This is a genomic window from Pseudoxanthomonas sp. LjRoot127 (assembly GCF_964253495.1).
Lineage (GTDB): Bacteria > Pseudomonadota > Gammaproteobacteria > Xanthomonadales > Xanthomonadaceae > Pseudoxanthomonas_A.
Window position 1 is genome coordinate 2,082,785 of sequence record NZ_CAXUQR020000001.1, and the last position, 55,895, is coordinate 2,138,679.

Below are 55,895 nucleotides of genomic sequence, written 5' to 3' on the forward strand. Positions count from 1 at the left end.
GGGTCGCGTGACCACCCGTGTCCAGGATGATGCCGCCACCCGGACCGGCCTGATCGAAGAGAACCGTCGCCTGCGCAACGAAGCGCTGGTGGCCAGTGCCCGGCTCGCGCGGCTGCAGACCGCTGCCGCCGACAACGCCCAGCTGCGTGCGTTGCTGGGCGTGAAGACCTCGCGCGGCCTGGATGTGCAGCTCGCGCCGATCCTCGACATCGACCTCGCGCCCGGCCGCCAGCGGCTGGTGCTGGATGCCGGCAGTCGCGCCGGTGCCACGGTGGGGCAGTCGGTCATCGATGCCGGCGGGCTGATGGGGCAGATCATCGAAACGACGCCCGCCCATTCCACCGTCCTGCTGCTGACCGATCCCGACCATGCCGTGCCCGTGGTGATCGCACGCAACGGCGTACGCCTGATCGTCTATGGCCGCGGTCGCAGCGACCTGCTGGAACTGGCCGACGTGCCGCTCAACAGTGGCGTGAAGGTGGGCGACCTGCTGGTCACGTCGGGCCTGGGCGGCCGGTTCCCCGCGGGCTTTCCCGTCGGCACGGTCGCCGCGCTGAGGCCGGACGACAGCCATGCGTTCCTGGTCGGCGACGTCACGCCGGCGGCGCAGCTGGACAGGGGGCGCGATGTGTTGCTGCTGAAGTCCGGGCCGCCGCAGCCGCTGCCCACGCCGGATCCGACGCGGTTCCTGCCGGACACGGCTTCGCCAGCGGCAGGCTCAGCCGGTCCGGCGGAAATGGGGCCGTCCGCGTCCGCGACCCAAAGCCCCTCTCCCACCGGGAGAGGGGGTGGGGTGAGTGGCAACGAAGGAAGTGCTGGTACAGGCACGCAGTCTGCGTCCACGCCCGCGACGACGTCCCCGCAAGCGCCGCGCCCCGCGAACGTCCCGACCCTCACCCCACCCCCTCTCCCGAGGGAAGAGGGGCCAAAAGCGCCGGCCTCGAACCCTCCGACAACGGAGCCGCAGCGATGAATCGCGCGCGTACCGGCTGGCTGATGCCGTTGAGCATCATCCTGGCACTGCTGCTGGGCCTGCTGCCGCTGCCCGACGTGATGCAGCCGTTGCGCCCCTACTGGCTGGCGCTGGTGGTGGCGTACTGGGTGATCGAAGCGCCGGACAGCGCGGGCCTGGGTTTCGCGGTCATCGTCGGCCTGGTCGCCGACCTGATGTTCGGCACGCTGCTGGGCGAACAGGCGCTGCGCCTGCTGATCATGGCCTTCATCCTGCAGCGCTTCCGCGCGCGGCTGCGCTTCTTCCCGATGTCGCAGCAGGCTCTCGCCATCGGCGGCCTGCTGCTCAACGATCGCATCGTGACCACCGTGGTGCACCTGGCGCTGGGCGAGCCGACGCTGCCGTGGCAGTACTGGTGGGCGCCGTTGCTGGGCATGGTGTTCTGGCCGCCGCTGTTCGTGCTGATGGACGCGCTGCGGCTCGGTCGCCGCAGGCGGGGCTGAGCCATGCTCGGGCCCCGCCGTCGCGGCAAGAATCCGCACGCCGAAGCCGACCAGTTCCGTCGCCGCGCGGTGACCGGATTCGTGGTGGTCGCGCTGTGCCTGCTGGGCCTGGGCGCGTGGTACTTCAAGCTGCAGGTCATCGACCACGCCGACTACGCCACGCGCTCGGAAGCGAACCGCATCCGCCCGCGGCCGGTCGTGCCCGGCCGCGGCACCATCTATGACCGCAACGGCCTGCTCCTGGCGGAGAACGTGCCCGCGTTCCGCCTCGACGTGACGCCCGACAAGGTCAAGGAGCCGGCCAAGCTGATCGCCGAACTGGCGAAGATCATCGATCTCGACCCCGAGGACATCGCGCGCTTCGAGGCCACGCGCAAGGCGACGCGCGGGTTCCGCCCGATCACGCTGAAGCTGCGCGTGAGCGAAGAGGAGATGGCGCGTTTCGCGGTCGACCGCTGGCGCTATCCCGGGGTTGAGCTGGTTCCCTATCTCACGCGGCGCTATCCCTACGGCGAACTGTTCGCGCACATCGTCGGCTACGTCGGGCGCGTGGACGAGAAAGACCTGGCGTCGCTGGGCGAGATCAATGCCGCGCTGACCCACATCGGCAAGACCGGCCTGGAGCGCTATTACGACGAGCAGTTGCGCGGGAAGATCGGGTACGAAAAAGTCGAAACGAACGTGGAAGGCCGCGCGCTGCGCGTGGTCGGCCGCGTGCCGGCGCAGGCGGGCACCGACCTGCGCCTGAGCGTGGACGCGAAACTGCAGCAGGCGATCGTCGATTCCTTCGGCGAACTGGAGGGTTCGGCGATCGCGGTCGATCCGCGCACCGGTGAGATCCTGGCGATGGTCAGCCTGCCCAGTTACGACCCGAACCTGTTCGTCAACGGGATTTCCAGCACGGATTTCAAGCGGCTCAACGACAACCCGTCGCGGCCGCAGTTCAACCGCCTGGTGCTGGGTGGCGTGGCGCCGGGCTCGACGCTGAAGCCGTTGATCGCGCTGGCCGGCCTGGACAGCGGCAAGCGCAAGCCGGAGGACACGGTGGTGTCGACCGGCATGTTCTACCTGCCCGGCACGAGCCGCGGCTGGGGCGACGCCAGCCGCCGCGGCCATGGCGTGACCAACCTGCGCAAGTCGATCTCGCAATCGGTGAACACGTACTACTACCGGCTGGCGCTCGATCTCGGCATCGCGCAGTTCGACGACTACATGGAGCACTACGGATTCGGGCAGCCGACCGGCGTCGACCTGCGGGGCGAGATCGGCGGCATCCTGCCGTCGCCGGCGGCCAAGCTGAAATCGCGCAAGGAGCGCTGGTATCCGGGCGATACCGTCAATGTCGCGATCGGGCAGGGCGATTGGAAAGTCACGCCCCTGCAGTTGGTGCGCGCCACCGCCGGCATCGCCAGCGGGCAGTTGCGGCGCCCGCACCTGGTCCGGGAATCGCGCGTCGGTTTCGACCGTCCATGGGAGCGGATGCCGCAACCGGCGCCCATCGCGATCAGCCCGAATCCCGCGAACGTGGAGGTGGTGCGACTCGGCATGCAGGACACCATGCAGCCCGGCGGCACCGGTTGGCGCGTCGCCCTGAACGCCCCCTACCTGATGGCGGGCAAGACCGGCACCGCGCAGGTGATCAGCCGCCGTGGCACCGCGGCGGTCGATCCGCGCAGCCTGCCCATGCACCTGCGCCACCGTTCCCTGTTCGTCGGCTTCGCGCCGGCCGACAACCCGACGATCGCCATCGCCATCGCGGTGGAAGGCGGCGGCTACGGCGGCAGCACCGCCGGGCCGATGGCGCGCAAGATCTTCGATGCCTACCTGCTGGGGAAGATGCCGGAGAAGGAGGGCGAGGAGGCCGTGCCCGTCGGCACTACGCCAGCGGGACCGCCTGCTGCGCCGACACCGGCCGCACCGACGACGACACCGCCTGCGAATCCGGCGCCGGGCACAAGTCCGAGCCAGGGCACTAGCCCCTCTCCCACCGGGAGAGGGGTTGGGGTGAGGGGCAGCGGAGGTCGTGTGGGTGCGAACTCCAGTAACTCGACCGCGCTCGCACCGCGCTCCTCTTCTATCCCCGGCATCGCGCCTGCCCCGACCCTCACCCCAACCCCTCTCCCGGGGAGAGATGGGCTTGAAGCGGCGTCCGCGCGGAGGGCTTCGGCATGACCGATCTCCTGCGCTGGGGTTTCGACCTGCTGCGGCACGTGCTGCGCACGCTGGACTGGCCTTTGCTCGGCGCCCTGGTGGCGCTGATGGGGATCGGCTTGGCCGTGCTGTACAGCGCCGGTGGCGAAGCGCTGGGATCGCGGCTGGTGCTGGCGCAGGGCGTGCGCTTCGGCGTCGGCCTGGTGGCGATGTGGGCACTGTCGCGGGTCACGCCGGTGCGCCTGCGTGCCTGGACGCCGGGCGTATTCGCCGTGGCGTTGCTGCCGCTGGTGCTGGTGCTGTTCATCGGCACCGGCAAGCACGGCGCGCACTGGATCGACCTGAAGTTCTTCTACCTGCAGCCGTCGGAACTGCTGAAGATCGCGTTGCCGATGATGCTGGCGTGGTACCTGCATCGCGAGCCGCTGCCGCCGGGCTGGCGCACCACGCTCGTGGCGGCGCTGCTGATCGGCCTGCCCACCGGGCTGATCCTGCTGCAGCCGGACTTCGGCACGGCGATGCTGGTCGCGGCCAGCGGCGTGTTCGGCCTCTACCTCGCCGGCCTGTCGTGGTGGTGGTTCATCACGGCCGGCGTGCTGGGCGGTACCGCCGTGGGACTGGTGATGTTCGCGCCGATCTCGTGGTTCTCGTTCCTGCGCGAGTACCAGCAGAACCGCATCCTGACGTTCCGCGATCCGGAAAACGATCCACTCGGCGCGGGCTGGAACATCCTGCAGTCGAAGATCGCCATAGGCGGCGGCGGCTGGAACGGCAAGGGCTGGGGCCAGGGGTCGCAGTCCCACCTGGATTACCTGCCGGAACATACGACCGACTTCATCTTCTCGGTGCTGTCGGAAGAATTCGGCTGGATCGGCGTGGCGGTGACGCTGTCGCTGTACCTGTTCGTCGTCGGACGCTGCCTGTGGATTGCGATGGACGCGCGCGATACGTATTCGCGCCTGCTCGCCGGCACGCTGGGCATGGCACTGTTCGTCTATGTCATCGTCAACGGCGGCATGGTCTCGGGCCTGCTGCCGGTGGTCGGCGTGCCGATGCCGCTGCTGAGTTACGGCGGCACCTCGGCGGTGTCGCTGCTCGCCGGCCTGGGGCTGGTGATGGCGGTGCGTGCGCATCGTCCCGTGCATGGGTATTGAGGAGTGCGTGGAGAGGAGTGAGGCGTGAGTAGAAGCAGGTGTTGCTGTTCCTCGCTCCGCTCCACTCACTGCCGCCTCCCAACGTTCACGATTTCCCGCACCCTGCATGCTACCCTCGCCCCGATGATGCGAAACGCACTTTCCTGCCTTCTGGTGCTGGGCCTGGCGTCCTGCGCCACACCGCAACCGCCGCCACCGGCGGCTTCGACGACGCCTTCCGCTGCCGCTCCGGCGACGCCCGCCGAGACGTCGGTCGAGCGTGTGGCCGAGGTGCCGCCGGAAGCGCTGAAGCCGGTCGATTTCCCCACCGCGCGTGCGCAGTTCGTGCGCGATACCTCCGCGAAGTACGGCATCGCACCCGCCGAGATCGAGGCGACGCTGGCCAAGGCGCAGTTCCTCGACAGCGTGGTCGCGGCGATGTCGCGACCGGCGGAACGGGTCAAGCCATGGAGCGAATACCGGGTTGGCTTCCTGACCCAGACCCGCATCGATGGGGGCCGCGCATTCATGGCGCAGCACCGCGACGAGCTGACCCGCGTCGAGCAGCAGTACGGTGTGCCGGCCGAGGTGATCGTGTCGATCATCGGCGTGGAGACCAACTACGGCGGCTTCACCGGTCGCCACAAGGTGCTGGATGCGCTGTACACGCTCGCGTTCCGCTATCCGCGCACCGGCAATCCGGAGCGTGCGGCGTACGAATACCGTCGCGAGCAGTTCTTCCGCGACGAACTGGCGCAGCTGTTCGCGCTGGGACGGGAAGAGAAGCTCGACATCGCCTCGCTGACCGGCAGCTATGCCGGCGCGATGGGGCTGGGCCAGTTCATGCCATCGAGCTACCGCGAGTTCGCAGTGGACGGCAACGGCGACGGTCGCCGTGATCTGTTCGCCACGTATCCGGACATCTTCGCCTCGATCGCCAATTACTTCCGCAAGAAGGGTGGCGAACGCGGCGGCTGGGTGCCGGGCGGCGCGGTCGTCGCGCGCGCCCAGCTGCAGGACGGTTTCGCCGAGTTCAACCCGGAGACCTGGACACCCGATTATTCGCTCGCGCAGCTGGCCGAGAAGGGCTACCGGCCGCTCGACCCGGTCGCGCCGGACGCGATGGCCACGTTGGTGCAACTGGATGGCGCGGACGGCAAGCAGTACTGGCTGGGCTTCCAGAACTACTACGCGATCACCCGGTACAACAATTCCAAGATGTACGCGATGGCGGTCTACCAGCTGTCGCAGGCGATCGCCGGCCGCGAGATTCCGCCGGCATGAAGTGGCTGGCCCTGCCGCTGCTGGCGGTGGCCCTGGCCGCGTGCAGCACGGCGCCGAAGAAGCCACCGTCGGCCTCCACCGGCGGCACCGTGCGGCCGGCGCCGGCGACGCCCTCGCCGGCCATCGCGGGCAAGGACTGCTCGCGCTACGCGCCCGCGCAGGAAGACCTGTCCACGCGTGGCGACTACACCGCCGGTGGCCTGTACAAGCCCGGCGTGTCGGACACAACGCCCGACCACGTGCCCGACCTGGATTGCATCCGCGAACCCGTGGTCACCGCCGAGGCGCGATCGCGGGTCGGCAACAAGTCGCCGTATTCGGTGCTCGGCAAGCAGTACCGCGTCCTCGACCGCGTCGACGGCTACGTGGAGCAGGGCACCGCCTCGTACTACGGCAACAAGTTCCATGGCCGTCGAACCTCCAACCAGGAGGTGTACGACATGTACGCCTACAGCGCCGCGCACAAGTCGCTGCCCTTGCCCAGCTTCGCGCGCGTGACCAACCTGGACAACGGCAAGTCGGTGGTCGTGCGGGTGAACGATCGTGGTCCTTTCCACGAGGGCCGCGTGATCGACCTGAGTTATGCCGCCGCGGTGCGCCTGGGCATCACCCAGCGCGGGACGGGTCGCGTGGAAGTGCGCGCGCTGACGCCGGAAGGCGCCACGCTCGCGGCCACGCCCGCGGCGGATTCGCCTCCCTCGGCGATGGACCAGCTCGTCGGGACGTTGCCTGCAGAGGCGGTCCGCTACCACGTGCCAGCCAAGCCGGGCGATGTGCCCAGTGCCGCCGGCTTCGAGGCGTGGATGAAAGCCAACGGGGTACGTGTCGCGTCCGGCAAGCCGGGCACCCCTGTGGTCACCAGCGCTGCCGCGAGCGTGCCGCTTGCCGCCGTGCCGGCGAAGGCCCCTCCGCCGGCCGCGGCGACGCCATCCACCGTGCAGCTGCAGGTCGCCAGTTTCTCCAGTCGCGACAATGCCGACCGCGCGCTCGCGCGCCTGACCGCCGCCGGCATCGCCGACGCGCGGCTCAGCGATGTGCCCGGCGCGGACCGCCCGCTGTGGCGATTGCGCGTGGGGGCCGCCGATGCCGCGTCGGCCGAAGCATTGGCGGGCAGGATCGCGAGTCTGGGTTTCGGACGCCCGCAGATCGTTCGCGACTAGCGTCGACGTCCGGCTGCCGGTTTTTTACGTCTTTCCAACCCACGCGGTAGCCGGCCTCCCTACAATGTTCGCCTTGCACCGTCAGGCCCAGGGCCTTGCCAGGAGTTTTCCGCCGATGAAGTTCCGTTTCGTTCTCGCCGCGCTCGCGACCACCGCCATGGGTCTGGCCATCGCCCAGACCCCCGCGCCGGCCACGCCGCCCGCCGCCGCCGCGGCTCCCGTCGCCATCCCGCCCGCGCCCACGCCGACGGCGACCGCTTGGGTGCTGATGGACTACATCACCGGGCAGGTACTGGCGGGCGAGAACTACAACGAGCGTGTCGAGCCGGCCAGCATCACCAAGGTGATGACGTCGTACGTGCTGGCCGCCGAGCAGAAGAACGGCAAGATCAAGCCGACCGACCAGGTGATGATGAGCGAGCGCGCCTGGCGCGAGGGCGGCGCCGGCACCGACGGCAGCTACAGCGGTTTCGCCGTCAACAAGACCGCGCCGCTGCTGGACATGGAAACCGGCATGGCCGTGCAGTCCGGCAACGACGCCGCCATCGCCCTGGCCGAGCACGCCGCCGGCAGCCAGGAAGCCTTCGCATCGCTGATGAACAACTACGCCGCGCAGATCGGCATGAAGGACTCGCACTTCGTCAACGCGCATGGCCTGTCGGCGCCGGAGCATTACTCCACCGCGTACGACCTGGCGTTGCTGGGCCGCGCCCTGATCCGCGAGTATCCGGAGCAGTACGCCTTCAACAAGATCAAGGAATTCACGGTCGGCACCATCACCCAGCCGAACCGCAACCTGCTGCTGTGGCGCGATCCGAGCGTGGACGGCATCAAGACCGGCCACCATTCCGCCGCGGGCTACTGCCTGATGAGCTCGGCCAAGCGCGGCGACCAGCGCCTGATCGCGGTGGTGATGGGATCCACCTCGGAGAAGCAGCGCGCCGACGACAGCCTGGCATTGTTGAACTGGGGCTTCCGCTTCTACGAAACCCACCGCCTCTACGAGCCGGGCAAGGCCATCGCCACGCAGCGCGTTTGGAAGGGCAAGACCAAGGATGTGCAGCTGGGCGTGGCCCAGCCGATGCTGGTCAGCGTGCCGCGGGGCCGCTACGACGACCTGAAGCCGACGATGGACGTGCCGAAGACGCTGGTGGCGCCGATCACCGCAGGCCAGGCCATCGGGACGGTGAAGGTCACGCTGGACGGCAAGGTCGTCGCGCAGTCGCCGCTGGTGGCGATCACGCCGATCGAGGAAGCCGGCTTCTTCAAGCGCCTGTGGGACGCATTCTGGATGTGGTGGGAGTCGGAGTGATCCGGCGCACCGCACGATGAGGAAAGGCCGGCGCATGCCGGCCTTTTTCTTGCCTGCCTACAGGCCGGCCGCGATCACCGCGATGGCGAGGATCGCGAGCGGAATCGCCAGCAGGGTGGTGCGGCTCAGCCGCTCGCGGAACAGCCACGTGCCGGCCAGCGTGCCCAGGACCACCACGCCGATGTTCATCGTCGAGAACACCACCGCCGGATGGTCGGGCAGCGCGCGGTGGGCCTTCACGTAGAACAGGATGTTGCCGAAGTTCAACGCCCCGAGCAGCAGGCCCGTGCCGAGCGCGGGCAGCGTGAGCGCCGGGCCGCCACGCAGGCGCCGTGCGCCCTGCACGCCCAGCATCACGATGAAGGCGGCGACGAAGGCGACCTGCAGCGAGGCTGCGAACGGCGTGCCGGCTGCGGCGATGTGCTTCAACAGCACGTCCACGCTGGCGTAGCCGACCAGCACCACCAGCGGCAATGCCCAGCCGGTCCAGCCGCCCTCGGCCTCGGCCGACGCGGTGCGCGGGCGCAGCGCAAGCAACACGATGGCGACCAGGCCCACTGCGAGACCGGCGAGACGCAGCGCATTGGCCTGTTCACCGAACCAAAGGAAGGCGGCCAGCAGCGACAGTACCAGCGACATGCGCTGTGCGATGTCGGTGCGCACGATGCCGGCCGCCTTCACCGAGGCCGACAGCGCCAGGAAGATGCCCGGCAGCAGGACCGCCAGCAGCGCGAGCGCGGGCCACGGAGCATGCGCAGCGGCCAGTGCCGACAGCGGCGGATCCAGCAGGGTGAAGCACAGCAGGGAGGCGGCCAGGTAGTTCCAGGCGATGCCTTGGGCCGTGTCGATGCCGCGCCGCTGCATGAGCTTCAGCAGGACCGACACGAGCACGCTGCAGACGACGCTGGAGAGCAGATAGGGCACGGCGGACCTCGCGGGAAGGGCGGGCATTATCGCCGTATCGCCTCCCCGCCTTGCCCGATGGCCTTTGGATGTCACTCTTTTCGTGTGTAGCCAGCGAAACCGCATTCTTCGCCTATCATCGCGGTCGGGCGACCCGGCACGCGAACGCAGGCCACGCCCGCAATGGAAGGTCCGCGGGGTGCGGGCACCATCATTCTCAAGGAGAAGCACGCGTGAACAGGGGAACCTGCAAGAAGATGACGATGACGGCCTGCCTGCTGATGGCGGCCGCTGCGACGACACCCGCCTGGGCGCAGCGCCAGAGCGCGCAGGACCAGCGCAAGCAGCAGACCGCGGAGATCCCGACCTGCAGCAAGCCGCTGGGCACCATCTCGGTGATCGAGCCCGAGGACGGCGTGAACTGGTGGAGTGGCCAGCAGCTGCCGGCACCGTCGAAGCTGATCAAGGTGTTCGTCAACAAGTCGCGCTGCTTCACGCTGGTGGACCGTGGGGTTGGCATGGGTGCGGCGATGGCCGAGCGCGATCTGGCCGCCAGTGGGGAGCTGCGCAACCGCTCCAACATCGGCAAGGGCCAGATCCGTGCCGCCGATTACGTGCTGGTGCCCGACCTGATCTCGCAGAACAGCAATGCCGGCGGCAATGCCATCAGCGGCCTGCTGGGCGGACTGATGGGTGGCAACGTCGGTCGGGTGGTGGGCGGACTGGACTTCAAGAAGAAGACCGCCGACGTCGTCCTGACCGTCACCGACGTGCGTTCTTCCGAGCAGGTCGCCATGGCCGAAGGCAGCGCCAAGAAGACCGACATCGGCTGGGGCGCGGGCGGCAGCCTGTTCACCGGCAGCCACTGGGGCGGTGGCGGTGCCAGCGGTTACGCCAACACCGAGATCGGCCAGGTCATCACGCTGGCCTACCTGCAGGCCTACACCAACCTGGTCAGCGAGCTGGGCGGCCTGTCCGGCAATGCCTCGGCATCCAATGCCCAGCAGGCGGTGGAGATGACCAAGCCCGGCCGCCTGTTCGCCAACCCGAAGGGCACCGGCAAGGCCGTGCGCGACCTGGATCCCGGCATGATGCTGTACCCCACCGGCAACAAGGACGGGGTGATGTGGGAAGTCGAGGACGAACTCGGCAACAAGGGCTGGGTCTCGTCCAGCCTGGTGCAGCTGGCGCGCTGAACCGCCGCGCCGGGTGAAGACGAAGGGCCGCGCACGCGGCCCTTCGTCGTTCCCGGGTGGCGTGGCTTGGCTTTCGCTGCCCGCATCCCAATAATCCGGGCATGGAAATCAAATCCGACAACCCCGAACACGGCTTCCAGTTTCCCGGCACCTTCGAGCTCAGCGCCATGGGCTCGGCCGGCACCGGCCTGGAGACCGAGCTGCCCCGCCTGCTGGAATCGAAAGGCGTCGAGGTGCTGCACGAAGACATCAGCTGGAAGCATTCCACCAACGGCAAGTACGTGTCCGTGCGCATCCGCTTCCAGGCCAACGACCGCGCGCAGTACGACGCGGCGCATGAAGCCCTGCGCGACCACCCGGAAGTGAAGTGGACGCTGTGACCTCGCCCTGCGCTGTCCGCGAGCTCGGCCGCCAGGCCTACGAGCCGGTCTGGCGCGCCATGCAACGCTTCACCGATGCGCGTACCGACGCGACCGGCGACGAACTGTGGCTGGTGGAGCACGACCCGGTGTTCACCCTCGGCCAGGCCGGCAAGCCCGAGCACGTGCTTGCGGCGGGCGACATCCCGGTCGTCCATGTCGACCGTGGCGGACAGGTGACGTACCACGGCCCCGGCCAGATCGTTGCGTATCCGCTGTTCGACCTGAAGCGCCTGAAGGTCGGCGTGCGCGACTACGTCTGCAGGATCGAGCAGGCGATGATCGATACGCTGGCAGAGTGGAACGTGCATGCCGAACGCAAGGACGGCGCTCCCGGCGTCTACGTGGCCGGCGCCAAGATCGGCGCGCTCGGCATCCGCGTGCGGCGCGGCTGCACCTTCCATGGCCTCGCGTTCAACATCGCGATGGATCTCGGACCGTTCCACCGCATCAATCCGTGCGGCTATCAGGGCCTGCAGGTCGTTTCGCTGGCGGATCTCGGCGGTCCCTCCGGTATGGACCAGGTGAAGCCGGTGCTGCTTAAGCACATGGCGGAGCAGTTCGGCCTGTCGCTGCGGCACGAGGCCGTGCTGCCGGATCTTTCGCAGGCGGCCTGATCCCGCCTGTCGTAGGAGCGACGTCAGTCGCGACCGCACGACGCGGCAGCCAAGGTGCGCAGGGGGACGGTCGGAGCGAATTCTTGCTGGTTTGACATCGCCGTGGTCTGACGAACTCCGGTCGCGACTGACGTCGCTCCTACAACAGTCGCGGCGCATGCCAGAATCGCCGCCATGAACGATGCGACCTCGTCCCTGGACACGGAACGCGATGCACTGATCGAACGCGGTCTGGCGCGACTGCGCGCCGTGTCCGCCGACATGGAGGGACTGCTCGCAGACACCGGCCACGTCGATCGTGTGTCGAGCGTGATCGCCACGAGCGACCTCGCGCTCGAAACCCTGCGCCGCCAGCCCGATCTGCTGACCGTACTGTTGCGCGACGATGGCGCCGCGCCGTGGCCGGTGCCCGCACTGACGACCGACAACACCGCGCAATGGCCCGAGCTGCTGCGTCGTTACCGCGCCGCCGAGTCGACTCGGCTGGTGTGGCGCGACGTGCATGGCCTGGACACGGTCGACGACACGCTGGCCGGCACCACGCGCCTGGCCGAGGTCTGCCTGCAGACCGCGCTCGACGCGCTGGAAGCCGAGTTCGCGCAACGGCATGGCGTCGTGCGTGCACCCGACGGTAGTGTGCAGCGCCTGGTGGTGTTCGGCCTGGGCAAGCTGGGCGGCGGTGAACTGAACTTCTCTTCCGATATCGACCTGGTCTATGCGTATCCGCAAGGGGGCGAATCCGACGGCGCGCGATCGCTCGCCGCCGAGGACTACTTCATGCGGCTGGGCCAGCGTCTGGCGAAACTCCTGGATGAGCCGACCGTCGACGGCTTCTGCCATCGCGTCGACCTTCGCCTGCGTCCTTTCGGCAATGCGGGTCGCCTTGCGTTGTCGTTCGCCGGGATGGACCAGTACTTCCAGCGCGAAGGCCGCGACTGGGAACGCTATGCATGGTTGAAGGCGCGCGCGGTCGCCGGCGACATCGAGGCGGGGGAGCGCTGGCTGGAGTCATTGCGGCCGTTCGTCTATCGCCGGTACCTGGACTACACCGCCCTCGATGGCCTGCGCGAAATGAAGGCCGCCATCGCTGCCGAGGTCGCGCGCCGCGAACTGGCCGACGACATCAAGCGCGGCCCGGGCGGTATCCGCGAAATCGAATTCCTGGTGCAGGCCTTGCAGCTCATCCGCGGGGGGCGCGAAGCGACCCTGCGCGAACGGCGCCTGCGCGTGGCGCTGCCGGCGCTGGTGGCGGCACGCCAGGTGTCGCCGGAGGAAGGCGAGGCGCTGATACAGGCCTACCGTTTCCTGCGCCGGCTGGAGAACCGCCTGCAGATGCTGCGCGATGCACAGACGCACGCACTGCCCGAGGATCCGCTGGAGCGTCACCGCATCGCACGGGGTCTCGACCATCCGGATTGGGGAGCGCTGCGTGCGGCCCTGGATGTGCAGCGCGCACGCGTGTCCGCCGAGTTCGCCGAACTGCTGGCGCCGCGCCAGCGCGATGCCGCGCCGGGTGCGTTGGCGCTGTACTGGCGCGCATTGCCCGACGGGGGCGATGCGCAGGTGCTGGCGTTGTCCGGATTCGCCGATGCCGGCAGCGCGGATGGCGCACTGCGCGAATTCGTGCAGTTCAGTGGCGTGCGCGCGTTGTCCGATGCCGCGCGTGCGCGCCTGGATCGCGTGGTGCCCGCCTTGCTCGATGCCTGCGCGCGTTCGTCGCAGCCGGATGCCGCGCTGCGACGCGTGCTGTCGCTGCTGCAGGCCATCCTGCGGCGCGCAAGCTATCTGGCCCTGCTCGATGAGCAGCCCAGCGCGTTGGGGCGGCTGGTCGACGTCTTGGCACGCAGCGCACTGTTGTCCGAACGACTGGCCCAGTACCCGTTGTTGCTGGACGAACTGCTTGACACGCGCGTCTCCGGCCCGATGCCCGACCGCGGTGAACTGCGCGCGGAGTGCGAGGCCGCGCTGCTCGAAGACGATCCGGAGACGTGCCTGCGCGTATTGAACGAGCGCCGCCTGGCCCTTAGCTTCCGCGTGGCGCTGGCCGCGCTGGACGGACGCCAGTCGGCGCGCGACAGCGTGCGCCAGCTGGCGTGGCTGGCGGACGAAGTCGTCGGCGTCGTGGTTCAGGTCGCCACGCGCGACGTCGCCGCCTCGCACGGCGTGGTCGGGTCGGGTCGGTTCGCGGTGGTGGGTTACGGCAGCCTCGGCGGCGAAGAACTCGGCTTCGGCTCCGATCTCGACCTCGTGTTCCTGTTCGATGCGCCGCCGGAGGCGGACTCCGATGGGCTGCGGCCGATGGAAGCGGGTCGCTGGTATGCGCGGTTGGCGCAGAAGATCGTGGCATTGCTCGGCGCGGTCACGGCAGCGGGCCGACTCTACGACGTGGATGTGCGCCTGCGCCCGGACGGCGCGAAAGGCCTGCTGGTGTCGTCGCTGGCCAGTTTCACGGAGTACCAGCGCGAGCGCGCATGGACGTGGGAACATCAGGCGCTGGTCCGCGCGCGCGCCATCGCCGGCGATGCCACGCTGCGGCAGGCGTTCGAAGACGTGCGGACGGCCACGCTGGCGCGCGCGCGCGACGCCGGCGCACTGCGCGATGACGTGATCAGGATGCGTGCGCGCATGCGCAGCGAGCTGGACCGCAGCGATGTCGCCCGCTTCGACCTGAAGCAGGGGGCGGGAGGCCTGGTCGACCTCGAGTTCCTGGTGCAGTACCTGGTACTGCGTGACGCAGCGGCGCAACCGGCCCTGCTGTCGCCCCGCGATACGCCCGGCCTTGTCGCGACACTGGCGGCGCAAGGGGCACTGTCGACGGACGAGGCCGACGCCCTCGATGCCGTGCATGCGACCTTCGTCGCCGAAGGTCTGGGCTGCACGCTCGACCGGCGTCCGCGGCTGGTGGTCGAGAACGCGGCACTGGCGACGGCCCGCGCGGTGGTGCAGCGGACCACGGCGGCGCACGGACTTGCCTTCGATCCGGCGTAGCCCTTCGTTCTTTGTGGGAGCGGGCCATGCCCGCGATGCTTTTGCTCCGGATGCCGAATCAAGAGCACCGCGGGCATGGCCCGCTCCTACAAAGAACTGCTTGTATGACCGTTCCAGCGATAGAGCTCCAGGCGGGCGCGCACGTCGGCGGCGATGCGGGCGGTTTCGCGCAAGGGTTCACCGTCGAAGGCAGGCGACGCGTCGGCGAGATCGCGGATGCGTCCGCGCGCGACCAGCGTGTCCAGGAAGCGGCGGGGACGTCCGCCAACGCGATCCGGCTCGAAGACCTGCACGGGCACGCGCGTGCCGCAGGCTTCCGACACCATGTTGACCGATTCCGGCGTGCAGACGATGCGGTCGGCCCAGGCCAGCAGCCCTGCGTAGGGATTGGGACCGTCGCTCGCATCGCACCAGAGCACGGTGTGCGGGCGCGCGGCGTAGCGTTGGCGAACGCGCTGCACGATGTCGCGGGAGGTGCGTCGCGACGTCGTGATCATCAGGCTGCCTGCGCCCGTCGTGTCGTCGAGCGCCGTGGCGAGGCGTGCGAACGCAGCGTCGTCGAAGGCGTAGTGCGCGCTGCCGCCGCCGATCAGCAGTGCCGTGCGTGGCGAGGGCAGGGCAGCCAACGCCGCGAACGCGCCGCGCGCAGCGGACAGCCAGGCGTCGTCGACCGGATTCAGGCTGCCGAGCAGGGTGAGCACGTTCGCGCCGGCCAGTCCGTCGTGCGCCGGGGCGATCACCAGATCCCAATGCGACGGATCGATGCGAGGGTCGAGGATCTGGACGACGCGGCTGCCGCGATCGCGCAGCAGCCGCGTCGCCAGCGCCGCCTGGCGTCCGCAGCCGATGGCCAGCGCGGGCGGTGCGTTCCACATGGTGCGGAAGGCCGCTCCGAACGCGGTCGGCGCGCCGGGTAGCGAACGCGGCGCCACCCAGCGCCAAGGCGCGCGCGCCGCCAGCGTGATCTCGTCCGCGTGCAGGCCCAGGGCGCGCGCCAGCGCCGCAGCCTGCCGCACATTGCCGGCATGGCCGTCGCTCAGCGTGCAGAGGCGGGGCGCATCGGCCATCACAGGACTTTTTCGTTCCACTGGTTAAAACAATCCGTTCCGGGGCGATTGGATGTGGCCATAGTCAGGACACTCTACACTCCCCCGCATTCGCTGGCCCGGCACCTCGGGCTTCCCTCCCTTCCGCTGCAGGTTGCCCATGTCCCACGCCCTCGACGCCGCTTCGCTCGACCAGTTGTTCCGCACTGCGCGCACCTACAACGCCTTCAGTGGCGAGGTCAGCGACGACACGCTGCGCCAGTTGTACGACCTGCTGAAGTTCGGCCCCACGCAGGCCAACACCACGCCGGCGCGTTTCGTGTTCGTGAAGTCGGCCGAGGCCAAGGCCAAGCTGGGTCCGGCGCTGGACGAAGGCAACTATGCCAAGACGATGGCGGCACCGGTGACAGTGATCATCGGGCGCGACGAGGACTTCCACGAGAAGCTGCCGTTCCTGTTCCCGCACACCGATGCCAAGGCCTGGTTCGAGGGGCCGCGCGAGAACCGGTTCAAGCCGGCGCTGCGCAATGCGAGCCTGCAGGCGGCCTACCTGATCCTCGCCGCGCGCGCGCTGGGCCTGGACGCCGGCCCCATGACCGGCTTCGACGCCGGCAAGGTCGACGAGGCTTTCTTCGCCGGCACCGCGATCAAGTCCGACATCCTGGTCAACCTCGGCCATGGCGATCCGTCCAGCATCTTCCCGCGTTCCCCGCGCCTGGGCTTCGACGAAGCCGCGCGCATCCTCTGATACCCCACCCACCGGAGATTTCCCCATGCGCAAGACCCTGCTCGTTGCCGCCCTGTTCGCCTTTGCCGGTGCCGCGTTCGCCGCGCCGGTGACCTACAAGCTCGATCCCGGCCATACCAATGTGCTGGCCAGCTGGAACCACTTCGGCTACTCGAACCCGAGCGCCAACTTCGGCCAGGCCGACGGCACCCTCGTGTACGACGCCGACAAGGTTTCGGCCTCCAGCGTGCAGGTCACCCTGCCGCTGACCGGCCTGAGCGCGCTGGCCGACCAGTTCTACGACCACCTGACCAGCGACAAGTGGTTCGACGCCGCCAAGTACCCCAGCGCCACCTTCAAGAGCACGAAGGTCGAGGCTGCCGGCGAAGGCAAGCTGAAGGTCACCGGCGACCTGACCATCAAGGGCGTCACCAAGCCGGTGGTGCTGGACGTGACCCTCAACAAGGCCGGCGAGCACCCGATGAAGAAGGTGCCGGCGATCGGCTTCGACGCCACCGCCACCGTGAAGCGCAGCGACTTCGGCCTGGGTGCCTATGCGCCGATGGTCAGCGACGAAGTCACGCTGAAGATCACCACCGAAGCGACGGCCGACGCCAAGAAGTAAGCCGGTTCCCTCGCCGACGTGATCCCGAACGCCGCCCCCAGGGGCGGCGTTCTTCGTTGCCGGCACCGCGCCTTGGGACGGTCCGGGGCGGCTGGTAGACTGGGCACCCCCTGTTCTGCGATTCGCCACCGCCATGAGCCAGACCGCCACCGCGCCCGCCAACGCCGAGAAGCGCTACACCGTGTCGCGGAGCGACCTGCCGCTGAGCTGCCCGCTGCCGTCCATGGCGCTGTGGAATTCGCACCCGCGCGTCTACCTGCCCATCGAGGACGCGCCCGGGGGCGACGTGCAGTGCCCGTACTGCGGGTCGCACTTCGTCCTGGCCGACTGACCGGACGATGCCGCCCTTCCGCATGGCCCGCCGACCATGCGCCGACTGACCGTCGTCCAGTTGCTGCCGGCGCTGGAATCCGGCGGTGTCGAACGCTCCACCCTTGAGATCGCCGATGCGCTGGTGCGCGCTGGCCATCGCGCCGTGGTCGTCTCGGCCGGCGGACGCCTTGAACCCGCCCTGCGCAGCAGTGGCGCCGAACACATCACCCTCGCCATCGGCCGCAAGTCGCTGCTGACGCTGCGCCATGTGGCCGCACTGCGGCAGCTGTTCGCGCAGGTCGGTGCCGACATCGTGCATGCGCGCTCGCGCCTGCCCGCATGGCTCGGCCTGTGGGCGCTGCGCGGCATGCCGGCGACGTCGCGGCCCCGTTTCGTCACCACCATGCACGGGCTCAATTCGCCGAGCCGCTACAGCGCCGTGATGACCCATGGCGAACGCGTGATCTGCGTGTCGGACACGGTGCGTCGCTACCTGCTGCAGCACTACCCGCGCACGGATCCGCGCAAGCTGGTGGTGATCCCGCGTGGCATCGACCCGGCGCAGTTCCCGCGCGCCCTTTATCCTGATCGCGATGCGCGTGCGTGGGCGGCGATGCAGCATCCATCGCTCGCAGGGGATGCTCCGCTGCTGCTGCTGCCGGGCCGTGGCACCCGGTTGAAGGGCCATCACGACGCCATCGCGCTGCTGGGTCGCCTGCGTGCCGCCGGCAGCGATGTCCGCCTGTGGATGCCGGGTGCGCGCGAGGCCGGTCGTGAGCAGTATGTGGCGGATCTGGAAAATGATGCCGCACGCACCGGCTGTGCCGACGCCCTTGCGACCACGCCACCGACGACGGAGATCGCGCGTGCGTACGCCGCCAGCGACGTGGTGCTGCAACTGTCGCGCAAGCCCGAGGCCTTTGGCCGCACCGTCATCGAGAGCCTGTCGGTGGGTCGTCCCGTCGTGGGCTGGAGGCATGGCGGTGTCGGGGAACTGCTCGGCGAACTGCAGCCGGCGGGTGCGGTGCCGGCGTTCGATGAATACCGCCTGCTCGATACCGTGAAAGCAGCGCTCGCCCATCCGCCGCCGGCATTGGCTACGATGGAGTCTTACACCCTGCGCGCGATGCAGGACGCCACGCTCGCCCTCTACCACGATCTCGCCGATGACCGCCGACTCGCCATCGATCCCTGATACGTCCGCCCATCGTGCACCGCACGGCTGGCGCTGGGCGCCTGCCTGGGTGCTGACGTTCGTCGCCCTGTGGCCGGCGCCGGGGTATGCGGAAGGCGTGATGGTGCTGGGTGCCCTGGCGGCGATCATCCGCCTGTTGCTCGGCCGTTTCCGGGGCAGCGCGCGCCTGCTCAGCGGGGCGGCGTGGGCGCTGACCAGCGCCCTGTTCGCTGCGTACTGGTTGCCCCAGGCGATCTCCGCGATCGATGCGGTCGATGCGCCCCGCGCATTGCGCGAGGCGGCGGTGGACCTGCGCTACCTGCCGTTCCTCTGGCTGGTGGCCGCCTCCGTCGCGAACGCGCGCGCGCGGCACACCACGTTCACCGGGCTGGCCGTCATCGTGGCCGTCTGGACGATCGACGCGCTGGCGCAGGCGCTGTTCGGCACCAGCCCGTTGTTCTGGGGCCTGGACCAGCTAAAGCACCTGATCAGCGGACGCCCGATGTGCACGGCGGAGCAGATGGCCGGCATCGACCGCCTCAGCGGCTTCCTCGGTCCCTGCAACCGCAAGCTTGGCGTGGTGATGGCGAGCCTGTCGCCGTTCCTGCTGTTCGCCGCTGCCCGACGCCTGCAGGTCGCGGGCTGGCTGCTGGCCTCGGCGGCGATCGGTGTCGTGGTGCTGCTGGCGGGCGCGCGCGCGGCCTGGATCACCTACGCACTGGTGCTGGTGTTCTCGGGCTGGAAGCTGCTGGGCTGGAAGCGGCTGCTGGCCGTGTTCGCCTTTGGCGCCGTGCTGCTGGCGGTGCTGACCGTAGCGTCGCCGCAGGTGCGCGAGCGCATCCTGCTCACCACCCATGCCCTGACCGCCAGCGAGGCGGGCGTGGACACGGCATTGTCCGGACGTGGCCAGATCTGGTCGGCGGCGGGCTGCATGATCGCGCGCCATCCGGTGAACGGGGTCGGCGCGCGGGGCTTCCGCGAAGCGTTTCCCGCCTGCGATGCCAGCGCCGATGGACGACCGGCGTGGGGACAGGGCCCCGCGTACCACGCCCACCAGATCGTACTCGAGGTGCTCAGCGAGACCGGCATCATCGGTCTGCTGCTGTGGCTGGCGGGCGCGGCGCTGGCATGGCGCGCGTGGCGCTATGCCAGGCCGCAGGCCAAGGACCGGGCGCGGCCCGCCATGCTGGCGCTGGCGGTCACGGTATTTCCTTTCAACACCCACCTGGCGTTCTATTCGACGTTCTGGGGTGGCCTGACCCTGATGCTCGCGGCGCTATACGCAGGCAGCCTGCTTGCGCGCGATGACGAATGAGCGTTCGCCCGGCCGGCGCTGCTGGTTCATAGCGCCCGCCAACCTGCTGGCCCATGGCGTCGCACGCGTGCCGCAGGCGGTGCTGCTGGCGATGGGGCGTCTGGCCACCTTCCTGCTGTGGCCCCTGCTGGCCAAGCGCCGGCGGCATGCGGCCACCAACATCGCACTGTGTTTTCCCGAGCGCGACGCGCAGGCGCAGGCACGTCTGCTGCGCGACACCGTGCATGCCACGGTGACCGGGGCCCTCGAACTCATCCGCGGCTGGTACGCCCCCGCCCATGCGCTGCGCGGGCTTGCCGACGTGCAAGGGCTGGAACACGTGCGCGCCGCGCAGGCGCAGGGACGCGGCATCCTGCTGTTCGGCGGACACATCCCGCATTCGGAACTGTGCGCGCGACTGCTCGGCGAGGCACTGGGCGAACGCGTGACCATCGTCGCGCGGCGCAACAACGATCCCTGCATCGAGCGCCTGCTGGACGGCGCGCGGCGTCGCGTGTTCGCCGACGTGATCGCCAAGAAGGACGTGCGCGGCCTGCTGCGCGCATTGTCGCGCGGCGGCATCGTGGCGTATTCGGCCGACCAGGATTTCAACTACCAGAACGCGTTCGTGCCGTTCTTCGGCGTGCCGGCCGCCACGCTGACCGCCACGCCGGATCTCGCGCGCCGCGGCAATGCGGTGGTATTGCCGTTCTGGTTCCATCGCGACGATGACGGTCGCTACCAGCTGCGCGTCGAGCCCACCTGGCGCGGATGGCCGAGTGGCGACCCGGCGCAGGACGCCGCCCGCTACATGGCCGAGCTGGAGGCGGTCGTGCGCCAGCATCCCGAGCAGTATCTGTGGGTGCACCGACGGTTCAAGACACGGCCACCCGGCGAGCCGAACCTCTATCGGTAGAGTTCGCCGCGCCCGTCGGGCTGGCGCTTGAAGCGGCGATGGATCCACAGGTACTGCGTCGGCGCCTTTCGCACCATGGCTTCGATGGCGGCGATCACGCGTGCCGTGTCGGCGGTGGCGTCCGTCGACGGGAAATCCTCGAACGCGGGCGACAGGGTGAGCGTGTAGCCACCGTCGTCGCGCCGGACATGGGAGAACGCCATCACCGCCGCACCGGACAGGCGGGCGAGTTGGTGCGTCGACGTCAGGCTGTAGGCGGGATGCCCGAAGAACGGAACGAACACGCTGTCGCCGCGGCGGGTGTCCTGGTCCGGCGCGAACCACAGCAGGCCGCCCTGCTTCAGGTGCTTCAGCGCCGGGCGCAGTTCGTCGCGGGTGAACATGGCGGTGGCATAGCGCAGCCGGCCGCGCTTGACCGCCCACTCCATCGCCCCCTGGTTGTGGGGACGGTACATGCCGGCCAGTGGCGCGTAATCGCACATCAGGCGCGCCGATATCTCCAGCGTGGTGAAGTGGCCGGACACCACGATGACGCCGCGGCCACCCGCGCGCGCAGCGGCAAGATGCTCCAGTCCTTCGACCCGCAGGCCTTTCCGCATCGGCGCGACGCTGCCCCACCAGGCGCGAGCGAACTCGAACAGTCCGATGCCCAGTTCGCCGAAACCGGCGCGCGCCAGCGCTTCCTGGGCCTGCGCATCGAGTTCCGGAAAGCACAGGGCGATATTGCGCCGCGCCACATGCCGGCGTTCCCGCAGCACGCGGTACAGCAGGGCGCCCACGGCGCGTCCGAGCGGGCGCTGCACGGCCCACGGCAGCCGGGCGACCAGCCATGCCAGCCCGATGCCCAGCCACGACGGCCACTGCCGCGGCCCGAGGGGTGGACGTTCGCCGGGGTCGGAGGATCGCTTCTCGGAGTCGGCCATGACGCATTGTAGCGGTGGCCGCGGGTATCCTTGTCGCCCATGTCGAACCGCACCGCCGAACGCCTGTTGCGCGCCCTCTATTCGGTGGTGCTGTACATCCTGACGCCCGTCACGGTGTACCACCTGATCTGGCGCGGCTTCCGCTACCCGGAATACTTCCAGCGCTGGAACGAACGCTACGGCAGCTACGACATGCCGGGCGGCGTCGTCGATGTCTGGCTGCATGCCGTGTCGGTCGGCGAGGTGAACGCGGCGGCGCCGGTCGTCGATGCGCTGCTGAAGCGGCACCGCGGGCTGCGCCTGCTCATCACCACCATCACGCCGACCGGCTCGCAGCGCGTGCAGGCGCTGTGGGGCGAGCGCGTGCTGCACGTCTACTCGCCGTACGACCTGCCGGGCGCGGTGGCGCGCTTCCTCGGCCACTTCCGTCCGCGACTCGCACTGATCATGGAAACCGAACTGTGGCCCAGCCTGCTGTTCGGCTGCCACGACCGTCGCGTGCCGGTCTACATCCTCAATGCACGCCTGTCGGCGCGCTCGCTGCGCGGCTACAGCGTGCTGCGGCCGCTGATCGCGCGCACCCTGCGCACGGTACGCAGGGTGGCCGCGCAATCCGGCGACGACGCGGGTCGCTTCGTGCAACTGGGCGCGCTGCCGGAGCAGGTGCGCGATGTGGGCAACCTCAAGTTCGACATTCCCGTTCCGGACAACGTGCGCGACGTGGTCGCGGATTTCCGCCAGCATCTCGCCGGCGGGCGACGCGTTTGGATCGCCGCCAGTACGCACGAAGACGAGGAGGCGCCCGTGCTCGCCCTGCACGCGCGCCTGCGCCAGCGGTGGCCGGACCTGCTGCTGTTGTGGGCGCCACGGCATCCGGAGCGATTCCCGCGCGTCGCCGAGGCGGCACGCGAGGCTGGCTGGCATGTCGGTACGCGGCGTGGCGAGCGCTGGCCCTCCGTGGGTAACGAGGTCTTCGTGCTCGACACGCTGGGCGAGCTGATGGCGTTCTATGCCTGCGCGGACGTGGCCTTCGTGGGCGGCAGCCTGCAGGCGATCGGCGGACACAACCTGCTGGAACCGGCCGCCGTCGGCACGCCCGTGGTGACGGGGCCGCACCTGCACAACTTCAGCGAGATCTCCCGCCGCCTGGTGGAAGCCGACGCGCTGGTGATCGCTCCCGATGCCGCCGGCGTGGGCGATGCGATCGAAGCCCTGCTTGCCGACGACGGCCGCCGTCGCGAGGTCGCCGATCGCGGCCGCGCGCTGGTCGAACACGGCCGGGGTGCACTCGCGCGCACGCTGGCGATGATCGCGCCGCACCTGCCGGCCCCGGTGGCATGAACCCGGCGGTGCCCCGCGCCCTGGCCGGCGTCCGCGTCCTGGACCTGACCCGCGTCCTTGCCGGTCCGTGGTGCACGCAGGTCCTCGCGGACCTCGGTGCCGATGTCGTCAAGGTGGAACGTCCCGGCAGCGGCGACGATACGCGTGGCTGGGGGCCTCCCTTCCTGCGCGATGCCGATGGCAATGAAACCGGCGAGTCCGCTTACTACCTTTGCACGAACCGCAACAAGCGCTCGCTGGCGGTCGACATCGCCACCGAGGAGGGGCAGGCGGTCATCCGCCGCCTGGCGTCGGAAAGCGACGTGCTGGTGGAAAATTTCAAGGTCGGCGACATGGCGCGCTATCGCCTGGATGCATCCACCTTGCGCGCCGCCAATCCGCGCCTGGTCTACTGCTCGATCACTGGCTTCGGGCAGGATGGACCCTATGCGCGCCGCGCCGGCTACGACTTCGCCATCCAGGGCCTGGGTGGCCTGATGGGCGTCACCGGCGCCGCGAACGGCGAGCCGCAGAAGGTGGGCGTGGCGGTCGCCGACCTGTTCACCGGCATGTATGCCACCGTCGCCATCCTCGCCGCGCTGCGCCACCGCGATGCCACCGGCGAAGGCCAGGTGATCGACATGGCGCTGCTGGATGCGCAGGTCGCGATGCTGGCCAATCTCGGCAGCCACTATCTGGTGGGTGGCGAGGTGCCGCCACGGCAGGGCAACGCCCACGCGAACATCGTGCCGTACCAGGTCTTCGCCGTCGCCGATGGGCACATCATCGTGGCGGTCGGCAACGACCGGCAGTTCGTGCGTCTGTGCGAACTGCTGGATCTCGCGGCGCTGGCCGGCGATCCGCGCTACGCGACCAACGCCGCGCGCGTGCGCCATCGCGATGCGTTGGTCCCCCTGCTGCAGGACGCGTTTCATGCCCGGGAGCGGCAAGGCTGGCTTGCCTTGCTGGAAGCGGCAGGCATCCCCTGCGGGCCGGTCAACGACATCGCCGACGTGTTCGCCGATCCGCAGGTGAAGGCGCGCGACATGGTCACGTGCATCGAACATCCGCATGCCGGCGCGGTGCCACTCGTTGCGAGTCCTCTCAAGCTGTCGGCGACGCCGGTCGATCTGCGGCATGCGCCGCCGCTGCTCGGACAGCATACCGACGAGGTGTTGCGCGAGGCTGGCTACGACGAGGTGGAGATCGCCTCGCTGCGTGCGCTCGGCGCGATCTGAACCGGAAGTAGGTGAGCTGGCCGTGGGAGCGACGTGAGTCGCGAGCGCTTGGGCGGCCAGGCACCGCTCGCATCGCGACTGACGCCGCTGCCACGACAGCGTGGCACTCCGGAAACGACGACGGCGGGCCGAAGCCCGCCGTCGTCATCGCGCACGGGACGCGAGGTGCTTACTGCGACACCGGCTGCGACGACAGGCGCGCTTCGGCGTCGGCGGTCAGCAGACGGTTGACGTCCTGCACGTCGGCGCCGTCGAGCGTACCGGCGGCCTGTTCCAGCAGCAGGCGGTTCTGCAGGAAGTTGTAGCGTGCCTGTGCGTACTCCACCTGCGCCTGGAACAGCGTGCGCTGGTTCTGCAGCACGTCCAGCACGGTACGGGTACCGACCTCCAGGCCGACCTGCGAGGCGTCCAGCGCGCTCTGCGCGGAGAACACGGCCAGGCGGCGGGCCTCCACTTCGGTCACGCCGGCGACCAGCGCCTGGTAGGCGTTGCTGGTGTTGCGGATCAGGGCGCGGCGGGTCTGCTCCATGCCGTCGGCCGCGCGGTCGCGCTGGGCCAGAGCCTGGCGCACGCCGGACTGGGTGGCGCCGCCGGAGAAGATCGGCACGGTCAGCGTCACGCCCCAGTTGTAGCCCTCGCCATCGCGCGACAGCGTGCCGGGCACACTGTCCCAGTCGGTGCCATTGGAATAGCCGCCGCGGAAGTTCAGCGTGGGATAGTGGCCCGCGCGCGCGCTGGATACGCCATGCCGTGCCGATTCCAGCACGTACTCGGCCGACTTCAGGTCCGGGTTCTGCTCGAGCGCGCGATCCACCCACGCCTGCGCGTTCTGCTCGGGCGGCAGTTCCGGACGGAAGTCGTCCGGCAGGCCCTTCAGGCCGCTGATCGGCTGGCCGGTGATCTCGGCCAGCGCGCGGTAGCTGTCGTCCAGCGCGTTGCGCGCGAGGATGGTGTTGGCGCGCGCGCTGTCGTACTGCGCACGGGCTTCGTGCACGTCGGTGATCGGCGCCAGGCCGACATCGAGGCGCTTCTGCGCGTAATCGAACTGCTTTTTCGATGCGGCCTCGTTGGTCTCGGCGGCGGCCAGCGACTCGATGCCGATCAGCACGTTGAAGTAGGCCGCCGACGTGCGCGTGATCAGCAGGTTGTTCGCCGACGCCAGATCGTAGTCGGCGGCCTGGCTGATGGCGCGCTGGCCGCGCAGGTTGGCGATGCGGCTCCAGTCGAAGATCGTCTGGCTGACCGAGGCGCCATAGCTGCGGCTCTTGCCGTCGCCGGTGGGATCGCCCGGACGGCTGCTGTGGGTCAGCTCATAGCCGGCGCTGCCGGTGATCTGCGGCAGCAGGACAGCGCGCGCCTGCACGGCGCCTTCCTTGTCGATCAGGCGGGTGGACTCCGCGATGGAGAGCTGGGGGTCGCCGGTGCGCGCCAGCTCATAGGTCTGCATCAGGTCGGTGGCGTTCGCCGCGACCGGCAAGGCCAGTGCGAGCGCGAGTACGAGGGGGCGACGGCTCATGCGGGTTCCTTTGTGTATTTCTTCAGAAGACGAACTGGGGCGCCGGCGCGGCGCCGACCAGATAGGGGAGGTCGGTTTCGAACAACGAGTCGATGCGGGGGCCGTTGACATCGTTGACGTGCAGCACGGCTTCCATCACCGGCGACACGCCCTGCACGACGAACAGGCGTCCGCCCGGACGCAGCCACTGCAGGAAGCGCGCGGGCACGGCGGCGACCGCGCCGGTCACGCAGACAACATCGAAACGACGGTCGGTGTCCCAGGCCAGCGCATCGGCGGTCTCGATGCGCACGTTGCTGCCGAGTCCGGCGGCCTCGAGGCGCGCGCGCGCAGCGTCGGCGAGGTCGGGGTGGATCTCCAGGCTGACGACGTCCCGCGCCAGGTGCGCCAGGCACGCGGTCAGGTAGCCGCTGCCGGTCCCGATCTCCAGCACGTCCTCATCGGCCTGCGGCTTCAGCGCCTGCAGGGTGCGTCCCTCGATGACGGGCTTGGCCATCGCCTGGCCATGCCCGAGCGGCAGTTCCAGGTCCGCGTAGGCCAGCGCGCGGTGCGCGTCGGCCACGAAGCTCTCGCGCGGCAGCGCGGCCAGCGTCTCCAGCACGCGCGCATCCAGCACGTCCCAGGGACGTACCTGCTGCTCGACCATGTTTTCGCGGGCCTGGGTGTAATCGATCGTCATGGGGGTGGTCATCCGACGCGGAGGGCTGGGCCGGGCATTTTACCGGGCTGGCATCGTCCGCGCTGGGCAAGGATCGCGGCAGGTCCGGCCGGGGGCGCAGTGCCGGAAGTCACCGCAACCTCCGTCGCGCGGGGTGGCGCTTCAGCTTCAGCGGCGGCCATAGGCCCTCAGGAACATGTCCACGGTGGCGTCGATGTGGCGACGGGTATCGAGCGGTCCCGGTTGGCTGCAAAGGCCGCAGGTCATGCGCGCATGCACCTCGCCCTTGATCAGGGTGAAGAACTGCACCGAGGCCGTGCCCACATCCGGGATGTCCAGTTCGCCCTTGGCCACCAGCGCCTGCAGCAGCGTGGCGAACGCCTCGTGCGTGCGCTGCGGGCCGGCTTCCCAGAACGTCTTCTTGAGTTTGTCGTCGATGTTGCCGGGGACCATCATCATGCGATGCGTGCTGATGGCCTCCTCGCTGGTGATCAGCGCGAAGAAGGCTTGCGCGATGGCCTTCAGCTGGTCGCGCAGGCTGCCGGTCAGTTCGATCTCGAACAGGGCATCCGGCAGCATCTCCTCGCACTTGGCCTGGACCGCGGCAGCGAACAACGCGTCCTTGTCGCCGAAGTGGCTGTACACGGTGAGCTTGGAGACGCCCGCTTCGGCGGCGATCTGGTCCATGCTCACGCCGTTGAATCCCTCGCGCGCGAACAACTGCTTGGCCGCCTCCAGGATGGCGGCGCGCTTGCCGAGGTCCTTCGGCCGGCCGGGGCCGCTCGCGGCGGGCTTGACGGGGGGCTTGGCGCGGCGGGATGCGGGGCGTGGACTGACCATGACGTAATACTAGACTACCCGGTTCGATATTTATACTATACCGCCAAGTCCACTAATTGAAATCGCAACGGAGCGGTCATGCGCCAGACGCGCTGGAACGGAGTGTTCGGAATTCTCCTGCTGGGCTTGGCCGCCTGCAGCGCGGAACAGCCCGCGGAAACACCGCGGCCGGCGTTGGTGGTGCAGCCCGGCGGCGGTGCCGATGCCGCATTGTCGGCGTATGCCGGCGAGGTGCGCGCCCGCGAGGAGAGTCCGCTGTCGTTCCGCGTCGGCGGCAACCTGGTCCGCCGCAACGTGGACGCCGGTGCACGCGTGCAGAAGGGCGAAGTGCTGGCGGTACTGGATGCGGGCGATTTCGCCTTGCAGGCGCAGGCGGCACAGGCGCAACTGGCCGCTGCCGAAGCCGACCTGGTCCGCGCCCGTGGCGACCGCGACCGCTACGCCAAGCTGGTCGGCGACAAGCTGATCAGCCAGTCCGCCTACGATGCGCAGGTGGCCGCCTGGAAAGCCGCCGAGGGCCAGGCGCGTGCGGCGCGCGCGCAAATGGACGTGATGCGCAACCAGGAAGGCTATTCGCAACTGCGCGCGCCGCGCGATGGCGTGATCGCCAGCCGCCAGGCGGAAGCGGGCCAGGTCGTGGCCGCGGGTCAGACGGTCTTCACGCTCGCAGCCGATGGGGGGCGCGAAGTCGCCATCGGACTGCCCGAGAACCGCATCCGTGCCTTCAGCGTGGGGCAGCCGGTGATGATCGAACTCTGGAATGCGCCCGGCCAGCGCCTGCCCGGTACCATCCGCGAAATCGCGCCGGCCGCCGACGCGCAGACACGGACGTACGCGGCGCGCGTCAGCCTGGTCGGCGATGCGCAGCAGCAGGTCGAACTGGGCCAGAGCGCCCGAGTCTATGTGCAGGAGAACGGCACGAAGGCGGCGCTGAAACTGCCGCTGTCGGCCATCCAGCGCGGCGACGACGGCGCGACCACGGTGTGGGTGGTCGATCCTGCCAGCGGCAAGGTGCAGGCGCGCCCGGTGCAGCTCGGACCCTACGGAGACGTTTCCGTGCCCGTGCTGGGGGGCGTGAAGGCGAGCGACTGGGTCGTCGCCGCGGGTGGCCACCTGCTGCGCGAGGGCCAGGTCGTCACTCCGGTGGACCGCAGCAACCGGCCGCTGAAGCCCGTCGGCGCCGGTGGCACGGCGGCGATCGCCACGCGTTCGGAGTAACGGCATGCGCCGCTTCAATCTCTCCGAGTGGGCGCTGACCAACCGCAGCCTTGTGCTGTTCACCATGATCCTGCTCGGCATCATCGGTGCGTGGTCGTACAAGCACCTGGGGCAATCCGAGGATCCGCCGTTCACGTTCAAGGCGATGGTGGTGCGCACCGTATGGCCGGGCGCGACGGCCGAAGAAGTTTCGCAGCAGGTCACCGAGCGCATCGAGAAGGCGCTGATGACCACCGGCAACTACGAATACATCCGTTCGTATTCGCGGCCGGGCGAATCGCAGGTGATCTTCGCTGCGCGCGACAGCCTGAAGTCGCGCGACATGCCGCAACTCTGGTACCAGGTCCGCAAGAAGGTCGGCGACATCCGCGCCACGCTGCCCAGCGGCGTCATCGGCCCCTTCTTCAACGACGAGTTCGGCGACACCTTCGGCAACATCTATGCGTTGACCGGCGAAGGCTTCGACTACGCGGTGATGAAGGATTACGCCGACCGCATCCAGCTGGAGCTGCAGCGGGTGGACGATGTCGGCAAGGTAGAACTGGTGGGCCTGCAGGATGAGAAGATCTGGATCGAGCTGTCGAACACCAAGCTGGCCACGCTGGGCATACCGCTCAACGCGGTGCAGCAGGCGCTGGAAGAACAGAACGCGGTGACGCCGGCGGGGTTCTTCGAGACGCCGACCGATCGGGTGCAACTGCGCATCAGCGGCGAGTTCACGTCGGTCGACGAGATCCGCGAATTCCCGATCCGCGCCGGCGGCCGTACCGTCAAGCTGGGCGACATCGCCGAGATCAAGCGCGGCTTCGCCGACCCGGCCGCGCCACGCATGCGTTTCATGGGGCAGCCGGGCATCGGCATCGCGGTGGCGATGAAGGACGGCGGCGACATCCTGACGCTGGGCGAAACGCTCGAGGCCGAGTTCCATCGCCTGCAGAAGACCCTGCCGCTGGGCATGGAACTGCGCAAGGTGTCCGACCAGCCGGCGGCCGTGGAAGCCTCCGTGGGCGAGTTCGTCCGCGTGCTGGCGGAAGCGGTGATCATCGTGCTGCTGGTCAGCTTCTTCTCGCTGGGCATGCGCACGGGGCTGGTGGTGGCGGTGTCGATCCCGCTGGTGCTGGCGATGACGTTCGCGGTGATGCACTACTTCGGCATCGGCCTTCACAAGATCTCGCTCGGTGCGCTCGTGCTCGCGTTGGGCCTGCTGGTCGACGACGCGATCATCGCGGTCGAGATGATGGCCATCAAGATGGAACAGGGCTTCGACCGGCTGAAGGCGGCCAGCTTCGCCTACGAATCGACCGCCTTCCCCATGCTCACCGGCACGCTGGTCACGGCGGCCGGCTTCCTGCCCATCGCGACGGCTGCATCCAGCACCGGCGAGTACACGCGTTCGCTGTTCCAGGTGGTGACGATCGCACTGGTCGTTTCGTGGATCGCGGCGGTGCTCTTCATTCCTTACCTGGGCGACAAGATGCTGCCCGACCTGGGCAACCCGCAGCCGCCGAAAGCAGGCTCGCCTGCGGCACGCTGGCATGCGTTCCGCGCGCGGCTGGCGGATCGCTGGCCGCAGTACGCCGGCATGCTCGCACCCAAGGCGCACGATGCGCACGACCACAATCCGTACCACACGCCGTTCTACCAGCGCTTCCGCGGCTGGCTGGCGTTCTGCCTGCGCCATCGGTGGCTGGTGATCGGCGTGACCGCGGCCGCATTCGTCGCGTCCATCGCGCTGTTCCGTTTCGTGCCGCAGCAGTTCTTCCCCGACTCGGTGCGTCCCGAACTGATGGTGGACCTGGAGCTGGCCGAAGGCAGCTCGCTGAAGTCCACCGATGCCCAGGCGCGCAAGCTCGAGAAGCTGCTCGCCACGCGGGAAGGCGTGATCAACTACGTGGCCTACATCGGCACCGGTTCGCCCCGCTTCTACCTGCCGCTGGACCAGCAGCTGCCGCAGGCGCATTTCTCGCAGTTCGTGGTGCTGACGCAGGACACCCGGGCGCGCGAGTCGACCCGTCGCTGGCTGGTCGACGACGTCGCGCCGCAATTCCCCGAACTGCAGTTCCGCGTGACCCGCCTCGAGAACGGCCCCCCGGTCGGGTATCCGATCCAGTTCCGCGTGTCCGGCGAGCATGTCGATCGCGTGCAGGCGATCGCGCGGCAGATGGCGGAGAAGGTGCGCGCCAATCCGCACGTCTCCAACGTCAACCTGGACTGGAGCGAGCCGAGCAAGATCGTGCGGCTGCAGATCGACCAGGATCGCGCGCGCGCGCTGGGCGTCAGTACGGCGCAGGTGTCGCACTTCCTGTCCGGCTCGCTGTCGGGCCTGAGCGTCAGTACCTATCGCGAAGGCAACGAGCTGGTCGAGATCCTGTTGCGGGGTCCCGAGGAAGAGCGTACGCGGCTCGACCTGCTGGGCAGCCTGGCGGTACCGACGAGCAGCGGCGGCAGCGTGCCGTTGTCGCAGATCGCCAATCTCGAATACGCGTTCGAGGACGGCATCATCTGGCACCGCGACCGCCTGCCCACGGTGACCGTGCGCGCCGACCTCAACAGCGACGATGTGACGGCACCGACGGTGGTGGCGCAGATTTCGCCGACGCTGGATGGCATCCGCTCCGCGCTTCCGCAGGGTTACCTGCTGGAAACCGGCGGCACCGTCGAGGATTCGGCGCGCGGGCAGAAGTCCATCGCGGCCGGCATGCCGCTGTTCCTGCTCGCCGTGACCACGCTGCTGATGCTGCAGCTGCGCAGCTTCTCGCGCATGGCGCTCGTGCTGCTGACGGCGCCGCTGGGCCTGATCGGCGTGACGCTGGCGCTGCTGGTGTTCCGCGTGCCGTTCGGTTTCGTGGCGATGCTGGGCACGATTGCGCTGGCCGGCATGATCATGCGCAACTCGGTGATCCTGGTGGACCAGATCGACCAGGACATCCAGGCCGGCCACGACCGCTGGCACGCGATCATCGACGCCACCGTGCGCCGGTTCAGGCCGATCGTGCTGACCGCGCTGGCGGCGGTGCTGGCGATGATCCCGCTGTCGCGCAGCGCCTTCTTCGGGCCGATGGCGGTGGCCATCATGGGCGGCCTGACCGTGGCCACCGTGCTGACGCTGTTCTTCCTGCCGGCGCTGTACGCGGCCTGGTTCAAGGTGCGGCCGGAAGAGGGCGCCGCGCGCTGAGCGACCCGGCGCGGCGGGGGTTCAAGAACCCCCCCGCCGCAGCCGATACTGTGGAGGTCGAAGCCCCTCCGGACCCTGTGCCCGCCGTGCGCCGCCTGCTGATCCAAGGCCTGTGTCTGCTGGTCCTGCTCGTCGGCGCCCCCGCGTGGGCGCTGGACCCTGCGCGCAAGGTCGACGAGTACACGATCGCGCGCTGGACCATGGAGGACGGGCTGCCGCACAACCTGATACACGCCATCCACCAGGATGCCGACGGGTACGTGTGGACCGGGACATGGGAGGGCGCGGCGCGCTTCGACGGCCGCCGCTTTACCGCTTACGACGCAGGCACGGTCGAGGGGCTGGAAATCGAGGGCGTGCGCGCGATCACGCCGCACCCGCAGGGCGGCATGGTGCTGAGCCTGGGCCGCGTGGGGCCGGGTGTACTGCGCTTCCACCAAGGGCGCTGGCAGCGACTGCCGGGCCGCGCAGGCACGCTGGCGGATGTTTCCGTGCTGCGCTACGGACCGGACGGTGCCCTGTGGATCGGGACCGACCATGCCCTGTTCCGCATGGAGGCGGACGGCCGCCTGCTGGAAATCGAGAGCGATCACGCGCGTCTTGCCAACGAGCGGGTGCTGACGATCCTGCCGTTGCAGGACGGGCGGGCGCTGGTGGGCAACCGCCACGGCCTGTTCCGGATCGACCAGGGAAAAGCCAGCGAATGGGGCAGCGGTGTCGGCTTGCCGGAAACGTCGGTGCTGGCGGTGCAACCGTCGCGCTGGGGCGGGCTGCTGGTCGGCGGCAGCGCAGGCGTCTGGCGGCTGGAGCACGGGCGGGCCCGGCAGATCACCGGCGAACGCGTCGAAGCCATGCTGGAGGACCGCAACGGCAACCTGTGGGTCTCCACCCTCGACGGCCTGCGTCGCTACGCGCAGGGGCGCTATGAAACCCTGGGCGAGCGCGAGGGCCTGATGGGTCGGCTGGCGCCCGCCCTGTTCGAGGACCGCGATGGCCTGTTGTGGGTGGGCACCACCAACGGGCTGTACCGCATCTCCGACGGGCCGGTGTTCGGACTGGGCCGCAGCAGCGGGCTGCGCGACATCTACGTGCGCGCGATCATCGAGCGGCCCGGGCAGGGCGCGTGGATCGGCCATCCGATGGGCGTGGACGCCTGGCAGGCGGGGCGGAGCCGCGCCGTGCCGCTCGCCTTCGATGGCAAGTCCGATCCGTCCGTGCTGTCACTGGCCAATGCGCGCGACGGCGGACTGTGGATCGGGACCTACGACCAGGGCGTGATCCATCTGCCCGCCGCCGGCGAAGGCGCGCAGGGTTCGCCCTGGCGCCTGGACGAAGCGGATGGCCTGCCGTCCAACCATGTGCGCGCACTGCTCGAACGTGCGGACGGCTCCTTGTGGATCGGCAGCAACGAAGGCGTGACCGTCTATCGCGAGGGCCGCATCGTGCGCCATTACGACGCCGACGACGGCCTGCCCGACGGCAACGTCTACGTGCTCTACGAAACGGCGCAGGGCGTGCTGTGGATCGGCACCAGCAACGGCATGGCGATGATGCAGCGCGATGGCACGCTGCGCCGCTGGACGCCGATGTCCGATTTCCCGGCCGTCGCCGCATTCGACTTCCTCGCCGACCCCGACGGCAGCCTGTGGGTCGCCTCCGACCGCGGCCTGCTGCACTGGCGCGACGGCACGTTCATGCAGTTCGACCATCGCCAGGGACTGCCGAACAATCGCCTGTTCCGGCTGCTGGAGGACGACAACGGGGATTTCTGGGTATCGAGCAATCGTGGCGTCTTCCGCATCTCGCGCCCGGCGCTGACGGCCGTCGAGAACCGCCATCTGACGCGCCTGCCGGTGGAAGCGTTCACCCATGCGGACGGACTGCCGAGCAGCCAGGCCAACGGTGCCTCCGCGCCGGCGGGCTGGCCGATGCGCGACGGCAAGCTGTGGTTCGCGACGGCGAACGGCGTTGGCGTGATCGATCCGGACGACGCCCGTCGCCAACGCAGCCAGGGCGTCACGCTGGTCATCGAGTCGGTGGAAGCCGACGGCCGCGTGCTGCCCTTGCAGGCGCGCTACGCCCTGGCGGCGGACACGCGCCGCGTGGTGATCCGCTTCACCGGGCTGAACCAGCGCGCTCCCGAGCGACTCCGCTATCGCTACCGCATGGTCGGCTTCGACCGTGGCTGGATCGAGACCGACAACGGCGTCGCGCACGATGCGGTGTACACCAACCTGCCCGCGGGCAAACTTCGCTTTGAAGTACAGGTGATGAACGCGCCCGCGGACTGGAGCAGGCCGGAAGGCCTGGTGATGCGCACGGCGGACCTGGACAAGGCGGCGCCGTGGTGGCTGCAGGCATGGGCGATGGTCGCCTACGTCGTGCTGGCCGGTGTGCTGGGTTGGGGCGTCCTGCTGTTGGCGATGCGGGGCCAGCGGCATCGCCAGCATCGCCTGCAGGTACAGATCGATGCGCGCACCTCGGAGCTGAGCGACAAGAACGCGCAGCTCGAACAGGCCGGCGAGGCGAATGCGCGGTTGCTGGAGCAGTTGGCCTACCAGGCCCGCCACGATCCCCTGACCCGGCTTGCCAATCGCCGTGCCGGCGACGCGTTCCTCGCCGAGGCACTCGACACCAGCCGCCGCGAAGGGCGGCCGCTGTCCGTGGCCTTGCTGGACATCGACCACTTCAAGACCGTCAACGACCGTTACGGCCACGCATTCGGCGATGACGTCCTGTCTCAGGTCGCGGCGCTGGCAGGGCAGGCGATCGGCGATCACGACGACGTACTGATCGCACGGTGGGGCGGGGAAGAGTTCCTGGTCTGCCAGCAGTTGCCGTGGTCGACTGCGCGTGCGCGCCTGGACGCCCTGCGCGAAGGCATCGCCCAGGCCGGCATCGACACGCCCGACGGCGGCACGTTGCGATGCACGGTGAGCATCGGCGTCGCGGAACTGGAGGCCGGGCAGGACCTGCGCGACCTGCTACGGGTCGCCGACGAGCGCCTCTACCGCGCGAAACAGCAGGGCCGCAATCGCCTGGTGTCGGGCTGATCAGCGACCGACGAACCGCAGCCCGCCCGCTTCGCCTTCGCCGACGGTTTCAGGATCGGTCACCAGCGCATTCTCGAAGCCGCCGCCGCTGCCGCTGTAGAGCAGGTAGACCGGCTTCTCGTTGCGCAGCAGGTCGATCGCGTTCTGGAAATCGTCCAGGTGATAGTGCAGCTGCGGCTGCGTCCCGTTCAGCCCGTCCTGGGGCAACGCGGCACCGTTGGCATGGAACACCAACTGGCCGATGTATGCGCCGCCGGCCATCAGGCCGATTCGGCGGCGGAAGGTGTTGGCGGAATAGATGACGTGGTACTTCTCGATCTGAGTCGTGGGCATCGTGCCTGTCCTGTGCGTGCATCCCCTGCCTGTCCTTCAACGCAGGGGATGCCGCCCTCAGGCCACGCGCCTCAGTCGCGCAGTTCGGCCACGTAGCACTGCGCCTGCATCTGTTCGAGTACGGCCTGCGCCGCCACCTGCGTGGACACACCGCGGCCGCCGGTAGCCAGGTCGTTGGTGAACACCTGCGCGTTGAGCGCGCCATCCACGGACCGTTCGATGCAGTCCGCTTCCTCATGCAGGCCCAGCGAGTGGCGCAGCAGCAGCGCGCAGCTCAGGATGGTGGCGTAGGGATTGGCGATGCCCTTGCCCGCGATGTCCGGCGCGGAGCCATGGATCGGTTCGTACAGGCCGACCTTGCCGTCGCCCAGCGACGCCGAGGGCAGCAGGCCGAGCGAACCGGCCAGCATCGAGGCCTCGTCGGTCAGGATGTCGCCGAACATGTTCTCGGTGACGATGACGTCGTACTCGCGTGGCTTGGCGAGCAGGTGCATGGCCATCGAGTCCACCAGCTGATGTTCCAGCTTCACGTCGGGGAATTCCTCGTGGCCGATGCGCGTGGCGACGTCGCGCCACAGGCGCGAGGTCTCCAGCACATTGGCCTTGTCGACCGAGACCAGGTAACCACGCCGTTGCCGGGCCAGCTTGAATGCGCTGCGCACCACGCGCTCGATCTCGGTGACCGAATAGCTGCACAGGTCGCTGGCGCCGCGCGCATCGCGGGTCTTCTCGCCGAAGTAGATGCCGCCGGTCAACTCGCGCACCACCACGATGTCCACGCCGGTGAGCAGGTGCGGCTTGATCGGGGAGGCGTTCAGTGCGGCCGGGTGCGGGCGGACCGGACGCAGGTTGGCGAACAGGCCCAGCCCCTTGCGCAGTGCCAGCAGTCCCTGCTCCGGGCGGACCTTGGCGTTCGGGTCCGACCACTTCGGGCCGCCCACGGCGCCGAGCAGCACCGCGTTCGCCTGCTGGCAGCCCTGCAGCGTCGCCTGCGGCAATGGTTCGCCGTGCCTGTCGATGGCGATGCCACCGATGTCGTACTCGTGGAAGTCGAAGGTATGGCCGTGGCGGCGCGCGAGCGCGCGCAGCACGGTGACGGCGGCGGCGGTGACTTCCGGACCGATGCCGTCACCGGGCAGGAGGGCGATGTCAGCGTGCATGGCGGGTGGCCTCGTAGCGTTCGATGTCGGTGTGGCGGGCCAGCAGGTAGCCCAGTTCGTCGACGCCCTGCAGCAGGCAGGTCTGCGCGAAGGCATCGAGCGGGAAGGAAAAGACGTCACCCTGCGGCGTGCGGAGTTCCTTCGCGGCGACATCGACGACGAGTTCGTCGTCGGGGCGCTGCATCAGGGCCTGCACCACTTCTTCCGGCAACACGACCGGCACCAGGCCGTTCTTCAGGCTGTTGTTGCGGAAGATGTCGGCGATCTCGCTGCTGACGATCGCGCGCAGGCCCAGGTCGGTCAGTGCCCAGGGCGCGTGCTCGCGCGAGGATCCGCAGCCGAAGTTGCGGCCGGCCAGCAGGATCTCCCGCCCGGCGTTCGCGGACTGGTTGAAGGGAAACGACGGGTTCGGCGAGCCATCGGCCTGCCAGCGCCAGTCGTTGAATGCGTTCTTGCCCAGCCCCGCACGGTCGGTCGTCGACAGGAAGCGCGCGGGGATGATCTGGTCGGTGTCGATGTTGGTCTGCGCCAGCACCACGCTCTGCGAGCGGATTTCGCGGAAGCCGGCCATCACGCCACCGCCTTCTGGTGGTCGAACAGATCGCGTGGGTCGCTGACCCGTCCGTTCACCGCCGCCCACGCTGCGGTCAGCGGCGATGCCAGCAACGTGCGCGCGCCCGGACCCTGGCGGCCTTCGAAGTTGCGGTTGCTGGTGCTGACGGCCAACTGGCCCGGGGCCACCAGGTCGCCATTCATGGCGATGCACATCGAGCAGCCGGGCTCGCGCCACTCGGCTCCGGCGTCGCGGACCACCTGGTCGATGCCCTCGGCTTCGGCTTCGCGCTTGACGATCTCCGAGCCCGGCACGACCAGCATGCGCACGCCGGCGGCCACCTTGCGACCACGCAGCACCTGCGCCACGTCGCGCATGTCGCGCAGGCGTCCGTTGGTGCAGGAACCGACGAACACCACGTCCACCGGCGTGCCTTCCAGCGCATGGCCGGCACTGAGCTGCATGTAGTCCAGGCCCTTCTTCGCGGCCGCGTCGGCAGGTTCGGGAATCGGCACATCGATCCCGATCGCGGTGCCTGGATGCGTACCCCAGGTCAGAGTCGGCCGGATGTCGGCGGCATCGATTTGGACCTCGGCATCGAACGTGGCGCCGTCTTCGCTGCGCAGCGTCTTCCAGTACGCGACAGCGTCGTCGAACGCCTCGCCCTTCGGTCCGCGAGGCGTGCGCGCGACCCAGTCGAACGTGGTCTGGTCCGGCGCCACCATGCCCGCACGCGCTCCGGCCTCGATCGACATGTTGCACAGGGTCATGCGCTGCTCCATGTCCAGCGCCTCGATGGCGCTGCCACGGAACTCGATGACATGGCCGGTGCCGCCGTTGACGCCGATCACGCCGATCACGTGCAGGACGATGTCCTTGGCGCCGACGCCGGGCGCGAGGGTACCGTCGACGGTGATGGCCATCGTTTTCGGCTTGCGCTGCAGCAGGCACTGGGTGGCCAGCACGTGGCCGACTTCACTGGTGCCGATGCCGAACGCCAGCGCGCCGAACGCACCATGCGTGCTGGTGTGGCTGTCGCCGCAGACGATGGTCATCCCGGGCAGGGTGAAGCCCTGCTCCGGCGCGATGACATGGACGATGCCGCGGTTCGGCGACGCCATGTCGAACAGTTCGATGCCGTGCTCGGCGCAGTTGCGCGCCAGCGTTTCCACCTGCGTTTCGGCCGCCTTGGTGTAGTACGGCAGCTTGCCATCGGCACCGGCGGGCAGGGTGGGCGTAGAGTGGTCCATCGTCGCCTTCGTGCGATCCGGGCGGCGCGGCGACAGGCCACGTGCCTTGAGCTCCGTGAAGGCTTGTGGCGACGTGACCTCGTGGATCAGGTGCAGGTCGATGTAGAGCACGGCGGGAGCGGCGTCGGTCTCGGGGACGACGACGTGGGCTTCCCACAGTTTGTCGAACAAGGTGTGTGGCGCGGTCATGCGGGTTCCGGTGGTGCGTTGGACGGGGTGAAAACAGGGTGGCGCCTCAGGCGGCCGCTGCTTCTTGCTTCTCGGCGCGGCGCTGGCGCAGCAGCCGGTTGGCGACATCCAGCCAGGCCAACGCGCTGGCCTCGATGATGTCCTTGCTGGTGCCGGTGCCTTCGTACTCCTCGCCGTCGCAGCGCACCGACAGGCTGGCTTCGCCGCGCGCATCGGCACCGATGCCCACGCTGTGCACCTGGTAGCTCTCCAACTGCAGTTGCACGCCGGTGGCGGCGGCCAGTGCGCTGAACAGCGCATCGACCGGGCCATTGCCCTGTGCGGTTTCCGAAATGCGGTTGCCGTCCGGATCCGACAGTTCGACCAGCGCGTTGGCGCGGCTCCCGACGTCGCTGATCGTCATCGACGACAGCCGGTAACCATCGCTGACCGGTGCGTCCTGCATCAGCGCCTGCAGGTCGGCGTCGCCGATCACGCGCTGCTTCTCGCACAGGGTCTTGAACTGCTCGAACACCAGCTTCAGCTCGTCCTCTTCCAGCCAGTAGCCCAGCGCACGCAGGCGCTGTTCGACCGCCGCGCGCCCGCTGTGGCGGCCCAGCACCATCTGCGACGACGGCCAGCCCACGTCCTGAGGCTGCATGATCTCGTAGGTGCCGCGGTGGCGCAGCATGCCGTGCTGGTGGATGCCGGATTCGTGCGCGAACGCGTTGGCGCCGACGATGGCCTTGTTGCGCTGGACGGGCATGCCGACCAGGCGCGACAGCAGCTGCGAGGTCGGCACGATGCGGCGGGTGTCGATGCGCGTATCCAGGGTGTAGAACGCGCTGCGGACCTTCAGCGCCATCACCAGTTCCTCGATCGCGCAGTTGCCCGCACGCTCGCCGATGCCGTTGATCGATCCTTCCACCTGGCGCGCACCGCCTTCGATGGCGGCCAGCGAGTTCGCGACCGCCAGGCCCAGGTCGTTGTGGCAGTGGGCGCTGAACACCACCTTGTCGGCGCCGGGTACCTTGGCGATCGCGCGCTCGAACATGCCGCGGATCTCCTCCGGCGTGGTGAAGCCGACCGTGTCCGGCAGGTTGATGGTGGTCGCGCCGGCGGAAATCGCGGCGGCGATCGCTTCGTGCAGGAAGTCCTCCTCGGTGCGGGTCGCGTCTTCGGCGGAGAACTCGATGTCGTCGACATGGCCCCGCGCCATGCGCACATGCTTGTCGATGGATTCCAGTACCTGCTCGCGGCTCATCCGCAGCTTGTGCTCGCGGTGCAGCGGGCTGGTGGACAGGAACAGGTGCAGGCGCGGCTTCGCGCCCGACGCCAGCGTGCGCAGCGAGGTCTCGATGTCGCCCGGCAGGCAACGGGAGAGCACCGCCAGCGTAGTCTCGCGCAGCTCGCGTGCGATCAACGCATGCGCTTCGCGGTCGGACTGCGAGCTGGCGGGAAAGCCGGTCTCGATGATGTCCACGCCCAGGTCGGCCAGGCCGCGGGCCATCACCACTTTCTGCTGCGGCGTCATGCTGCAACCCGGGGATTGCTCGCCGTCGCGCAGCGTGGTGTCGAAAATTCGGATCTGTGCGGGGGTGGGAATGGTCGTGTTCACCAGATGGATTCCTCGTGTACTTCTGTTTCCGTGGCGGCGACCGCGATGCGGCGCGTGCCTGTCTTGATGGGGAGTCTGGCCGCGGCGCGGGCGGGCGCGCGGGGGCTGGGAAGCGAGGGCTCGCCCTCGGCGTTGCGCCGGCGCGGCTTGCGCGGAGGACGCGGTCGCACGTCGGACAGCAGCTGCGCCAGCACGGTCGCGTCGATATTGCCACCAGAAACCACCGCGCACTTGCGCTTGCCGGCGACGCGACGACCGGCGGCCAAGGCCAGCGCACCGGCGCCCTCGGCGATCAGGTGCTCTTCCAGCGCCAAGCGCACCAGCGTCTCGCGCAGTTCGGCTTCGCGCACGGTCACCACGTCGTCCAGCAACTGCGTGCACAGGCGACGGGTGATGAAGCCGGGCACCTTCACCCGCACGCCATCGGCCAGCGAGGCGACCGGATCCTTCGGTGCGGTGTCGCCCTTCATCGCGCGGATCATCGAATCCACGCCCTCGACCTGCGCGCCGACCACGCGCACGCCCTGCGACTTCAGCGCCAGGGCGACGCCCGATGCCAGTCCACCACCGCCGATCGGCACGATGACGACATCCGGGCTGTAGGGTGCGATCTCGATGCCGACCGTGCCCTGGCCGGCGATCACGTCGGGGTCGTCGAAGGCGGACAGGAAGCGGTAGCCATTCTGCTCGGCCAGTTCCTTCGCAAAGGCGAAGGCTTCGTCATAGCTGTCGCCATGCTGGCGCACGGTGGCACCCCAGTGGGCGACGCCGGCGATCTTGGTCTGCGGCGCGCCGTGCGGCATCACCGTGATCGCCTGCACGCCCAGCCGGTACGCCGCCCAGGCCAGCCCTTGCGCGTGGTTGCCTGCGGAGGCGGCGATCACCGGCCTTCGGTCGCCACGCTCGCGGGCGGCCAGCAAGGCGTTCAACGCACCACGGACCTTGTAGGAGCCGGTGCGCTGCAGGTTCTCCAGCTTCAGCATCACGCCGAAACGTTCCGCATGATGCAGCGGGGTGGGAGGCAGGTAACGCCGCAGCCGCGCCTGCGCCGCCAGCACATCGGCCACGGTGACGACGACGTCGCCTACGTCCGGTTCGTTGCTGGCGGGCGCGCGGCCGGCATCAGGCATCGCGGCACGCGAACGGCTGATGTCGAAGAAGACCCCTCCAGACCACGGCGCCTGCGTTGGCGGGCGTGGCGTTCAAGCAGCGCGCTCCTGGCGGCGATGGTCGCGGCTCAGTTCCTGCACGGCACTGAAGGACAGTTCCTCCACGTCGTAGATCTTCAGCAGCTGCTGGCGCAGGGTCTCCGGTGCGCGGGTGCTGTCGATCACCAGCGCCAGCGCCCAGTAGCCTTCGCCGTCGTGGGTGGCGTGCACCGCATGGGGCGGAAAGCCGCGGCGCTCGATCATGCCCAGCACGCGTACCAGGGCGCCCTCGGCAGGTTTGAGCTTCAGTTCAAGCCGGTAACGCATTCTTCTTCTCCGGGCCGTCGGCCGCGATGGCAGTCTCGGCGGCGACCTTGGCGGGATTGGCGTCCAGCATCGAGCTGTTGGCGTGGTTCGGCGGCACCAGCGGCCACACGTTGGCCTTGATGTCGATGGTGACGTGCAGCAGCGCCGGACCCGGCGCGGACAGCAGGTCTACCAGCGCGCCTTCGACCTCGTCGCGCAGGCTGATGTGGTGCGCCGGAATGCCGAACACGCGGGCCAGCGCGGCGAAGTCCGGGTTGTCGGACAGGTCGATCTCGCTGTAGCGCTCGGCGAAGAACAGTTCCTGCCATTGCCGCACCATGCCCAGCGCGCTGTTGTCGATCAGCACGATCTTCACCGGCAGCTTGCAGCGGGCGATGGTCGCCAGCTCCTGCACGTTCATCATGAAGCCGCCATCACCATTGACCAGGATGACGGTGCGGTCCGGACAGGCGAACTGCGCGCCCATCGCCGCCGGCAGGCCGAAGCCCATCGTGCCCAGTGCGCCGCTGGTCAGGTGGTTGCGCGGGTGGGTGAACTTGCAGTGCTGCGCCACCCACATCTGGTGCTGGCCGACGTCGCACGCGATGATCGCGTCCGCCGGCGCCACTTCGCTCAACCGCTTCAGCAGGCCGGGCGCATATATGTCGGTGCCGGGCGCGTCATAGCGGAAGCCGAACCGTTCGCGATTGCCCAGGCAGTGCCTGCGCCATTCATCGCAGGTGCTGCGCGCGGCCGTCAGCGCCTTCAGGCTGGTGGCGACATCGCCGGGCACCGCGATGTCGGCGGTGCGCAGCTTGCCGATCTCATAGGCGTCGGCATCCACGTGCAGCACGCGGGCGAACGGGGCGAACTCGGCCAGCTTGCCGGTGGCCCGGTCGTCGAAGCGCGCACCCACCACGATCAGCAGGTCGCACTCCTGGGTGGCCATGTTGGCCGCGCGCGTCCCGTGCATGCCCAGCATGCCCAGGTAGTGCGGATGGTTCGCGGGCAGGGCGCCCAGGCCGCGCAGGGTCAGCACGGTGGGAATCTTCGTGGCGTCGACGAACTGGCGGAACGCCTCCACCGCATCCGCGATGCCGATCCCGCCACCGCCATAGATCAGCGGTTTCTCGGCACCGGCGATGGCGGCCAGCGCATCGGCCAGCTTCGCGTCGTCCGGCGCCGGCAGCGGATCGACGCTGGCCGGCACGTGGTCGGGCAGGTGCGAGGCGTCGGACATCTGCACGTCCTTGGGCAGATCGATCAACACCGGGCCGGGACGCCCTTCGCGCGCGATGCGGAAGGCTTCGCGCACCATGTCCGGCAGGTCGTCCACGCGCCGGGCGACAAAGCTGTGCTTCACGATCGGCAGGGTCAGGCCGAACACGTCCAGTTCCTGGAACGCGTCGGTGCCCATCAGCGTGGTCGCGACCTGGCCGGTCAGGCAGACCATCGGCACCGAGTCCAGCATCGCATCGGCGATGCCGGTCACCAGGTTGGACGCGCCGGGGCCGGAGGTGGCCACGCACACGCCGACCTTGCCGCTGGCGCGCGCATAGCCATTCGCCGCCAGCGCCGCGCCCTGCTCATGGCGCACCAGGATGTGCTTGAGGTTGGAATCCACCAGCGCGTCGTAGAACGGCATGATGGTGCCGCCGGGATAGCCGAACAGCGTGTCCACGCCCTCGGCTTCCAGGGCGTGGGCCAGCCAGCGGGCGCCATTGCGTGGGGCAGTGGCCGCGGCGGCGTTCATGCGGCGGCCTGCTCGTCTGTATCGGGTTGGCTGGCATTGGCCTGCAGCCACACCATCTTCGCGCGCAGTTCCTTGCCGACCTTCTCGATCGGATGATCCTTGTCGGCCTGCTGGAATTTCTTGTAGTTCGGCAGCCCGGCGTCGTACTCGGCCTGCCAGTTGCGGGTGAAGGTGCCGTTCTGGATGTCGGTCAGCACGTCCTTCATGCGCGCCTTCACCGAAGCGTCGATGACGCGCGGGCCACTGACGAAATCGCCGTACTGCGCGGTTTCGGAGATGAATTCCAGCATGCGGGTGATGCCGCCTTCGTAGAACAGGTCGACGATCAGCTTCAGCTCGTGCAGCACTTCGTAGTAGGCGATTTCCGGCTGGTAGCCGGCTTCCACCAGCGTCTCGAAGCCGGCCTGCACCAGCGACGAGGCGCCGCCGCACAGCACGGCCTGTTCGCCGAACAGGTCGGTCTCGGTCTCTTCCTTGAAGGTGGTCTTGATGATGTTGGCGCGCGCGCCGCCCAGGCCGCCGGCGTAGGCCAGGGCGAACTGCTCGGCCTGGCCGCTCTTGTCCTGGTACACGGCGTAGATGCACGGCACGCCGCGACCGATCTCGTATTCGCGGCGCACCAGCGCGCCAGGACCTTTCGGCGCGACCAGCACCACGTCCAGGTCGGCGCGCGGTTCGATCATGCCGAAGTGCACGTTGAGGCCGTGCGCGAACAGCAGCACCGCGCCCTGCTTCATGTTCGGCGCCAGCACGTCGGCGTAGAGCTTCTTCTGCACCATGTCCGGCGTCAGCACCGCGACCAGGTCGGCATCCTTCACCGCATCGGCCACCGCCTTCACCGCGAAGCCGTCGGCCTGCGCCTTGGCCTCCGTCGGGCCGCCCGGACGCAGGCCGACGGTGACGTCGAAGCCGGAATCGCGCAGGTTCAGCGCATGCGCGCGGCCCTGGCTGCCGTAGCCGACGACAGTGATCTTGGGTTGCGGGAGAGCATTGGCGGTGGTCATGGAGCGTGGTTCCTGGAGAGTTGAGGTAAGGACAGGCGCTTAAACAAAAAACCCCGCACTTCTCAGTGCGGGGTTTTGCGAATCTGGCGTTGCTTGCTGCTTACACGCCGGTTCGTCCCGCAGTTGTGGGCGAGGTAATAAGGACGAGTACGAGGAGCGAGCCCGCAACGGGTGCGGTGATGTCGGTCATCGTGTGCGTGTGGCGTTGCAACATGCGGCAAGAGAAACATGCCGCTCCAAACCGTGTCAAGCGCTTTTCCGTCGTTTGCGACGATCGGATGATTTCAATCGAGATGGTTGCAACTGAAACCGTGGAAAGCCAGCAGAATCAAGGCTTCCCACGTCATCGCCGCACCGCTGGTTTTCATGCCCGAGTACCGTTCCAAGACCTCCACCCACGGCCGCAACATGGCCGGCGCCCGCGCGCTGTGGCGCGCCACCGGCATGCGGGACGAGGACTTCCACAAACCCATCGTGGCCATCGCCAACTCGTTCACGCAGTTCGTGCCCGGACACGTGCACCTCAAGGATCTTGGTCAGCTGGTCGCCCGCGAGATCGAGCGTGTCGGCGGCGTGGCGAAGGAGTTCGACACCATCGCCGTCGACGACGGCATCGCGATGGGCCACGACGGCATGCTGTACTCGCTGCCGTCGCGCGAAGTGATCGCCGACTCGGTCGAGTACATGGTCAACGCGCACTGCGCCGATGCGCTGGTATGCATCTCCAACTGCGACAAGATCACCCCGGGCATGTTGATGGCCGCGCTTCGGTTGAACATCCCGACAGTGTTCGTGTCCGGTGGCCCGATGGAAGCCGGCAAGACACGCCTGGCCGACCACAAGCTCGACCTCGTCGATGCGATGGTGATGGCGGCCGACCCGAACGTGTCCGACGAGGAGGTCGCTGCCGTCGAGCGCAGCGCCTGTCCGACCTGCGGGTCGTGCAGCGGCATGTTCACCGCCAACTCGATGAACTGCCTGACCGAGGCGCTCGGCCTGTCGCTGCCGGGCAACGGCACCGTGGTGGCCACGCATGCGGACCGCGAGCAGCTGTTCAAGCGTGCCGGCGTCACCGCCGTGGAGTTGTGCCATCGCTGGTACGGTGGCGAGGACGCGACCGCGTTGCCGCGCGGCATCGCCACGTTCGAGGCGTTCGAGAATGCGATGACGCTGGACATCGCGATGGGCGGTTCCACCAACACCATCCTGCACCTGCTTGCCGCGGCGCAGGAGGGCGAAGTCCCGTTCGACATGCGCGACATCGATCGCCTGTCGCGGCGCGTGCCGCAGCTGTGCAAGGTGGCGCCGAACACGCAGAAATACCACATCGAGGACGTGCACCGAGCCGGCGGCATCATGGCGATCCTCGGCGAACTGGCGCGCGGTGGATTGCTGCATGTCGACGTTCCTACCGTGCACGCGAAGACGCTGGGCGAGGCGATCGCGAAGTGGGACGTCACGACCAACGACGATGACGCCGTCACGACCTTCTACAAGGCGGGTCCGGCCGGCATTCCCACCCAGGTCGCCTTCAGCCAGGCCACGCGCTGGCCGTCGCTGGACATCGACCGTGCCGAAGGCTGCATCCGCAGTGTCGAGCATGCCTATTCGCGGGAAGGCGGCCTGGCCGTGCTTTACGGCAACATCGCCCGCGATGGCTGCGTGGTGAAGACCGCGGGCGTGGACGAGTCGATCCATGTCTTCGAAGGCACGGCGCGCGTGTTCGAAAGCCAGGACGCGGCGGTGGCCGGCATCCTCGGCGACGAGGTGACGGCGGGCGACGTGGTCGTCATCCGCTACGAAGGACCCAAGGGCGGGCCCGGCATGCAGGAAATGCTGTACCCGACCAGCTACCTGAAATCGAAGGGACTCGGGAAACAGTGCGCACTGCTGACCGATGGCCGCTTCTCGGGCGGCACCTCCGGTCTGTCGATCGGTCATGCATCGCCGGAAGCCGCCGCGGGCGGCTCAATCGGCCTGGTGCGCGATGGCGACCGCATCCGCATCGATATCCCTCAGCGCTCGATCGCCTTGCTGGTCTCGGACGAGGAACTCGCCGCACGCCGCGCGGCCCAGGATGCGAGGGGCTGGAAGCCCGCGCAGCCGCGTGCGCGCAAGGTCAGCACCGCGTTGAAAGCGTACGCCCTGCTCGCGACCAGCGCCAACAAGGGCGCGGTACGCGACAAGCAGCTGCTGGATGGGGTCTGATAGCGGGATGACCCGCGTCTTCCTGTTCGTCGTCCTGTCGCTGCTGTCCGTCCTGCCCGCGTGGGCGCAGGAGACGCCGCCGCGGCCCTGGGTGATTGCGACCTACGCGTATCCGCAACGCGACCGGGCGGCGGCCATCCAGCCGTTGGCCGACTACTTGGGGTTACGCGCGCGGCATCCGGTGCAGGTGCGCCTGTTCGATTCGCCGACTGCGCTCGTCGATGCACTGCGGCGTGGTGAGGTCGACGTGGCCGTCCCCAACCTGCATGGGTACCTGCAGGCGCGGCGCGCTAGCGAAACGCTGACGACCCTGCCCGTGCCGCAGGTGCCGGCGCTGCAGGCGGACCGCTACCGCGCCGTGCTGATCGCTCGGCAGGGACTCGAAGCGCCGGGCGAACTGGAGCGGCAGGCGAAGACCCTGCGACTGATGCTCGTCGGCCGCGATTCGGCCTCCGGTGGTTTCGTGCCGGTGCGCGAACTGCGCCGACGCGGTCTGGAGCCCGCAAAAGCCTTCGGCCATCTTGCTTACGCCGGATCCCATGCGGCCGCCTTGGAGGCCGTGGCGACGGGAGGGGCAGACGTCGCTGGACTCGCAGCCGATGTCTACGACGCCGACCGGCCAGCCGGCGTGGCCGAGCTGTGGCGCTCGGAGCCCATTCCGCCCGGCCCGCTGCTGTGCCGACCCGCGGCCGACGTGCCGTGCCAGCAGTTCGCGGCGTGGTTGCTCGAGGCCCACGAGGCCGCCCCGGCCGTGATGGCCGCGCTGCGGGCAGGGTGGCCTGAGTTCGGCGATGCGCAGCGATTCATGGTGCCGGACCGGCAACTTCTGGATGCGTCGGACCTCCGGATCGAGCCGTAGGTACGGATCGCGAGCAGACGTGCGTCAGGGCGCGGCCGGCCCGATGTGCTTCGCCAGGAATGCCTCGAGTTTTCGATAGAACGCGATGTTGTTGGCGTCGGCATGGAAACCGTGCCCCTCGCCGGCCACCGCCAACCATTCCGGCGCGCGACCCGCACGCTCGAGCGCTGCACGCATCGCGCGGGCCTGGGCGATCGGGGTGCGTTCGTCCACCTCTCCGTGCACCAGCAGAACGGGTGCCGTGATCTGCGGGGCCAGCGTCGTGGGTGATGCGGCGAGCAACGCCGCATCGTCGCGACCGATGGCGCGTTCGAGATAGTTGGTGCCGTACTGCGTGCTGCGGATGTCGCCCTTGGCATACATCATCTTGAGGTCGTACACCCCTGCGAGACCGGCGGCGCACTTGATCTGGTCGGGCGCCCTTGCTGCAAGCATCAGGGCGGAGTAGGCGCCGAAACTGGCACCGTAGGCGCAGATGCGGTCCGCATCCGCGTACCCCTGCGCGATCGTCCAGCGCAGTCCGTCCAGCAGGTCGTCCTGCACTCGCGTGCCCCATTTCAGGTAGCCGGCCTCTTCGAACGCACGTCCGCGCCCGCTTGAGCCGCGGTAGTTCACCTGCACGACCATATAACCGCGGCTCGCAAGGAACTGGGCGTCCTGGTCGAATGCCCAGTCATCACGGACCGCGTGGGGGCCGCCGTGCGGCAACACGACCGTGGGCAGGTCGGCGGGCGCCGTGACCCCCGCAGGCAGGGTCATGAACCCCTCCAGTTCCGTGCCATCGCTTGCGCGGAAACGGAACGCGCGCCGCTCACCCATTCGGGCGGCATCTATTCCCTGCCGGCTGGAAATCAGGAGCGCGGCATTCTGCCGTCCTCGATCAAACAGGTACCAGTTGCCTGGGTCCCGGTCGCTGAACACATACAGCAGAGATTTTCTACCGTCGCGGCTGTGGTCCACATAGGTGACGTAGTGGTCCGGGAAGCTGTTGGACAGGGCTTCGTGCAATTGGGCATCGGCCGATTGCGTATCGAAGTAGACGGCACGCGGGCGACCGTCGTCGACGACGGCAGCGAAGGGCTGGAGAGGAGCCGCGGTCCATTCCATACCCGAAACGCTGCGCCAGGAGTGCTGTGCGAGCACACGATGGTCGCGGCCCTCCTGCGACGAGGAGACCAATCTCGCGGGTCCGCCGTTGACGGACTGCAGCGCAAACACACGCTGCCCGTCCGCGCTGAACGCATAGGGCGTCCACGCGGTCCCCGACTCCGGCGCGGCGGGCTTCCAGCTCTTGCCCTGGGCGTCGGCGATGAACAGCATTGGTCGGTCGTCATCGTCGGTGCCCGAGGCGAATCGCGGAATGCCTTGGGGGTCCAGTGTGAAGCGCATGTCCTTGACGCCGATATCGGCGACCAGGCGTCCGGTGGCATTGCCGGCATCCACCTCGTAAAGCTGGGAACGCTGGGTGCCACGCGACAGCCGGCGCATGTAGAAACGGCCATTGGGCGTCTCCGGCACGCCCTCGATGTAGCCGAATCCTGCTTCGACGCCGCCGGTGCGGAGCGTCTGCTGGTAGCCGAAGACGTACTTCTGGTTGGTGCCGTCGGCGTCGGTTGCGATGATGTCGCCGGTCGGGATGGGAGCTTCGCGCGATCCCAGTTGCCGACCCTTTGCCAGCACCAGCCGGGTATCGCTGACCCACGCAACCTGAGTGGGAAGTTCATAGCGTGGCAGTCGCAGTAGTGCGGTGCGGTGCATGTCGGCGGTGCGGTGCACCACCAGTGCGTGATGGCCATCGCCAAGATCGGCCGTGATCGCCACATGCGCTCCATCCGGCGACAGTCTCGGTGAATGCAGGCGGCTGGTGGTGGCGAACGACTCAACGGGGACGAGGGCGTCTGCGAGCGCGGGCGCGGTATGCGCGGTGAGCAAGGCCGCCACGGCGGCCCATGTCTTGAGTCCCATCTTCCCCTCGCCGTTGTTCCGCCCCCGCGGCCCCGGGGCCAAGGATATCCCGGCTGTCGGCCAAGCGTGAGACGGGGTGCTTTGACCTCGGTTGTGCTCTAATTCTCCCCGAAGCGGGGGTATCGCCGGCCGGGCCGGTGATTGAGACAGACCCTTCGAACCTGATCCGGTTGAGACCGGCGTAGGGAAGCTTCGCAGGCTGCGCCGCGTTGCCGCGTCGCCCTTCGTGGGCCCGCCATCCGTCCGCCGCCGCGCCGCCGCTTCGTCCCGTGATGCGAATCCCTCGCAAGAGCCCGCACATCCACGTGCGGGGATTCAAAAGGACGATGCCGATGAATGCCATTCCCAAGCCCGCCGCCGATCTCCTCCAGCAGACCGGGCAACTTTCCGAATCCGTTACCCGTCCCATTCCCGGGTCCCGGAAGATCTTCGTCGCGGGCTCGCGGCCGGACCTGCAGGTCCCGATGCGGGAGATCGCGCTGACGCAGACGCCGACCATTTTCGGCGGCGAGGACAATCCGCCGGTCACCGTCTACGACACCTCGGGTCCGTATACCGATCCGGCCGCGACCATCGATCTGGCGGCGGGACTGCCTGCGCTGCGTGCGAAGTGGATCGAGGAGCGCGGCGATACCGAGCAGCTGCCGGCGCTCAGCTCGGAGTTCGGCCGCTCGCGCGAAACCAACGCCAAGCTGGACGGCGTGCGCTTCCCCGGGCGCATCTTGCCGCGCCGTGCCAAGGCAGGCGCCAATGTCAGCCAGATGCATTACGCCCGCCGCGGCATCGTCACGCCCGAGATGGAGTACGTCGCCATCCGCGAGAACCAGCGGCTGGACGCGGCGCGCGACGCGATGCTGCTGAAGCAGCATCCCGGCGAGTCCTTCGGCGCCAGCATCCAGACGTTCATCACGCCCGAGTTCGTCCGCGACGAGATCGCGCGCGGACGCGCGATCCTGCCGAACAACATCAACCATCCGGAAAGCGAGCCGATGATCATCGGCCGCAACTTCCTGACCAAGATCAACGCCAACATCGGCAACTCCGCGGTGTCCTCGGGCATAGCCGAGGAAGTGGAGAAACTGGTGTGGTCGATCCGCTGGGGCGGCGACACGGTGATGGACCTGTCCACCGGCAAGCACATCCACGAGACGCGCGAATGGATCATCCGCAACTCGCCGGTGCCGATCGGCACGGTGCCGATCTACCAGGCGCTGGAGAAGGTCGACGGCCGTGCCGAAGCCCTGACCTGGGAGATCTTCCGCGACACGCTGATCGAGCAGGCCGAGCAGGGCGTGGACTACTTCACCATCCACGCCGGCGTGCTGCTGCGCCACGTCCCGCTGACCGCCAAGCGCGTTACCGGCATCGTCTCGCGCGGTGGCTCGATCATGGCCAAGTGGTGCCTGGCGCACCACAAGGAAAATTTCCTCTACACGCACTTCGAAGACATCTGCGAGATCATGAAGGCCTACGACGTGGCCTTCTCGCTGGGTGACGGCCTGCGCCCCGGCTGCATCGCCGACGCCAACGACGCCGCGCAGTTCGGCGAGCTGGAAGCACTGGGTGAGCTGACCAAGATCGCGTGGAAGCACGACGTGCAGTGCATGATCGAAGGCCCCGGCCACGTGCCGATGCAGCTGATCAAGGAGAACATGGACAAGCAGCTGCGCGAGTGCGGCGAGGCGCCGTTCTACACGCTGGGCCCGCTGACCACCGACATCGCGCCGGGCTACGACCACATCACCAGCGCGATCGGCGCGGCGATGATCGGCTGGTACGGCACGGCGATGCTCTGCTACGTCACGCCGAAGGAGCACCTGGGCCTGCCGAATCGCGAAGACGTGCGCGACGGCATCATGGCCTACAAGATCGCCGCGCATGCGGCCGATCTGGCCAAGGGCCATCCGGGTGCGCAGGTGCGCGACAACGCCTTGAGCAAGGCCCGATTCGAGTTCCGCTGGGAAGACCAGTTCCACCTGGGCCTGGATCCGGAGAAGGCGAAGGAGTTCCACGACGAAACCCTGCCCAAGGATGCGCACAAGCTGGCGCACTTCTGCTCGATGTGCGGACCGCACTTCTGCAGCATGAAGATCACCCAGGACGTGCGCGACTATGCGGCCGAGCATGGCGTGGAGGAGCAGGCGGCGCTGGAAGCCGGCATGGCGGAGAAGTCGGCGGAATTCCTGGCGCAGGGCGCCCAGGTGTATCGTCAGGGCTGAGCCGGCAGCGCAGGGTGCATCCGCACCCGGGCCGAACGCGTAGTGTTCACGGGACGCCCGCCATCATGGCGGCGTCCCCCGCCAGGAGAACGATCATGATCCGATTCGCCCGCCATGCCGGCCGCTGGATGATCGCCGCCGGCGTCCTGTTGCTCGCCGCGTGCGCCACGGGCCCGCGGATCACCAGCGACGTCGATCCGTCCGCCAACTTCGGCCAGTACCGCACCTTTGCCTTCTATTCGCCGCTGGCGATCGAGAGCCAGGGCTACGCCACGCTGACCAGCGGGCGCACCAAGGATGCCGCCCGCGCCCAGATGGAAGCGCGCGGCTACGTGTACGACGAAACCTCGCCCGACCTGTGGGTGAACCTCAACGCCTACATGCAGGAAAAGACCGGCGTCGTCAGCACGCCGGAAGTCGACTACGACTATTACTACAGCTACCGCGCGCGTCGTTACGTAGCGGTGCCGTACTGGCGCGACCGTACCGATGTCTACAAGTACACCGAAGGCACCTTGAACGTCGATCTGGTGGACGCGAAGCAGAACCGACTGGTCTGGACCGGCGTGGCCGTCGGACGCGTCGGGCGCACTAAGCCGGAAGAGCGCGGCGCGAAGATCGACGCCGCCATCACGGAAATCTTCCTGCGCTATCCCTATCGCGCCGGGTCCGGCGCGCCGGCGGCGGTGTCGAAGTGAAAGCGGGTGGCAGCGGCATCGCCAAGGCCGGCATCGGCTTCGGCACGGCCCTGGCGATCACCATTTCCTGGAGCGCGAACAAGTCGCTGCTGTGGGCCATCGTCCACGGCCTGCTGTCGTGGATCTACGTGATCTACTACGCGCTGGTCCATCACTTCAAATGAGGCGCGCGGCGTGACGACCCCCTGGAGCTGGCTGCGCTGGCTGGTACGCGCGCGTCGTCATCCGTGCGCGTTCCTGCTGATCGTCCAGCTGGCCGGCATCCTGCTGTACCCGGTGATGGAAGACACGCAGGCGGGCCGTGCCCTGTTCGGTGCATTCGGCATCCTGGTGCTCGCTTTGGCGCTGTGGGTGGTCAATCGCAGTGCGGCGGTCAACTGGTTGGCCTGGTCGCTGGCGGTACCTGCGGTGTTGCTGTCGGTCTCGTCCGCGTTGCTCGACCAGCCATCGCTCGGCATCTATGCGCACCTTCTGGAAAGCGCACTGTACTTCTACACGGCCGGCAGTCTGATCGCGTACATGCTGCAGGACCACTCGGTCACCAGCGACGAGCTTTTCGCCGCCGGCGCCACGTTCACGCTGCTGGCGTGGGCCTTCGCGTTCGCCTTCTCGGTCTGCCAGCAGTGGTACCCGGGCAGCTTCACCGCCGCCGTCGATCCCACCTCGGCGCGCAGCTGGATGGAACTGCTGTTCCTGAGCTTCAGCCTGCTTTCCGGGGTCGGCCTGAGCGACGTGGTGCCGATCCTGCCGCAGGCCCGCGCGCTGGTGATGCTGGAGCAATTCGCGGGGGTGATGTACATCGCCGTGGTGGTGTCGCGGCTCATCGGGCTGACCATCCTGAAGGCGCCCGCACGCAGGGCAGAGTGAACCGCCCTACGTTCGCGACGCTACACTCCCTGAAAGAAGAAGGCCGCCCCGGGGGCGGCCTTCCAGTTTTCATGCGCGGGTCCGTTCGCGCGGCGCTCAGAACTTGTGCTTCTCGTCTTCCGGCTGGGCGGCTTGGCGGGCGATCGCGTCGACCAGCACGGCCTTGGCTTCGGCGGCGTTGCCCCAGCCGTCCAGCTTGACCCACTTGCCTTTCTCCAGATCCTTGTAGTGCTCGAAGAAGTGGCCGATGCGCTCCAGCCAGTGCGGACTGACCTGGTCGATGTCGCTGATGTGGCTGTAGCCGGCGAACACCTTGTCCACCGGCACGGCCAGCAGCTTCTCGTCGCTGCCGGCTTCGTCGCTCATGCGCAGGACGCCGACCGGACGGCAGCGGATCACCGAGCCGGGGATCAGCGGCAGCGGCAGCACGACCAGCACATCGGCCGGGTCGCCGTCGCCACACAGGGTGTGCGGGACGTAGCCGTAGTTGCAGGGATAGCGCATGGGGGTGGAGAGGATGCGGTCGACGAAGATCGCGCCGCTGGCCTTGTCCACTTCGTACTTCACCGGCTCGGCGTCCTTCGGGATCTCGATGATGACGTTGATTTCGTCCGGCGGGTTCTTGCCGGCGGTGACCAGATCCAGGCCCATTGCGTGCTCCGAAGGGGGTGCGGTGAGTGAGGGCCGGCATTTTACGCGCTTGGCTGCTGCGGCGCAGCAGGGAGGGTGCCGGGTCTGGCCGACCATCGGCGTCACGTGCGTGATTCAGGCTGTCCTTCAGCTTCCCGGCCCTAGAATCCGCCGCCCATGCCCTTCCTGCGCTCCTCCGCCGGCGTCCTGCTGACGGTACTGGCCCTGGCCAGTGCCGGCGCCGAGGCGCGCACGGTGTATCGCTGCGTGCAGGGCGGGACGGTCAGCCTGGCCACGGCGCCGGAGCCCGGCTCGAAGTGCACGGCCAAGGAAATCGACGATAACGCCGTCAGCACGCCGAACCTGTGGGGCTCGATGGGTGTGTTCAGCGGCACGCTGTACGAGCGCGACCAGGACGGCCAGAAGGTCTATTCCACCCGCAACCTGCCGGGCTCCACGCCGTACCTGAAGTTCACCGTGCAGACGCCGCCCGGCGAGCCCGCGCACCCGGGACTGGGCAAGGTGGGCAAGCCCCGGCTGGACCGCTACCCGTCCGAGTTCAAGGCCGCCGCGCGGCAGACCGGCGTAGATGATGCGTGGCTGCGCGCGGTGGCCCACGCCGAAAGCGACTTCGATGCGAAGGCGCTCTCGCCGAAGGGTGCCATGGGGGTGATGCAGCTGATGCCGGAGGTGGCGAAGGAATACGGCGTCGCCGATCCGTATTCCTCCGCGGAATCGATCAATGCGGGCGCGCGACACCTGCGCGCGCTGATGCGCCGCTACAAGGGCGACCTGACGCTGGTGGCGGCCGCCTACAACGCCGGTATCGGTACGGTCTCGCGGTACGGAGGCGTCCCGCCGTATGCGGAGACGCAGGAGTACGTGTCCAAGGTGACCGCCCTGTACGAACTGTACGTGCGCGCACTGGGCCGCAAAGCGGCGCCGGAGCGTCCGGCGCTGTAGCGCGCCCGTCGTGAGGAGATTCGGTCTCCGCCGCTGGATCTTCACCCGATGTGCGCGCGCACGCGCCTAGCGTGTCGTCCGGGCCCGGTCGTTCCGCGCCGGGCAGGAGAACGCCATGAAGCATCGTCGCGTATTCAGTGCACCGTCCGTTGCGGTGGCCGAAGCGGCCCTTCGCCGCGCCGTCGACGCCGGCATCCATCCTGACCACGCTGCGCTCGTGGGTCGCTCCGACATCGAAGTCCAGCACGTGCCCGATCGCGAGAAGGAAGCCGCGCCCACCGATTTCAAGGCGGCCGCCCTGCGGGGACTGGTGGGAGGCGGCGTGCTCGGCCTGCTGCTGGGGGGCGCGGCCATGCTCGTCCCCGCCGTCGGTATCCACCCTGCCGGCGTGGCCGTGTGCGTCGTGATCGGCGGCTGTGTTGGCATGTGGGCCGCCTCGCTTGCTGGATCGGCGGTGCCAAGCGAAGTCCGTCGCGACTACGAGGCGCAGATCGACGCGGGCCAGGTACTGCTGGTGATCGACGACCCCGACGAGGCGACGCTGGACCGCGCTGCCGCCGCTGTCGTGGCCGTCGCCGGCCTGCATCGCCTGCAGGTGCTGCCGCACGGCCTGCTGCAGTAGCGTGCGGCCACGACGTATCATCGCGTCGACACGGGCGGAGGACAGGCACATGCGTCGTTGGGCGATCGCGGGACTGTGGATGGTGGCAGGCACGGCCATGGCGTCGGGTGTGCCGCAGTGGGAAAAGTTCGGTGCCGATCTCCCCGCCGGTCCGGTCGTGCCGCTCGCCGCTGCCCTGGCCGACCCCGGTTCGCATGCCGGGCAGGCCAAGGTGTTCAGTGGGCGCGTGGTCGACGTCTGCCAGAAGAAGGGGTGCTGGGTGATGCTGGAAGACGAAGGGCAGGGCGCGCGCGTGCTGCTGGGCGACCACGACTTCTATGTGCCCAAGGATGTCCGCGGCCAGGCGCAGGTGCATGGCGTGCTGTCCCGAGCGGAATTGTCGCCGGATGCGCAGCGGCATACCGCGCAGGAAACGTCCGGGGCCGCGGTACCGGCCGTGGAGTACCGCATCCTCGCCGATGGCGTGCAGGTGCTGGCCGATGATCCCGGCGCCTGACGGCGGCGTCAGGCGAGGAGTTCCTCGGAACGAATGACCCGGGTGCCCGGCGACGCCTCCAGCGCCGCGCCCAGCAAGGCGTCGGCGACGCGGCTGGCGGGCACGACTCGATAACGAGCCGGCAGCACGCCATCCAGTGCGCCCATGACGCGCAGCGCCAGGCGCTCACCGCCGCGATGCTGCCTGCGCTCGCCACCCAGCAAGCCGGGGCGTAGCAGTGTCAGCGAGGTGAAACCGATACCGGCGAGCGCCTCTTCCACCTCGCCCTTGGTGCGCGAATAGAAAATGCGCGAACGCGCGTCCGCGCCCATCGCCGATACCAAGGCGAATGCCATGGCCCCTTGGGCATGCGCACGGCGTGCGATCGCCAGCGGATAGTCGTGGTCCACCCGCCGGAATGCCTCCTGCGAACCGGCATCGCG

The 55,895-nt window shown here is 68.7% G+C and carries 49 protein-coding genes and 1 riboswitch (2 of these 50 running past the window's edge); of the genes, 31 read left to right on the forward strand and 18 right to left on the reverse strand.

Features of this window, described 5'->3' with window-relative positions; translation table 11 throughout:
* The 7 genes from mreC to ACSQ19_RS09660 all read left to right on the forward strand — a co-directional run.
* On the forward strand, positions 1-973 hold the 3' portion of the coding sequence (gene mreC, locus ACSQ19_RS09630) for a rod shape-determining protein MreC (RefSeq protein WP_435996601.1). 185 nt of this gene lie to the left of the window's left edge; 973 of the gene's 1,158 nt are visible here — the last part of the coding sequence; its start codon lies off the left edge, out of view; it ends in the stop codon at positions 971-973.
* Positions 970-1,455, forward strand: a complete 486-nt coding sequence (gene mreD, locus ACSQ19_RS09635; RefSeq protein ID WP_299344354.1) for a rod shape-determining protein MreD — start codon at positions 970-972, stop codon at positions 1,453-1,455. Before mreC ends, mreD begins: the two co-directional genes overlap by 4 nt.
* 3 nt (positions 1,456-1,458) lie before the next feature.
* Positions 1,459-3,627, forward strand: a complete 2,169-nt coding sequence (mrdA, locus tag ACSQ19_RS09640; protein WP_435996603.1) for a penicillin-binding protein 2 — start codon at positions 1,459-1,461, stop codon at positions 3,625-3,627.
* Entirely contained in the window at positions 3,624-4,760 is a 1,137-nt protein-coding gene (gene rodA, locus ACSQ19_RS09645) for a rod shape-determining protein RodA (RefSeq protein WP_296279254.1), read from the forward strand. The genes mrdA and rodA overlap by 4 nt, the downstream gene beginning before the upstream one ends.
* A gap of 123 nt (positions 4,761-4,883) precedes the next feature.
* Positions 4,884-6,023: a lytic murein transglycosylase B gene (gene mltB, locus ACSQ19_RS09650; protein WP_435996605.1), complete on the forward strand. Its 1,140-nt coding sequence runs from the start codon at positions 4,884-4,886 to the stop codon at positions 6,021-6,023.
* Positions 6,020-7,183: a septal ring lytic transglycosylase RlpA family protein gene (locus tag ACSQ19_RS09655; protein WP_435996607.1), complete on the forward strand. Its 1,164-nt coding sequence runs from the start codon at positions 6,020-6,022 to the stop codon at positions 7,181-7,183. The genes mltB and ACSQ19_RS09655 overlap by 4 nt, the downstream gene beginning before the upstream one ends.
* 115 nt (positions 7,184-7,298) lie before the next feature.
* Entirely contained in the window at positions 7,299-8,495 is a 1,197-nt protein-coding gene (locus ACSQ19_RS09660; RefSeq protein ID WP_435996609.1) for a D-alanyl-D-alanine carboxypeptidase family protein, read from the forward strand.
* Positions 8,496-8,552: 57 nt separating this feature from the next.
* On the opposite strand, the gene ACSQ19_RS09665 is transcribed toward ACSQ19_RS09660, so the two are convergent.
* Positions 8,553-9,419, reverse strand: coding sequence for an EamA family transporter (locus ACSQ19_RS09665; protein ID WP_436000927.1), 867 nt, complete (start codon positions 9,417-9,419; stop codon positions 8,553-8,555).
* A gap of 260 nt (positions 9,420-9,679) precedes the next feature.
* Here ACSQ19_RS09665 and ACSQ19_RS09670 point away from each other — a divergent pair, with 260 nt between their 5' ends.
* The 4 genes from ACSQ19_RS09670 to glnE all read left to right on the forward strand — a co-directional run bounded on the left by ACSQ19_RS09670 (position 9,680) and on the right by glnE (position 14,618).
* Positions 9,680-10,594: a CsgG/HfaB family protein gene (locus ACSQ19_RS09670; protein ID WP_436000929.1), complete on the forward strand. Its 915-nt coding sequence runs from the start codon at positions 9,680-9,682 to the stop codon at positions 10,592-10,594.
* Between the two features lie 101 nt (positions 10,595-10,695).
* Complete coding sequence (locus tag ACSQ19_RS09675) at positions 10,696-10,974, forward strand: DUF493 family protein (RefSeq protein ID WP_299344368.1); 279 nt, start codon at positions 10,696-10,698, stop codon at positions 10,972-10,974.
* Positions 10,962-11,630: a lipoyl(octanoyl) transferase LipB gene (lipB, locus tag ACSQ19_RS09680; protein WP_435996611.1), complete on the forward strand. Its 669-nt coding sequence runs from the start codon at positions 10,962-10,964 to the stop codon at positions 11,628-11,630. Before ACSQ19_RS09675 ends, lipB begins: the two co-directional genes overlap by 13 nt.
* A 174-nt stretch (positions 11,631-11,804) precedes the next feature.
* Positions 11,805-14,618: a bifunctional [glutamate--ammonia ligase]-adenylyl-L-tyrosine phosphorylase/[glutamate--ammonia-ligase] adenylyltransferase gene (glnE, locus tag ACSQ19_RS09685; protein ID WP_435996613.1), complete on the forward strand. Its 2,814-nt coding sequence runs from the start codon at positions 11,805-11,807 to the stop codon at positions 14,616-14,618.
* Positions 14,619-14,704: 86 nt separating this feature from the next.
* On the opposite strand, the gene ACSQ19_RS09690 is transcribed toward glnE, so the two are convergent.
* Positions 14,705-15,685 carry a mitochondrial fission ELM1 family protein gene (locus ACSQ19_RS09690; RefSeq protein ID WP_435996615.1) on the reverse strand — a complete coding sequence of 327 codons (981 nt, stop codon included), beginning with the start codon at positions 15,683-15,685 and terminating at the stop codon, positions 14,705-14,707.
* A 139-nt stretch (positions 15,686-15,824) separates the two neighbouring features.
* On the opposite strand from ACSQ19_RS09690, the gene ACSQ19_RS09695 reads away from it, so the two are divergent.
* The 6 genes from ACSQ19_RS09695 to ACSQ19_RS09720 all read left to right on the forward strand — a co-directional run bounded on the left by ACSQ19_RS09695 (position 15,825) and on the right by ACSQ19_RS09720 (position 20,712).
* Positions 15,825-16,412 (forward strand): malonic semialdehyde reductase, encoded by a 588-nt coding sequence (locus ACSQ19_RS09695; protein ID WP_299344376.1) that lies wholly within the window; start codon positions 15,825-15,827, stop codon positions 16,410-16,412.
* Positions 16,342-17,016: a YceI family protein gene (locus ACSQ19_RS09700; RefSeq protein WP_435996618.1), complete on the forward strand. Its 675-nt coding sequence runs from the start codon at positions 16,342-16,344 to the stop codon at positions 17,014-17,016. Before ACSQ19_RS09695 ends, ACSQ19_RS09700 begins: the two co-directional genes overlap by 71 nt.
* A gap of 133 nt (positions 17,017-17,149) precedes the next feature.
* Positions 17,150-17,347 (forward strand): zinc-finger domain-containing protein, encoded by a 198-nt coding sequence (locus tag ACSQ19_RS09705; RefSeq protein WP_296279269.1) that lies wholly within the window; start codon positions 17,150-17,152, stop codon positions 17,345-17,347.
* A gap of 36 nt (positions 17,348-17,383) precedes the next feature.
* The gene (locus tag ACSQ19_RS09710; protein WP_435996620.1) at positions 17,384-18,523 is read left to right on the forward strand and encodes a glycosyltransferase; all 1,140 of its coding nucleotides are present in this window, start codon (positions 17,384-17,386) and stop codon (positions 18,521-18,523) included.
* Positions 18,495-19,817: an O-antigen ligase family protein gene (locus tag ACSQ19_RS09715; RefSeq protein ID WP_296279272.1), complete on the forward strand. Its 1,323-nt coding sequence runs from the start codon at positions 18,495-18,497 to the stop codon at positions 19,815-19,817. Before ACSQ19_RS09710 ends, ACSQ19_RS09715 begins: the two co-directional genes overlap by 29 nt.
* Positions 19,807-20,712, forward strand: a complete 906-nt coding sequence (locus tag ACSQ19_RS09720; protein ID WP_435996622.1) for a lysophospholipid acyltransferase family protein — start codon at positions 19,807-19,809, stop codon at positions 20,710-20,712. The genes ACSQ19_RS09715 and ACSQ19_RS09720 overlap by 11 nt, the downstream gene beginning before the upstream one ends.
* Here ACSQ19_RS09720 and lpxL read toward each other — a convergent pair.
* Positions 20,703-21,635: an LpxL/LpxP family Kdo(2)-lipid IV(A) lauroyl/palmitoleoyl acyltransferase gene (gene lpxL, locus ACSQ19_RS09725; RefSeq protein WP_435996624.1), complete on the reverse strand. Its 933-nt coding sequence runs from the start codon at positions 21,633-21,635 to the stop codon at positions 20,703-20,705. The two genes, ACSQ19_RS09720 and lpxL, sit on opposite strands and share 10 nt — an antisense overlap.
* A gap of 39 nt (positions 21,636-21,674) precedes the next feature.
* Here lpxL and waaA point away from each other — a divergent pair, with 39 nt between their 5' ends.
* Positions 21,675-22,976: a lipid IV(A) 3-deoxy-D-manno-octulosonic acid transferase gene (gene waaA / locus ACSQ19_RS09730; protein ID WP_299344390.1), complete on the forward strand. Its 1,302-nt coding sequence runs from the start codon at positions 21,675-21,677 to the stop codon at positions 22,974-22,976.
* 8 nt (positions 22,977-22,984) lie between these two features.
* Positions 22,985-24,193 carry a CaiB/BaiF CoA transferase family protein gene (locus tag ACSQ19_RS09735; RefSeq protein ID WP_435996626.1) on the forward strand — a complete coding sequence of 403 codons (1,209 nt, stop codon included), beginning with the start codon at positions 22,985-22,987 and terminating at the stop codon, positions 24,191-24,193.
* A gap of 169 nt (positions 24,194-24,362) precedes the next feature.
* Here ACSQ19_RS09735 and ACSQ19_RS09740 read toward each other — a convergent pair whose 3' ends face one another.
* The 3 genes from ACSQ19_RS09740 to ACSQ19_RS09750 all read right to left on the reverse strand — a co-directional run bounded on the left by ACSQ19_RS09740 (position 24,363) and on the right by ACSQ19_RS09750 (position 27,207).
* On the reverse strand, positions 24,363-25,709 hold the full coding sequence (locus tag ACSQ19_RS09740) for a TolC family outer membrane protein (protein ID WP_296279281.1): 1,347 nt from the start codon (positions 25,707-25,709) through the stop codon (positions 24,363-24,365).
* Positions 25,710-25,731: 22 nt separating this feature from the next.
* Positions 25,732-26,388 (reverse strand): protein-L-isoaspartate O-methyltransferase family protein, encoded by a 657-nt coding sequence (locus ACSQ19_RS09745; RefSeq protein ID WP_435996629.1) that lies wholly within the window; start codon positions 26,386-26,388, stop codon positions 25,732-25,734.
* Positions 26,389-26,535: 147 nt separating this feature from the next.
* Complete coding sequence (locus tag ACSQ19_RS09750) at positions 26,536-27,207, reverse strand: TetR/AcrR family transcriptional regulator (protein WP_296279285.1); 672 nt, start codon at positions 27,205-27,207, stop codon at positions 26,536-26,538.
* A 78-nt stretch (positions 27,208-27,285) separates the two neighbouring features.
* Between ACSQ19_RS09750 and ACSQ19_RS09755 the strand changes: the two genes are divergently transcribed.
* From ACSQ19_RS09755 to ACSQ19_RS09765, 3 genes are all read left to right on the forward strand, one after another.
* Positions 27,286-28,425, forward strand: coding sequence for an efflux RND transporter periplasmic adaptor subunit (locus ACSQ19_RS09755; RefSeq protein WP_435996631.1), 1,140 nt, complete (start codon positions 27,286-27,288; stop codon positions 28,423-28,425).
* Positions 28,426-28,429: 4 nt separating this feature from the next.
* On the forward strand, positions 28,430-31,600 hold the full coding sequence (locus tag ACSQ19_RS09760; RefSeq protein WP_435996633.1) for an efflux RND transporter permease subunit: 3,171 nt from the start codon (positions 28,430-28,432) through the stop codon (positions 31,598-31,600).
* 86 nt (positions 31,601-31,686) lie between these two features.
* Positions 31,687-34,653: a ligand-binding sensor domain-containing diguanylate cyclase gene (locus ACSQ19_RS09765; RefSeq protein WP_299344403.1), complete on the forward strand. Its 2,967-nt coding sequence runs from the start codon at positions 31,687-31,689 to the stop codon at positions 34,651-34,653.
* Here ACSQ19_RS09765 and ACSQ19_RS09770 read toward each other — a convergent pair whose 3' ends face one another.
* From ACSQ19_RS09770 to ilvC, 9 genes are all read right to left on the reverse strand, one after another.
* A complete protein-coding gene (locus ACSQ19_RS09770) occupies positions 34,654-34,986 on the reverse strand; it encodes a hypothetical protein (protein ID WP_296279291.1) in 333 nt (110 codons plus the stop codon).
* A 71-nt stretch (positions 34,987-35,057) separates the two neighbouring features.
* Positions 35,058-36,146 (reverse strand): 3-isopropylmalate dehydrogenase, encoded by a 1,089-nt coding sequence (leuB, locus tag ACSQ19_RS09775; RefSeq protein ID WP_296279292.1) that lies wholly within the window; start codon positions 36,144-36,146, stop codon positions 35,058-35,060.
* Positions 36,136-36,717 (reverse strand): 3-isopropylmalate dehydratase small subunit, encoded by a 582-nt coding sequence (gene leuD / locus ACSQ19_RS09780; RefSeq protein WP_296279294.1) that lies wholly within the window; start codon positions 36,715-36,717, stop codon positions 36,136-36,138. The genes leuB and leuD overlap by 11 nt, the downstream gene beginning before the upstream one ends.
* Complete coding sequence (gene leuC, locus ACSQ19_RS09785; RefSeq protein WP_435996637.1) at positions 36,717-38,138, reverse strand: 3-isopropylmalate dehydratase large subunit; 1,422 nt, start codon at positions 38,136-38,138, stop codon at positions 36,717-36,719. The genes leuD and leuC overlap by 1 nt, the downstream gene beginning before the upstream one ends.
* Before the next feature lie 46 nt (positions 38,139-38,184).
* Entirely contained in the window at positions 38,185-39,735 is a 1,551-nt protein-coding gene (locus tag ACSQ19_RS09790; protein ID WP_435996639.1) for a 2-isopropylmalate synthase, read from the reverse strand.
* Positions 39,732-40,865: a threonine dehydratase gene (locus ACSQ19_RS09795; RefSeq protein ID WP_185895072.1), complete on the reverse strand. Its 1,134-nt coding sequence runs from the start codon at positions 40,863-40,865 to the stop codon at positions 39,732-39,734. The genes ACSQ19_RS09790 and ACSQ19_RS09795 overlap by 4 nt, the downstream gene beginning before the upstream one ends.
* A gap of 72 nt (positions 40,866-40,937) precedes the next feature.
* Positions 40,938-41,210 (reverse strand): ACT domain-containing protein, encoded by a 273-nt coding sequence (locus ACSQ19_RS09800; RefSeq protein WP_185895073.1) that lies wholly within the window; start codon positions 41,208-41,210, stop codon positions 40,938-40,940.
* Positions 41,194-42,942, reverse strand: a complete 1,749-nt coding sequence (gene ilvG / locus ACSQ19_RS09805; protein ID WP_435996642.1) for an acetolactate synthase 2 catalytic subunit — start codon at positions 42,940-42,942, stop codon at positions 41,194-41,196. The genes ACSQ19_RS09800 and ilvG overlap by 17 nt, the downstream gene beginning before the upstream one ends.
* Positions 42,939-43,946 (reverse strand): ketol-acid reductoisomerase, encoded by a 1,008-nt coding sequence (gene ilvC, locus ACSQ19_RS09810; protein ID WP_296279308.1) that lies wholly within the window; start codon positions 43,944-43,946, stop codon positions 42,939-42,941. The genes ilvG and ilvC overlap by 4 nt, the downstream gene beginning before the upstream one ends.
* A gap of 366 nt (positions 43,947-44,312) precedes the next feature.
* On the opposite strand from ilvC, the gene ilvD reads away from it, so the two are divergent.
* Together ilvD and ACSQ19_RS09820 are read left to right on the forward strand one after the other, a co-directional pair.
* Positions 44,313-46,154: a dihydroxy-acid dehydratase gene (gene ilvD, locus ACSQ19_RS09815; RefSeq protein ID WP_436000931.1), complete on the forward strand. Its 1,842-nt coding sequence runs from the start codon at positions 44,313-44,315 to the stop codon at positions 46,152-46,154.
* A 7-nt stretch (positions 46,155-46,161) separates the two neighbouring features.
* Positions 46,162-47,013 carry a phosphate/phosphite/phosphonate ABC transporter substrate-binding protein gene (locus tag ACSQ19_RS09820; protein WP_435996644.1) on the forward strand — a complete coding sequence of 284 codons (852 nt, stop codon included), beginning with the start codon at positions 46,162-46,164 and terminating at the stop codon, positions 47,011-47,013.
* Between the two features lie 24 nt (positions 47,014-47,037).
* On the opposite strand, the gene ACSQ19_RS09825 is transcribed toward ACSQ19_RS09820, so the two are convergent.
* The gene (locus ACSQ19_RS09825) at positions 47,038-48,978 is read right to left on the reverse strand and encodes an alpha/beta hydrolase family protein (protein ID WP_435996646.1); all 1,941 of its coding nucleotides are present in this window, start codon (positions 48,976-48,978) and stop codon (positions 47,038-47,040) included.
* A 105-nt stretch (positions 48,979-49,083) separates the two neighbouring features.
* Positions 49,084-49,184, forward strand: a riboswitch (TPP riboswitch).
* Between the two features lie 126 nt (positions 49,185-49,310).
* Here ACSQ19_RS09825 and thiC point away from each other — a divergent pair.
* The 4 genes from thiC to ACSQ19_RS09845 all read left to right on the forward strand — a co-directional run bounded on the left by thiC (position 49,311) and on the right by ACSQ19_RS09845 (position 52,762).
* Positions 49,311-51,197, forward strand: coding sequence for a phosphomethylpyrimidine synthase ThiC (gene thiC / locus ACSQ19_RS09830; RefSeq protein WP_435996648.1), 1,887 nt, complete (start codon positions 49,311-49,313; stop codon positions 51,195-51,197).
* 95 nt (positions 51,198-51,292) lie between these two features.
* The gene (locus ACSQ19_RS09835) at positions 51,293-51,895 is read left to right on the forward strand and encodes a DUF4136 domain-containing protein (RefSeq protein WP_299344427.1); all 603 of its coding nucleotides are present in this window, start codon (positions 51,293-51,295) and stop codon (positions 51,893-51,895) included.
* Complete coding sequence (locus ACSQ19_RS09840; protein ID WP_296279317.1) at positions 51,892-52,059, forward strand: hypothetical protein; 168 nt, start codon at positions 51,892-51,894, stop codon at positions 52,057-52,059. Before ACSQ19_RS09835 ends, ACSQ19_RS09840 begins: the two co-directional genes overlap by 4 nt.
* Before the next feature lie 10 nt (positions 52,060-52,069).
* Positions 52,070-52,762, forward strand: a complete 693-nt coding sequence (locus tag ACSQ19_RS09845; RefSeq protein ID WP_296279318.1) for an ion channel — start codon at positions 52,070-52,072, stop codon at positions 52,760-52,762.
* A gap of 96 nt (positions 52,763-52,858) precedes the next feature.
* On the opposite strand, the gene ppa is transcribed toward ACSQ19_RS09845, so the two are convergent.
* Positions 52,859-53,413 carry an inorganic diphosphatase gene (ppa, locus tag ACSQ19_RS09850; RefSeq protein ID WP_093295280.1) on the reverse strand — a complete coding sequence of 185 codons (555 nt, stop codon included), beginning with the start codon at positions 53,411-53,413 and terminating at the stop codon, positions 52,859-52,861.
* Between the two features lie 156 nt (positions 53,414-53,569).
* On the opposite strand from ppa, the gene ACSQ19_RS09855 reads away from it, so the two are divergent.
* From ACSQ19_RS09855 to ACSQ19_RS09865, 3 genes are all read left to right on the forward strand, one after another.
* The gene (locus ACSQ19_RS09855; protein ID WP_435996652.1) at positions 53,570-54,355 is read left to right on the forward strand and encodes a lytic transglycosylase domain-containing protein; all 786 of its coding nucleotides are present in this window, start codon (positions 53,570-53,572) and stop codon (positions 54,353-54,355) included.
* 115 nt (positions 54,356-54,470) lie between these two features.
* Entirely contained in the window at positions 54,471-54,977 is a 507-nt protein-coding gene (locus ACSQ19_RS09860) for a hypothetical protein (protein ID WP_435996654.1), read from the forward strand.
* Between the two features lie 49 nt (positions 54,978-55,026).
* A complete protein-coding gene (locus ACSQ19_RS09865) occupies positions 55,027-55,473 on the forward strand; it encodes a DUF4920 domain-containing protein (RefSeq protein WP_435996656.1) in 447 nt (148 codons plus the stop codon).
* Positions 55,474-55,481: 8 nt separating this feature from the next.
* On the opposite strand, the gene ACSQ19_RS09870 is transcribed toward ACSQ19_RS09865, so the two are convergent.
* On the reverse strand, positions 55,482-55,895 hold the 3' portion of the coding sequence (locus tag ACSQ19_RS09870) for an NAD-dependent dehydratase (protein ID WP_296279330.1). The gene runs 222 nt beyond the window's last position; 414 of the gene's 636 nt are visible here — the last part of the coding sequence; the start codon falls outside the window, past its right edge — the gene reads right to left on this strand; the stop codon is at positions 55,482-55,484.

Excerpts from the sequence above, each read along its gene's own strand:
- mreD (WP_299344354.1), top strand. The coding sequence starts at position 970 with ATGAATCGCGCGCGTACCGGCTGGCTGATGCCGTTGAGCATCATCCTG.
- mrdA (WP_435996603.1), top strand. The coding sequence starts at position 1,459 with ATGCTCGGGCCCCGCCGTCGCGGCAAGAATCCGCACGCCGAAGCCGAC.
- rodA (WP_296279254.1), top strand. The coding sequence starts at position 3,624 with ATGACCGATCTCCTGCGCTGGGGTTTCGACCTGCTGCGGCACGTGCTG.
- mltB (WP_435996605.1), top strand. The coding sequence starts at position 4,884 with ATGATGCGAAACGCACTTTCCTGCCTTCTGGTGCTGGGCCTGGCGTCC.
- ACSQ19_RS09655 (WP_435996607.1), top strand. The coding sequence starts at position 6,020 with ATGAAGTGGCTGGCCCTGCCGCTGCTGGCGGTGGCCCTGGCCGCGTGC.
- ACSQ19_RS09660 (WP_435996609.1), top strand. The coding sequence starts at position 7,299 with ATGAAGTTCCGTTTCGTTCTCGCCGCGCTCGCGACCACCGCCATGGGT.
- ACSQ19_RS09670 (WP_436000929.1), top strand. The coding sequence starts at position 9,680 with ATGGCGGCCGCTGCGACGACACCCGCCTGGGCGCAGCGCCAGAGCGCG.
- ACSQ19_RS09675 (WP_299344368.1), top strand. The coding sequence starts at position 10,696 with ATGGAAATCAAATCCGACAACCCCGAACACGGCTTCCAGTTTCCCGGC.
- glnE (WP_435996613.1), top strand. The coding sequence starts at position 11,805 with ATGAACGATGCGACCTCGTCCCTGGACACGGAACGCGATGCACTGATC.
- ACSQ19_RS09690 (WP_435996615.1), bottom strand. The coding sequence starts at position 15,685 with ATGGCCGATGCGCCCCGCCTCTGCACGCTGAGCGACGGCCATGCCGGC.
- ACSQ19_RS09695 (WP_299344376.1), top strand. The coding sequence starts at position 15,825 with ATGTCCCACGCCCTCGACGCCGCTTCGCTCGACCAGTTGTTCCGCACT.
- ACSQ19_RS09700 (WP_435996618.1), top strand. The coding sequence starts at position 16,342 with ATGGCGATCCGTCCAGCATCTTCCCGCGTTCCCCGCGCCTGGGCTTCG.
- ACSQ19_RS09705 (WP_296279269.1), top strand. The coding sequence starts at position 17,150 with ATGAGCCAGACCGCCACCGCGCCCGCCAACGCCGAGAAGCGCTACACC.
- ACSQ19_RS09710 (WP_435996620.1), top strand. The coding sequence starts at position 17,384 with ATGCGCCGACTGACCGTCGTCCAGTTGCTGCCGGCGCTGGAATCCGGC.
- ACSQ19_RS09715 (WP_296279272.1), top strand. The coding sequence starts at position 18,495 with ATGACCGCCGACTCGCCATCGATCCCTGATACGTCCGCCCATCGTGCA.
- ACSQ19_RS09720 (WP_435996622.1), top strand. The coding sequence starts at position 19,807 with ATGACGAATGAGCGTTCGCCCGGCCGGCGCTGCTGGTTCATAGCGCCC.
- lpxL (WP_435996624.1), bottom strand. The coding sequence starts at position 21,635 with ATGGCCGACTCCGAGAAGCGATCCTCCGACCCCGGCGAACGTCCACCC.
- waaA (WP_299344390.1), top strand. The coding sequence starts at position 21,675 with ATGTCGAACCGCACCGCCGAACGCCTGTTGCGCGCCCTCTATTCGGTG.
- ACSQ19_RS09740 (WP_296279281.1), bottom strand. The coding sequence starts at position 25,709 with ATGAGCCGTCGCCCCCTCGTACTCGCGCTCGCACTGGCCTTGCCGGTC.
- ACSQ19_RS09745 (WP_435996629.1), bottom strand. The coding sequence starts at position 26,388 with ATGACGATCGATTACACCCAGGCCCGCGAAAACATGGTCGAGCAGCAG.
- ACSQ19_RS09750 (WP_296279285.1), bottom strand. The coding sequence starts at position 27,207 with ATGGTCAGTCCACGCCCCGCATCCCGCCGCGCCAAGCCCCCCGTCAAG.
- ACSQ19_RS09755 (WP_435996631.1), top strand. The coding sequence starts at position 27,286 with ATGCGCCAGACGCGCTGGAACGGAGTGTTCGGAATTCTCCTGCTGGGC.
- ACSQ19_RS09760 (WP_435996633.1), top strand. The coding sequence starts at position 28,430 with ATGCGCCGCTTCAATCTCTCCGAGTGGGCGCTGACCAACCGCAGCCTT.
- ACSQ19_RS09770 (WP_296279291.1), bottom strand. The coding sequence starts at position 34,986 with ATGCCCACGACTCAGATCGAGAAGTACCACGTCATCTATTCCGCCAAC.
- leuB (WP_296279292.1), bottom strand. The coding sequence starts at position 36,146 with ATGCACGCTGACATCGCCCTCCTGCCCGGTGACGGCATCGGTCCGGAA.
- leuD (WP_296279294.1), bottom strand. The coding sequence starts at position 36,717 with ATGGCCGGCTTCCGCGAAATCCGCTCGCAGAGCGTGGTGCTGGCGCAG.
- leuC (WP_435996637.1), bottom strand. The coding sequence starts at position 38,138 with ATGACCGCGCCACACACCTTGTTCGACAAACTGTGGGAAGCCCACGTC.
- ACSQ19_RS09795 (WP_185895072.1), bottom strand. The coding sequence starts at position 40,865 with ATGCCTGATGCCGGCCGCGCGCCCGCCAGCAACGAACCGGACGTAGGC.
- ACSQ19_RS09800 (WP_185895073.1), bottom strand. The coding sequence starts at position 41,210 with ATGCGTTACCGGCTTGAACTGAAGCTCAAACCTGCCGAGGGCGCCCTG.
- ilvG (WP_435996642.1), bottom strand. The coding sequence starts at position 42,942 with ATGAACGCCGCCGCGGCCACTGCCCCACGCAATGGCGCCCGCTGGCTG.
- ilvC (WP_296279308.1), bottom strand. The coding sequence starts at position 43,946 with ATGACCACCGCCAATGCTCTCCCGCAACCCAAGATCACTGTCGTCGGC.
- ilvD (WP_436000931.1), top strand. The coding sequence starts at position 44,313 with ATGCCCGAGTACCGTTCCAAGACCTCCACCCACGGCCGCAACATGGCC.
- ACSQ19_RS09820 (WP_435996644.1), top strand. The coding sequence starts at position 46,162 with ATGACCCGCGTCTTCCTGTTCGTCGTCCTGTCGCTGCTGTCCGTCCTG.
- ACSQ19_RS09825 (WP_435996646.1), bottom strand. The coding sequence starts at position 48,978 with ATGGGACTCAAGACATGGGCCGCCGTGGCGGCCTTGCTCACCGCGCAT.
- thiC (WP_435996648.1), top strand. The coding sequence starts at position 49,311 with ATGAATGCCATTCCCAAGCCCGCCGCCGATCTCCTCCAGCAGACCGGG.
- ACSQ19_RS09835 (WP_299344427.1), top strand. The coding sequence starts at position 51,293 with ATGATCCGATTCGCCCGCCATGCCGGCCGCTGGATGATCGCCGCCGGC.
- ppa (WP_093295280.1), bottom strand. The coding sequence starts at position 53,413 with ATGGGCCTGGATCTGGTCACCGCCGGCAAGAACCCGCCGGACGAAATC.
- ACSQ19_RS09855 (WP_435996652.1), top strand. The coding sequence starts at position 53,570 with ATGCCCTTCCTGCGCTCCTCCGCCGGCGTCCTGCTGACGGTACTGGCC.
- ACSQ19_RS09860 (WP_435996654.1), top strand. The coding sequence starts at position 54,471 with ATGAAGCATCGTCGCGTATTCAGTGCACCGTCCGTTGCGGTGGCCGAA.
- ACSQ19_RS09865 (WP_435996656.1), top strand. The coding sequence starts at position 55,027 with ATGCGTCGTTGGGCGATCGCGGGACTGTGGATGGTGGCAGGCACGGCC.